The sequence below is a fragment of the Pantoea stewartii subsp. stewartii genome, assembly GCF_008801695.1.
GTDB lineage: Bacteria > Pseudomonadota > Gammaproteobacteria > Enterobacterales > Enterobacteriaceae > Pantoea > Pantoea stewartii.
Genome location: NZ_VZPF01000025.1, coordinates 1 through 57,671, shown reverse-complemented (window position 1 = coordinate 57,671; position 57,671 = coordinate 1). Strand labels below are relative to the sequence as shown.

General features: G+C 54.8%; 54 protein-coding genes (1 of these 54 running past the window's edge). 25 read left to right on the top strand and 29 right to left on the bottom strand.

Translation table 11 applies throughout. The annotated features are described in order from the left end of the window. The 4 genes in view from F7Q90_RS09330 to F7Q90_RS09315 are tightly spaced (at most 54 nt apart) and all read right to left on the bottom strand, a layout consistent with a single transcriptional unit that may run on beyond the window. On the bottom strand, positions 1-949 hold the 5' portion of the coding sequence (locus F7Q90_RS09330; protein ID WP_006118929.1) for a sugar ABC transporter ATP-binding protein. Its footprint begins 599 nt before the window's first position; the window shows 949 of its 1,548 coding nt (coding positions 1-949); its start codon is at positions 947-949; the stop codon falls past the left edge of the window. Positions 950-959: 10 nt separating this feature from the next. Continuing rightward, positions 960-1,571 carry a DUF2291 family protein gene (locus F7Q90_RS09325; protein WP_006118928.1) on the bottom strand — a complete coding sequence of 204 codons (612 nt, stop codon included), beginning with the start codon at positions 1,569-1,571 and terminating at the stop codon, positions 960-962. Positions 1,572-1,615: 44 nt separating this feature from the next. Continuing rightward, complete coding sequence (locus F7Q90_RS09320) at positions 1,616-2,551, bottom strand: D-ribose ABC transporter substrate-binding protein (protein WP_006118927.1); 936 nt, start codon at positions 2,549-2,551, stop codon at positions 1,616-1,618. A gap of 54 nt (positions 2,552-2,605) precedes the next feature. Next, positions 2,606-3,403 carry a GolD/DthD family dehydrogenase gene (locus F7Q90_RS09315; protein ID WP_006118926.1) on the bottom strand — a complete coding sequence of 266 codons (798 nt, stop codon included), beginning with the start codon at positions 3,401-3,403 and terminating at the stop codon, positions 2,606-2,608. Positions 3,404-3,746: 343 nt separating this feature from the next. On the opposite strand from F7Q90_RS09315, the gene F7Q90_RS09310 reads away from it, so the two are divergent. Then, complete coding sequence (locus F7Q90_RS09310; protein ID WP_006118925.1) at positions 3,747-4,559, top strand: DeoR/GlpR family DNA-binding transcription regulator; 813 nt, start codon at positions 3,747-3,749, stop codon at positions 4,557-4,559. Positions 4,560-4,593: 34 nt separating this feature from the next. Here the strand turns inward: F7Q90_RS09310 and cobA are convergent, their stop codons facing one another. The 8 genes from cobA to F7Q90_RS09270 form a co-directional block, all read right to left on the bottom strand. Further along, complete coding sequence (gene cobA, locus F7Q90_RS09305) at positions 4,594-5,424, bottom strand: uroporphyrinogen-III C-methyltransferase (RefSeq protein ID WP_006118924.1); 831 nt, start codon at positions 5,422-5,424, stop codon at positions 4,594-4,596. Then, on the bottom strand, positions 5,421-8,042 hold the full coding sequence (locus tag F7Q90_RS09300; RefSeq protein WP_006118923.1) for a nitrate reductase: 2,622 nt from the start codon (positions 8,040-8,042) through the stop codon (positions 5,421-5,423). The genes cobA and F7Q90_RS09300 overlap by 4 nt, the downstream gene beginning before the upstream one ends. Next, the gene (gene nirB, locus F7Q90_RS09295) at positions 8,039-12,112 is read right to left on the bottom strand and encodes a nitrite reductase large subunit NirB (protein ID WP_006118922.1); all 4,074 of its coding nucleotides are present in this window, start codon (positions 12,110-12,112) and stop codon (positions 8,039-8,041) included. The genes F7Q90_RS09300 and nirB overlap by 4 nt, the downstream gene beginning before the upstream one ends. Before the next feature lie 10 nt (positions 12,113-12,122). Beyond that, positions 12,123-12,911, bottom strand: a complete 789-nt coding sequence (locus F7Q90_RS09290) for an ABC transporter ATP-binding protein (RefSeq protein ID WP_006118921.1) — start codon at positions 12,909-12,911, stop codon at positions 12,123-12,125. A 10-nt stretch (positions 12,912-12,921) separates the two neighbouring features. Next, a complete protein-coding gene (gene ntrB, locus F7Q90_RS09285) occupies positions 12,922-13,794 on the bottom strand; it encodes a nitrate ABC transporter permease (protein WP_006118920.1) in 873 nt (290 codons plus the stop codon). Continuing rightward, positions 13,794-15,056: a CmpA/NrtA family ABC transporter substrate-binding protein gene (locus F7Q90_RS09280; RefSeq protein WP_006118919.1), complete on the bottom strand. Its 1,263-nt coding sequence runs from the start codon at positions 15,054-15,056 to the stop codon at positions 13,794-13,796. The genes ntrB and F7Q90_RS09280 overlap by 1 nt, the downstream gene beginning before the upstream one ends. Before the next feature lie 260 nt (positions 15,057-15,316). Beyond that, a complete protein-coding gene (locus F7Q90_RS09275; protein ID WP_006118918.1) occupies positions 15,317-16,540 on the bottom strand; it encodes a nitrate regulatory protein in 1,224 nt (407 codons plus the stop codon). Between the two features lie 633 nt (positions 16,541-17,173). Continuing rightward, positions 17,174-17,371 carry a hypothetical protein gene (locus F7Q90_RS09270; RefSeq protein WP_044241921.1) on the bottom strand — a complete coding sequence of 66 codons (198 nt, stop codon included), beginning with the start codon at positions 17,369-17,371 and terminating at the stop codon, positions 17,174-17,176. A 109-nt stretch (positions 17,372-17,480) separates the two neighbouring features. On the opposite strand from F7Q90_RS09270, the gene icmH reads away from it, so the two are divergent. The 7 genes from icmH to F7Q90_RS09235 are packed head-to-tail and all read left to right on the top strand — an operon-like array spanning position 17,481 to position 25,859. After that, positions 17,481-18,698, top strand: coding sequence for a type IVB secretion system protein IcmH/DotU (gene icmH, locus F7Q90_RS09265; RefSeq protein WP_006118917.1), 1,218 nt, complete (start codon positions 17,481-17,483; stop codon positions 18,696-18,698). Beyond that, positions 18,698-20,806, top strand: a complete 2,109-nt coding sequence (gene tssM / locus F7Q90_RS09260) for a type VI secretion system membrane subunit TssM (RefSeq protein ID WP_006118916.1) — start codon at positions 18,698-18,700, stop codon at positions 20,804-20,806. Before icmH ends, tssM begins: the two co-directional genes overlap by 1 nt. 13 nt (positions 20,807-20,819) lie before the next feature. Further along, positions 20,820-21,518, top strand: coding sequence for a type VI secretion system-associated protein TagF (gene tagF / locus F7Q90_RS09255; protein ID WP_006118915.1), 699 nt, complete (start codon positions 20,820-20,822; stop codon positions 21,516-21,518). A 34-nt stretch (positions 21,519-21,552) separates the two neighbouring features. Continuing rightward, positions 21,553-22,680, top strand: a complete 1,128-nt coding sequence (gene tagH, locus F7Q90_RS09250) for a type VI secretion system-associated FHA domain protein TagH (RefSeq protein WP_006118914.1) — start codon at positions 21,553-21,555, stop codon at positions 22,678-22,680. Further along, positions 22,677-23,456, top strand: coding sequence for a PP2C family protein-serine/threonine phosphatase (locus F7Q90_RS09245; protein ID WP_006118913.1), 780 nt, complete (start codon positions 22,677-22,679; stop codon positions 23,454-23,456). The genes tagH and F7Q90_RS09245 overlap by 4 nt, the downstream gene beginning before the upstream one ends. A gap of 10 nt (positions 23,457-23,466) precedes the next feature. Then, entirely contained in the window at positions 23,467-24,408 is a 942-nt protein-coding gene (locus tag F7Q90_RS09240; RefSeq protein ID WP_006118912.1) for a hypothetical protein, read from the top strand. Between the two features lie 44 nt (positions 24,409-24,452). Further along, positions 24,453-25,859 (top strand): serine/threonine protein kinase, encoded by a 1,407-nt coding sequence (locus F7Q90_RS09235; RefSeq protein ID WP_006118911.1) that lies wholly within the window; start codon positions 24,453-24,455, stop codon positions 25,857-25,859. Positions 25,860-25,888: 29 nt separating this feature from the next. Here F7Q90_RS09235 and F7Q90_RS09230 read toward each other — a convergent pair whose 3' ends face one another. Then, positions 25,889-26,563 carry a gamma-glutamylcyclotransferase gene (locus tag F7Q90_RS09230; protein ID WP_006118910.1) on the bottom strand — a complete coding sequence of 225 codons (675 nt, stop codon included), beginning with the start codon at positions 26,561-26,563 and terminating at the stop codon, positions 25,889-25,891. Between the two features lie 426 nt (positions 26,564-26,989). Beyond that, on the bottom strand, positions 26,990-27,220 hold the full coding sequence (chaB, locus tag F7Q90_RS09225; protein ID WP_006118909.1) for a putative cation transport regulator ChaB: 231 nt from the start codon (positions 27,218-27,220) through the stop codon (positions 26,990-26,992). Positions 27,221-27,585: 365 nt separating this feature from the next. On the opposite strand from chaB, the gene chaA reads away from it, so the two are divergent. Beyond that, on the top strand, positions 27,586-28,677 hold the full coding sequence (gene chaA / locus F7Q90_RS09220; RefSeq protein WP_006118908.1) for a sodium-potassium/proton antiporter ChaA: 1,092 nt from the start codon (positions 27,586-27,588) through the stop codon (positions 28,675-28,677). 63 nt (positions 28,678-28,740) lie between these two features. On the opposite strand, the gene kdsA is transcribed toward chaA, so the two are convergent. Genes kdsA through hemA form a run of 6 tightly spaced genes read right to left on the bottom strand, consistent with a single transcriptional unit; the run spans position 28,741 to position 34,079 of the window. Next, a complete protein-coding gene (gene kdsA / locus F7Q90_RS09215) occupies positions 28,741-29,595 on the bottom strand; it encodes a 3-deoxy-8-phosphooctulonate synthase (protein WP_006118907.1) in 855 nt (284 codons plus the stop codon). Positions 29,596-29,620: 25 nt separating this feature from the next. Next, entirely contained in the window at positions 29,621-30,430 is an 810-nt protein-coding gene (gene sirB1, locus F7Q90_RS09210; RefSeq protein WP_006118906.1) for an invasion regulator SirB1, read from the bottom strand. Continuing rightward, the gene (locus F7Q90_RS09205) at positions 30,427-30,825 is read right to left on the bottom strand and encodes a SirB2 family protein (RefSeq protein ID WP_006118905.1); all 399 of its coding nucleotides are present in this window, start codon (positions 30,823-30,825) and stop codon (positions 30,427-30,429) included. Before F7Q90_RS09205 ends, sirB1 begins: the two co-directional genes overlap by 4 nt. Before the next feature lie 30 nt (positions 30,826-30,855). Then, positions 30,856-31,698, bottom strand: a complete 843-nt coding sequence (gene prmC / locus F7Q90_RS09200; protein WP_006118904.1) for a peptide chain release factor N(5)-glutamine methyltransferase — start codon at positions 31,696-31,698, stop codon at positions 30,856-30,858. Beyond that, positions 31,698-32,780: a peptide chain release factor 1 gene (gene prfA / locus F7Q90_RS09195; RefSeq protein ID WP_006118903.1), complete on the bottom strand. Its 1,083-nt coding sequence runs from the start codon at positions 32,778-32,780 to the stop codon at positions 31,698-31,700. Before prfA ends, prmC begins: the two co-directional genes overlap by 1 nt. 42 nt (positions 32,781-32,822) lie before the next feature. Beyond that, on the bottom strand, positions 32,823-34,079 hold the full coding sequence (hemA, locus tag F7Q90_RS09190; RefSeq protein ID WP_006118902.1) for a glutamyl-tRNA reductase: 1,257 nt from the start codon (positions 34,077-34,079) through the stop codon (positions 32,823-32,825). A 216-nt stretch (positions 34,080-34,295) separates the two neighbouring features. Between hemA and lolB the strand changes: the two genes are divergently transcribed. From lolB to F7Q90_RS09170, 4 genes are all read left to right on the top strand, one after another. Then, positions 34,296-34,922 (top strand): lipoprotein insertase outer membrane protein LolB, encoded by a 627-nt coding sequence (lolB, locus tag F7Q90_RS09185; protein ID WP_006118901.1) that lies wholly within the window; start codon positions 34,296-34,298, stop codon positions 34,920-34,922. After that, positions 34,919-35,776: a 4-(cytidine 5'-diphospho)-2-C-methyl-D-erythritol kinase gene (gene ispE, locus F7Q90_RS09180; RefSeq protein WP_006118900.1), complete on the top strand. Its 858-nt coding sequence runs from the start codon at positions 34,919-34,921 to the stop codon at positions 35,774-35,776. The genes lolB and ispE overlap by 4 nt, the downstream gene beginning before the upstream one ends. 136 nt (positions 35,777-35,912) lie before the next feature. After that, a complete protein-coding gene (gene prs / locus F7Q90_RS09175; protein ID WP_006118899.1) occupies positions 35,913-36,860 on the top strand; it encodes a ribose-phosphate diphosphokinase in 948 nt (315 codons plus the stop codon). A gap of 220 nt (positions 36,861-37,080) precedes the next feature. Continuing rightward, positions 37,081-38,229 carry a GGDEF domain-containing protein gene (locus F7Q90_RS09170; RefSeq protein ID WP_006118898.1) on the top strand — a complete coding sequence of 383 codons (1,149 nt, stop codon included), beginning with the start codon at positions 37,081-37,083 and terminating at the stop codon, positions 38,227-38,229. Here the strand turns inward: F7Q90_RS09170 and ychH are convergent, their stop codons facing one another. Next, positions 38,230-38,505 (bottom strand): stress-induced protein YchH, encoded by a 276-nt coding sequence (ychH, locus tag F7Q90_RS09165; RefSeq protein ID WP_006118897.1) that lies wholly within the window; start codon positions 38,503-38,505, stop codon positions 38,230-38,232. Between the two features lie 258 nt (positions 38,506-38,763). Here ychH and pth point away from each other — a divergent pair, with 258 nt between their 5' ends. The 3 genes from pth (at position 38,764) to F7Q90_RS09150 (ending at position 41,940) form a co-directional block, all read left to right on the top strand. Beyond that, the gene (pth, locus tag F7Q90_RS09160; RefSeq protein WP_006118896.1) at positions 38,764-39,351 is read left to right on the top strand and encodes an aminoacyl-tRNA hydrolase; all 588 of its coding nucleotides are present in this window, start codon (positions 38,764-38,766) and stop codon (positions 39,349-39,351) included. 107 nt (positions 39,352-39,458) lie between these two features. Continuing rightward, positions 39,459-40,550 carry a redox-regulated ATPase YchF gene (ychF, locus tag F7Q90_RS09155; protein ID WP_006118895.1) on the top strand — a complete coding sequence of 364 codons (1,092 nt, stop codon included), beginning with the start codon at positions 39,459-39,461 and terminating at the stop codon, positions 40,548-40,550. Between the two features lie 214 nt (positions 40,551-40,764). Then, positions 40,765-41,940, top strand: a complete 1,176-nt coding sequence (locus F7Q90_RS09150) for a tyrosine-type recombinase/integrase (protein WP_006118894.1) — start codon at positions 40,765-40,767, stop codon at positions 41,938-41,940. A 446-nt stretch (positions 41,941-42,386) separates the two neighbouring features. Here F7Q90_RS09150 and F7Q90_RS09145 read toward each other — a convergent pair whose 3' ends face one another. From F7Q90_RS09145 to F7Q90_RS09110, 8 genes are all read right to left on the bottom strand, one after another. After that, entirely contained in the window at positions 42,387-43,469 is a 1,083-nt protein-coding gene (locus F7Q90_RS09145) for an acyltransferase family protein (RefSeq protein WP_006118893.1), read from the bottom strand. A 237-nt stretch (positions 43,470-43,706) separates the two neighbouring features. Next, entirely contained in the window at positions 43,707-44,459 is a 753-nt protein-coding gene (gene tcyN, locus F7Q90_RS09140) for an L-cystine ABC transporter ATP-binding protein TcyN (RefSeq protein WP_006118892.1), read from the bottom strand. Next, complete coding sequence (gene tcyL / locus F7Q90_RS09135) at positions 44,456-45,124, bottom strand: cystine ABC transporter permease (RefSeq protein ID WP_006118891.1); 669 nt, start codon at positions 45,122-45,124, stop codon at positions 44,456-44,458. Before tcyL ends, tcyN begins: the two co-directional genes overlap by 4 nt. Next, on the bottom strand, positions 45,124-45,924 hold the full coding sequence (gene tcyJ, locus F7Q90_RS09130; RefSeq protein ID WP_006118890.1) for a cystine ABC transporter substrate-binding protein: 801 nt from the start codon (positions 45,922-45,924) through the stop codon (positions 45,124-45,126). Before tcyJ ends, tcyL begins: the two co-directional genes overlap by 1 nt. A 132-nt stretch (positions 45,925-46,056) precedes the next feature. Further along, positions 46,057-47,043 carry a D-cysteine desulfhydrase gene (locus F7Q90_RS09125; protein ID WP_006118889.1) on the bottom strand — a complete coding sequence of 329 codons (987 nt, stop codon included), beginning with the start codon at positions 47,041-47,043 and terminating at the stop codon, positions 46,057-46,059. Between the two features lie 191 nt (positions 47,044-47,234). Next, on the bottom strand, positions 47,235-47,738 hold the full coding sequence (gene fliZ / locus F7Q90_RS09120) for a flagella biosynthesis regulatory protein FliZ (RefSeq protein ID WP_006118888.1): 504 nt from the start codon (positions 47,736-47,738) through the stop codon (positions 47,235-47,237). Between the two features lie 50 nt (positions 47,739-47,788). Continuing rightward, positions 47,789-48,511 (bottom strand): RNA polymerase sigma factor FliA, encoded by a 723-nt coding sequence (locus F7Q90_RS09115; protein ID WP_006118887.1) that lies wholly within the window; start codon positions 48,509-48,511, stop codon positions 47,789-47,791. 143 nt (positions 48,512-48,654) lie between these two features. After that, positions 48,655-49,623: an HNH endonuclease signature motif containing protein gene (locus F7Q90_RS09110; protein WP_006118886.1), complete on the bottom strand. Its 969-nt coding sequence runs from the start codon at positions 49,621-49,623 to the stop codon at positions 48,655-48,657. Between the two features lie 345 nt (positions 49,624-49,968). Between F7Q90_RS09110 and rfbA the strand changes: the two genes are divergently transcribed. From rfbA to F7Q90_RS09065, 9 genes are all read left to right on the top strand, one after another. After that, positions 49,969-50,835: a glucose-1-phosphate thymidylyltransferase RfbA gene (gene rfbA / locus F7Q90_RS09105; RefSeq protein WP_044241913.1), complete on the top strand. Its 867-nt coding sequence runs from the start codon at positions 49,969-49,971 to the stop codon at positions 50,833-50,835. Between the two features lies 1 nt (position 50,836). Beyond that, complete coding sequence (rfbC, locus tag F7Q90_RS09100) at positions 50,837-51,370, top strand: dTDP-4-dehydrorhamnose 3,5-epimerase (RefSeq protein WP_006118884.1); 534 nt, start codon at positions 50,837-50,839, stop codon at positions 51,368-51,370. Then, positions 51,370-52,236, top strand: coding sequence for a dTDP-4-dehydrorhamnose reductase (gene rfbD / locus F7Q90_RS09095; protein ID WP_006118883.1), 867 nt, complete (start codon positions 51,370-51,372; stop codon positions 52,234-52,236). Before rfbC ends, rfbD begins: the two co-directional genes overlap by 1 nt. 12 nt (positions 52,237-52,248) lie before the next feature. Then, positions 52,249-52,650 (top strand): hypothetical protein, encoded by a 402-nt coding sequence (locus F7Q90_RS27125; RefSeq protein ID WP_044241909.1) that lies wholly within the window; start codon positions 52,249-52,251, stop codon positions 52,648-52,650. Continuing rightward, a complete protein-coding gene (locus F7Q90_RS09085; RefSeq protein WP_237166058.1) occupies positions 52,647-53,261 on the top strand; it encodes a hypothetical protein in 615 nt (204 codons plus the stop codon). The genes F7Q90_RS27125 and F7Q90_RS09085 overlap by 4 nt, the downstream gene beginning before the upstream one ends. A 597-nt stretch (positions 53,262-53,858) precedes the next feature. After that, a complete protein-coding gene (locus tag F7Q90_RS09080; protein WP_006118882.1) occupies positions 53,859-55,025 on the top strand; it encodes an ATP-grasp domain-containing protein in 1,167 nt (388 codons plus the stop codon). A 9-nt stretch (positions 55,026-55,034) separates the two neighbouring features. Next, the gene (locus F7Q90_RS09075; RefSeq protein WP_006118881.1) at positions 55,035-56,144 is read left to right on the top strand and encodes a Gfo/Idh/MocA family protein; all 1,110 of its coding nucleotides are present in this window, start codon (positions 55,035-55,037) and stop codon (positions 56,142-56,144) included. A 215-nt stretch (positions 56,145-56,359) separates the two neighbouring features. Beyond that, positions 56,360-56,656, top strand: coding sequence for a hypothetical protein (locus F7Q90_RS09070; protein ID WP_052310123.1), 297 nt, complete (start codon positions 56,360-56,362; stop codon positions 56,654-56,656). Continuing rightward, positions 56,653-57,465: an FkbM family methyltransferase gene (locus F7Q90_RS09065; protein ID WP_052310122.1), complete on the top strand. Its 813-nt coding sequence runs from the start codon at positions 56,653-56,655 to the stop codon at positions 57,463-57,465. Before F7Q90_RS09070 ends, F7Q90_RS09065 begins: the two co-directional genes overlap by 4 nt. Positions 57,466-57,671 lie beyond the last annotated feature (206 nt).

Sequence of the window (57,671 nt, the reverse complement as noted above, 5' to 3'; positions counted from 1 at the left end):
CCTGACAGGGCTGTAGCCCGATCAGACCTTTAAACAGCTCCGTTCGCCCGGCACCCAGCAGACCATAAATCCCAATCACCTCGCCTTTGCGCAGGCTAAAACTGACTGCATTCAGGCGGTAACCGCCGTTCTGATGCAGCGCCGTCAGCCCGTCGACTTTCAGTACCGTTTCGCCCTGTACGGCAGGCTGATAGTCGAAATGTTTTGTCTTGTCGCCCACCATTTGCGCAATGATCCAGGGCACGCTGGCCTCGCGCACCTCCCGTTCCGCAATAAAGCGCCCGTCCCGGAAAATGGTGATGTGGTCGCCAATTTCCATCAGTTCTTCCAGCCGATGGGAGATATAAATGATGGTGACACCACGTCGCTTGAGTTGCTCAATCACGTTGAACAGCACTTTGACTTCCGACTGACTCAGGGCGCTGGTGGGTTCGTCCATGATCAGCACGCGCGTGTCCTTTGACAGCGCCCGGGCGATCTCTACCAGTTGTTGATGACCAATGCCCAACTCATCCAGCGGCGCACAGGGATCGACGTCCAGCTCCAGCCGCTCCAGCAGCGCCTGAGCCAGCTGATACTGGTACTTTTCATTGATGACGCCGCGCTGAAAGAATTCGTTGGCGATAAAGATGTTGTCCATCACGTTCATATTGGGGAACAGGTTCAGTTCCTGAAAAATAATGCTGATGCCCAACTTCTCAGCCTGATGAGTGGAACTGAGCGTAACCGGCTTGCCATCCAGCCAGATTTCACCTGATGAGGGCGTTTCAACCCCCGCCAGCATCTTCATCATGGTGGATTTGCCTGCGCCGTTCTCCCCGATCAGCACATTTACTTTGTTGCGATACACCCGATAATTGACCTGATCCAGCGCGGTCACACCGGGATACACGCGTGACAGGCCACGCGTTTCAATAATGACGTCGTCTTGCGGTTGCGCTTCAGGCATGATCACCTCCTCACTGACGCGTAATCTGGGCTGGCGTGATAGCAGGAAGGGCGCGCGGAATATCCCAACTACTGAACACCCCTACCACCTGGACGTGATCACCGGTTTTGATATGGCTGTCCTTCATCATGTTGACGGCCTGCTGATTAATGGCTTTGCCAAAATCACTGAACAGGTCCTGATTGTTGAAGTCCTGATAGCTGATGCCTTTATACGCATCCCGCAGCGCCGTACCACGAATAATCGGGCCCGCCTGAATAGTGACAGTGTCACCTGATGCATCTTTGACTTTCATTTTGCCGTTGCGCGAGGTGGTCTCCAGCGCCGTGACATCGCCGCTGACACTGACACTAAAGACACAGGGGTTTTCGCTTTGTGAGCGATAGCCGAGCGCCTTACAGGCGCTGTCCAGATCCTTCTCTGCCTGCAGCCGCTGCATCAACTCGCCCAGCGGTCTAGCCTGAGCGACGATCTGCGGAACCAGCTTCTGCTGCCAGAGGGCGTGGATGTTGGCCATGTGCGGATTGGGGGGATTCTTGAGATCGGCCAGTTCCTGCTGCGAGACAATACGGCAGCCGCTCAGCGCGGCGACCACCAGTATCAGACAGAGTCGGTTGTACATACATTCTCCCTGGCGCCCGTAAAGACGGGCGCAATACGCGTGAATTACGACTTGTAGTTAAAATCTTGTACGTTTTTGGCATTGTCTGGCGTGATCAGAATGCCGCGGAACATCACACGTTGTTTCTCCGGCTTGACGCCCTTCTGGATGTAGTTATCCAGGTCAGTCATGCCCTGCGCGGCAATCGCCTGGGCCTGCAGCATGACGGTGGCTTTTAAGGTCCCGGCTTTCACCGCATCACGCTCGTCATTGCTGCCGTCAATCCCGACCACGACCACATCGTTGCGGCCTGCCGCTTTTAGTGCGGCAATCGCGCCCAGCGCAACCGGACCATTACCGCAAATCACCCCTTTTACGTCCGGGTGGGCCTGTAAAATGCTGTCCATGATGCGTTTGCCGTCGATAAGCGTGCCTTTGGCATCCTGACGGGCGATGCTTTGCATATCGGGATACTGTTCCAGCACCTGGTGGAAGGATTTTGAACGGGTGACGCAGTTATTGTCTGCGAGGTTACAGGTCAGCTCGGCATACTTGCCTTTCTCACCCATTTTCTCGACAAACACGTTGGCCACATCCGAACCGGCCTGAAAATTGTTATGGGTGATTTGTTCCAGCGCCACATCGTCTACCGGGATTTCGCTATTGATTAACACCACCGGTATCCCGGCGTCTTTCGCTTTCTTAATGGCCGCGACGCTGGCTGTCGAGTCCGCGTTATCCAGAATGATGCCCTGCACTTTTTTGCCGATGGCCGCATCGATCAGCTCGTTTTGTTTTTTGACATCCTCACCATGAGACAGCACCGAGGTTTTGTAGCCCAGTTCCTGCGCTTTCAGATTGGCCCCCTTCGCTTCTGAGGCGTAATAGGGATTATCCAGGGAGTTAACCAAAATCATGATGGTGCCCTTTTCCACGGCAAGCGCCGCGTGGGAAAATAGGCAGGCGGCAATCGAAGTACAGAGCAACGTCGTTTTTTTCATGGTGATGTCTCGCTATTATCGTTGTGGCAGGGAAAAGATGACGGGCCGGTCGCCTTACCAGATGGTGAATCCACCGTCGATCATCAGGTCAGCACCGGTGATCATGTCGCTGCCATTGCTGGCAAAGAACAGGACGGCGGCGGCAATTTCGTCGGTATAGGCAAAGCGGCCTAAGGGGATGAGTTTTTTCATTTCTGTGCCCTTCTCACCGCGCCAGGCTTTTTCGCCCATGGGCGTCAGTACCACCGTCGGTGATAAGGTATTGACGTTAATGCGGTGCGGGGCGAACTCTTTCGCCATCACCTTTGTCATACCCAGCAGGCCAGCTTTCGCCGAGGTATAGGCCACATGGTTGTCGATAGCGATGGAGGCCGCCTGAGAGGCGATATTAATAATCTTGCCGCCGTTGCCAGCCCGGACCATGCGTTTCGCCACTGCCTGCGAGCACAGAAAAGGCCCGGTCAGATTGACGGCGATCTGCTTTTGCCATTCCGCAAATTCGGTGTCCAGCACCGGCTGGAGCATCACATAGCCCGCGCAGTTCACCAGAATGTCGATATGTCCGTAGTGGTTTTCCACCTCCCCGAACGCCCGTTCAACGTCGGCAGGTTCCGTCACATCACAGCACACCAGCTGCACCGGCTGACCGGCGAACGTCTCACGCAGGTGTTCCGCTTTTTCGGCTTCAAAAGGCGGATAAAGCAGCGCCAGGCGAGCCCCTTTCTTCAACAACATCTCGTTACTGGCCATGGCAATGCCGCCCAGACCGCCCGTCACCACGGCTACTTTGCCGCTGAGATCCATGTTGTTGTCTACGCCATAACGCAGGTTAACGTCATATTCACTGCTCATCCGACTGTCCTCTCAGGTTTTTAATTCCCCACAATCATTTTCGAAAAAAAATATATGCTATCGAATTGATGGTTAATGTGGCTAAGATCAAATTTCGCGAAAATGCCCTTCAGGCAGCGACAGCCCGTTAAAATCCCGTGATCCAGATTACAGATCCCGTGAAACAGGCGGTGCAAACGGTGACAGGGTGAGAGACAGGAGGCGACAATAAGTCATATTCATTTTCGTTCGAAAACACACAGAGAGTCGGGGCTCACTCGCCAACGCGAAACCGGCAAGGTAAACTCTTTCACAGCGCGTGAATGCACGAAGCCCGATGCAAGTAAAAGAGGGAGCATTTCGATTGAAAAGCAAAACTGAGCAGTTAGCTGAAATGCAGCAGCGGCGTGAAAAGATTTTAGAGATGATTCGGGAAGACGGCACGGTAACGGTTAAAGCGTTAACCCAAACCTTTGGGCTTACCGAGGCCACGCTGCGGACCGACCTGCGCATGCTGCAAAAACAGGGGTTTGTACAACGCTATCATGGTGGCGCAACGCTGGTGACCGGCAAGCAGAACACCGGCCTGTTGCAGCTTGAACGTCAGACGCATCTGGAAGAGAAAGACGCCATTGGTCGTCTGGCCGCGCAGCACATCGAAAATGGCGATACGGTGATTTTCGATTCCGGTACGACAACGACGGCGATTGCCGATGCCATCAGCCACATTCGCCGTCTGTCCGTGGTGACCACCGCCGTCAACATCGCCCTGAAACTGGGCGGTGAGCCCGGCATTAATGTGTTGCTGACAGGCGGCACCTTTAAGTTTCCGACGCTGTCAACGTCGGGCGAGAAAGCGGCCAGCTTTTTTGAAAATGTGCTGGCAGAAAAGCTGTTTCTCGCCACCGCCTGCATTTCGCCGCGGCTGGGCCTGAGCTTTCCCAGTGAAACCGATATTAAAGTGAAAATGGCGATGATTAACTCCGCCAGTACCGTTTATGTCGTGGCGGACTCCAGCAAGATCGACAAGGTCTCGATGTTTGCCCTGCCCTGCGACTGGAGCCACATCCACTATCTGATCACCGACAGTGGGATCAGCCCGTCGCATATTGCGGCCTTTGAAGCGCTGGGCGTCAGGGTGCTGGTTGCGCCCACTCCGACCCGCCGGTCAGGATAGTCTGTCCCTGATTTTTCCCCCGACGCCGTCATCGTCAGTGCGATGCCGTCACGCTCATCGCCGTCTCGCGCGGTTGGGCAGCCATTAGATCGGCACGGTAATAGCGCACCACGTCGCCCACAATCAGTAACGACGGCGACACCGGTTTTTGCTGTTCGACCGTATCAGGCAACCCGGCCAGCGTAGTGATCAGCACCCGCTGGTCCCGGCGCGTACCGTTTTCAATGATTGCCACAGGCGTCGCCTCACTGCGGCCATATTCCCGTAACCGGGCGCTAATCACGCTGCTCCAGCTTAACCCCATGTAAAACACCAGCGTCTGATTGGTGGCGGTCAGCGCCGCCGCATCCAGCTGCGGTTCGCCGCTGCGCCCGTGCCCAGTGATAAAGCGCAATGACTGGGCGCAGTCACGGTGCGTCAGCGGAATACCGCTGGCAGCCGCACAGCCCACGGCGGCGGTAATGCCGGGTACCACCTCGCAGACAATATTCGCCTGCTGCAGGCTGACCATCTCTTCGCCGCCACGGCCAAAGATAAAGGGATCGCCGCCTTTTAACCGCACGACATTGCGCCCGCTGGCGGCCAGATCCACCAGCAGTTGATTGATCTGTGCCTGCTTCAGGCCGTGATGACCCGGCTGTTTACCGACGTCGATACAGAGCGCGCTGCTGGCGACTTCCGCCATCACCGCTTCGCTGACCAGGCGATCATAGACCACGACGTCCGCGCATTGCAGCAGACGCAACGCCTTGACTGTCAGTAGCTCCACATCCCCCGGCCCGGCCCCGACCAGCCAGACCTTGCCCGGGCTGGACGCGTTTTCCGGCGCCAGCAGTTTATCTAAAGCGTTGATCGCGATCGTCATTCTTCCTCCGGTACAGCAACGGAAAGCAAAAGGTGTTTTAGCTCCGGCAGACAGGAGCCGCAGTTAGTACCACAGTTGAGTGCGTTACCCAGTGCCTGGGTGCTGTGACAGCCCTGTTTAATCGCCTGTAAGATCGTGTTTTCTCCGACGCCAAAGCAGCTACAGATCGTCCGGCCAGCCACGGCACGTTGTGCCGATTGTCCCGCCAGCAGAGCATGCCGTTCCGCCGCATTCGCCGGCGCCTGGCGAAAAGCCTGCGCAACCCAGTCATGATCGATCGCGGGTAACGACGCGCCGGCATAAAAGGCCAGCTGCAGCTCTCCGTTGCGCCAGGCCAGCAGGCGGTAATGCGGTTCCGCCGCATGGGCGGTTTGCCGTTGCAGCCCGTCCAGCGGGATCGTTGCCGTGAGCCACTGTTCTGGCGAACCGTCTCCGGCCAGGCTAAAACGTTGCGCGCCCTCATAGGGTGTACGCGCCCAGTAGCGCAGCCCGTCAGGCGGGCTTACGTCGCGCTGCCAGAGCCAGCCCTGCCAGCGGGTGTGGAGCGGCTGGATACGTACGGCGGTTTGTTTAAAGGCAGGCTGTGCCGAGACCGGACAGCGGGTTGAGGCCACCAGCACGCCGACCGTGCCCTGCAGGCTGAACTGTCGGTTCCAGTGCATAGGGACAAAGATCTCACCGCGTCGCAGACCGCTGTCCAGTGTCACGCGCACCGTCATCCAGCCCGCGTCGGACTGCACCCGTGCCAGTGCCCCTGCGCACAGGCCATAGCGTTGTGCGTCCTGCGGATGCAGTGCTGCAAACGGCTCATCACAATGCTGCATGAGCCGGGGAACCAGACCGGTGCGTGTCATGGTGTGCCACTGATCGCGGATCCGTCCGCTGTTCATCAATAACGGATACGCCGCCCTGCACGCGACGGGCTGCGGCGTGGCCGGTGGCAACAGGCGGGCTTTACCATCAGGATGGTAAAAGTGCCGGTCGCTAAACAGCCGCGCGCAACCCTGGGGATAGAGGGCGTTGACCGGCCACTGCACCGGCGTCAGCGCATCCCACTGTGCGTCGCTCATCCCGGCCAGACCGCTGATATCAAACGCGCGCTGGCCGTTGTTCTCAAACCCCGACAACGCCGCGTGTTCGCGGAAAATGGCTGCCGGATGCGTCCAGGCAAAACCTTCATGAAAGCCCAGACGCTGGGCGACCTGGGCGAATAACCACCAGTCCGGTTTCGCTTCTCCGGCCGGGGGCATAAACGCGCGCTGGCGGGAAATCCGGCGTTCAGAATTGGTCACGGTGCCGTTCTTTTCCCCCCAGCCCTGCGCGGGTAGCAAAATATGCGCAAAGGCGGTGGTATCCGTTTGCGCCAGTACGTCTGACACTATCACCAGCGGACAGGCAGCCAGCGCCCGGGCAATGCGATTGCCTTCTGGCATCGAAACCGCCGGATTGGTGCCCATAATCCATACGGCTTTGATCGCCCCGCGCTCAATGGCGTCGAACAGATCGACCGCCGTCAGGCCGGGCTGACGCGCCATACGCGGACTGCGCCAGAAACGCTGTAAACGGTCGCAGTCTTCCGCGGTGAAACTCATATGAGCCGCCAGTTGGTTGGCCAGTCCGCCAACCTCCCGGCCGCCCATCGCATTCGGCTGTCCGGTCAGCGAAAACGGGCCGCAGCCGGGTCGGCCTATCTTGCCGCTGAGCAGATGCGCATTGAGAATGGCATTGTTGTTATCACTGCCGCTTTGTGACTGGTTGATGCCCATACACCATAAGGTCAGTACGCGCTCATGCCGGGTAAACAACCGGTAGAACGCCGCGATCATGTCGTGGCTGATATCACAATGGGCTGCCACCGTCGCACAATCCCACTGCCGCGCGGCCTGTAAGGTTGTGTCTACACCGTCCAGATGCGGCAGCATCGTGGCGTCAATGCCGCCATGCTGTTCCAGCCAGTGCAACAGGCCCGAAAACAGGGCCGGATCGCTGCCCGGCCGGAGCGGTAAGTGCAGATCGGCGAATTCACAACTGGCCGTGCGGCGCGGATCGATCACCACAACCTGCATCTCAGGGCGCTGCGTTTTTGCCTGCTTCAGGCGCTGAAACAGCACCGGATGAGCCCAGGCGGCGTTCGAGCCGACCAGGATAACCACCTCGGCCTGATCCAGATCCTCGTAACAGCACGGCACGGCATCCGCGCCGAACGCCCGTTTATAGCCCGTCACCGCTGAGGCCATGCACAGGCGTGAATTGGTATCGATATTGGCGACGCCGAGAAAACCTTTCATCAGCTTGTTCGCCACATAGTAATCCTCGGTCAGCAACTGGCCGGAACCGTAAAAAGCCACCGCCTCCGGGCCGTACGTATCGATAATCCTGCGCAGTCCGTCAGCCGCGGCATCCAGCGCCGCCTCCATGCTGACGCGCTGGTGATGAAGCTGAGGATGCAGCAACCGTCCGGCCTGTGTCAGGGTTTCGCCCAGCGCCGCGCCCTTCACGCACAGCCGCCCGGCATTCGCCGGATGACTGGCATCGCCCCGGACCTGAGCCGACGCGCTCTGCGACTGCGTGACCTCGACGCCGCAGCCTACACCGCAATAAGCACAGGTGGTTTTCATGATGCCTGCGCCATCAGGTTAAGCGGACGGTTGGCGACCCACACCTGGCCGTCCTCCAGTTTGACCGGCCAGCAGCGCAGTTGATGCTGAGGGTTATCCAGGCTCTGTCCGTCCCGCAGGCGCACCCGCTGTTTGTAAAGCGGAGAGATCACCACCGGCTCCCCGGCAACATCGCCAAGGATGCCGCGTGACAGCACGCTGGCTTCGCTGCCTGGCTCACGATCCTCCAGCGCATAACAGTCATCACCCAGACGGAATAAAGCAATACGGACGCTGCCAAGACGGGCCCCGATGCCGGCCTCTGGCGGGATGGCCTCCAGTGGGCAGATTTCGCTCCAGGGTTCGGCGGGCAGATGCATCAGGGGAATACCGCTGGCCTTGTGGGGCTGGCGCTGTCCGCGCACGCGTGCATAGTGCAGCGTTTCATCCGGGTGATCGCTGTTCACTGTGGCGGTAAACAGCGCACGTCGCGAAGGATCGGCCAGCGTGGTCTGCCATTCGCACTGCCAGGTGTCCACCACCTGTTGCATGTCCTGTTCCAGCGTGGCGGCGATCCCCAGGCTGTCATGAATCACCACCTCACGCAGGTAGTCCAGCCCGCCCTCCATGTTATCCATCCAGACGCTGGTACGCTGCAGGCGATCCGCCGTGCGCACGTAGAACATCAGAATCCGGTCGACGTACCGGATCAACGTGTCATCGTCCAGATCGCTGGCAAACAGTTCCGCATGGCGTGGCTTCATGCCGCCATTACCGCAGACATACAGGTTCCAGCCGTTTTCCGTGGCAATGACCCCGATATCTTTACTTTGCGCTTCCGCACATTCGCGGGTACAGCCGGACACGGCCATCTTGATTTTATGTGGTGCGCGCAGGCCCTTATACCGGTTCTCCAGCTCGATGGCGAAGGCGGTAGAATCCTGCACGCCATAACGACACCAGGTCGAGCCAACGCAGGATTTCACTGTACGCAGGGATTTTCCGTAGGCATGACCGGTTTCAAAGCCGGCTTCCAGCAGGGTTTCCCAGATAGCAGGCAACTGGTCCAGTCGCGCACCAAACAGATCGATACGCTGGCCGCCGGTAATTTTGGTATAGAGATCGTAACGCGCGGCCACTTCGCCGATGGCGATCAGGCCCTGTGGCGTGATCTCGCCCCCTGGCACGCGCGGCACTACCGAATAGGTGCCATCTTTCTGGATATTGGCAAAGTAACGGTCGTTCGTGTCCTGTAAGGGTAAATGGGCCGGTTTCAGCAGGTAATCGTTCCAGCACGAGGCCAGCAGCGAACCCACCAGCGGTTTACATACCTCGCAACCACAGCCCCGTCCGTGGCTGGCCAGCAGCTCGTCAAAGGTTTTGATGCCATTGATACGGATCAGGTCATACAGCGCCTGACGGGAATAGGCGAAGTGCTCACAGATGTCTTTTTTAACGGCGACGCCCTGGTTTTCCAGCTGAAACTCCATCACCTGTTTTACCAGCGCAGCGCAGCCGCCACAGCCGGTTGCCGCTTTGGTGCAGCTTTTAATACTGGCCATCTCGCCACAGCCGCTCTGCACCGCCTGGCAGATATCGCCTTTACTGACGTTATGACAGGAGCACACCTGGGCGCTGTCCGGCAGCGCAGCGACGCCCAACCCTTTGGCCGGCGCGCCATTTAATACAGGCAAAATCAGCGCTTCCGGTGCTGCCGGCAGCGGCATGTCATTTAACATCGTTTGCAGGAGGGTGGCATAGTCGCTGCTGTCTCCCACCAGCACGCCGCCCAGCAGTCGTGTATTGTTGGCGCTCACGACGATCTTCTTGTAAATGCCTTTGGGTCCATTGGCCCAGTGGTAGCTCAGGCTGCCCGGTGTTTTGCCGTGCGCATCGCCAAAGGAGGCGACGTCTACGCCCAGCAGCTTCAGTTTGGTGCTCATGTCGGCACCGGTGAACTGCGCGGGTTCGGCCGCCAGATGCCCGGCCAGCACTCGCGCCATCTGGTAGCCCGGCGCTACCAGGCCAAAAATCTGCCCGTTCCACAGCGCGCATTCGCCGATGGCATAAATGTCGCTGTCACTGGTCTGGCAATGGTCATTGATGGTAATGCCGCCGCGCGGCCCCACGCTGATGTCGGCACTGCGGGCCAGCTCATTACGCGGACGGATACCGGCAGAGAACAGCACCAGGTCGGTGGCCAGCTCGCCGCCATCGGCAAAGTGCAGCACCAGACTGCCGTCAGGTTGGCTGGCAATTTGTTCGGTCTGCTTCGCGGTATGTACCGTCACGCCCAGCGCGTCGATCTTTTGCCGCAGCATCAGCGCCCCGCCTTCGTCCAGTTGCACAGCCATCAGGCGCGGCGCAAACTCAACCACGTGGGTCTCCAGCCCAAGCTGCTTCAGCGCGTTGGCGGCCTCCAGGCCCAGCAGCCCGCCGCCGATCACCACGCCGCGCTGACTCTGGCGGGCACAGGCTGCGATGGCATCCAGATCGTCCAGCGTGCGGTAGACAAAGCAGCGCTCGCCGTCATGGCCGGGTACCGGGGGGACAAAGGCGCGCGAGCCGGTGGCCAGCACCAGCTTATCCCAGGCCAGCTCACGGCCCGCGCTGTCGCGCAGGCTGCGCTGCTGGCGATCGATCGCCTCTACCCGGCAACCGCTACGCAGTTCAATCGCGTTTTGGGCAAAAAATTCTTCGCTTACCAGCGACAACTGCGTGGCCGTTTTACCGGTGAAATACTCGGAAAGGTGAACCCGGTCGTAAGCCTGATAGCGCTCTTCACCGTAAACCACCACGTGATAATGTTGATGCAGGTTACGATCGACCAGTTGCTCCAGAAAATGGTGGCTGACCATGCCGTGACCCACCACGGCTAATACAGGTTTCGTTTGGCTCATCACAGGGTTTCCTGCAGCCAGCGGCTGCGTTTCAGGTTCATCAAGGCCGAACAACGTATTCACAGAAACCGGTCCGGCATTATGGAGTTGGTTCAGCAGCGCACCACTTTGCTGGCAGTCGCCATACAGCAGCACGCCCTTCAGCCGGCCGTCTTTGAGGAACAGGCGGCGATAGTGCCCGGCGATCGGGTCAAAACTAATGACAGACGGGGCTTCGCGAACGTCACCGGCGCTAAACAGAGAAATGCCGCTGACTTTGAGACGGGTGCCCGTGGCCGCGCTGTAGAAATCCGCCTGAGGCCGATCGGCCAGTTGCGCCGCCAGAATCTTCGCCTGGGCCAGACAGGGCGCGACCAGACCGAAGGTCTCGCCGCTGATTTCACAACATTCGCCTACGGCATAAATTCCCGCGTGCGCACTGCGCAACTGGCGATCCACCAGAATGCCGCGCTGGCAGGGAATCCCGGCGGCCTGCGCCAGGGCGATTGCCGGCTGGACACCAATGGCCATCACCACCTGCCGCGCCGCCAGCACCCGGCCATCGTGGAGGATCACGCTATCCGTCCGGATCGCCGCAAGGCTGGCATTCAGTTCACAGCGAATGCCGCGCGCCCGGAGCTGAGCCAGCAGTAATTCCCCTGCCCTGGCGTCCAGCTGTCTGTCCAGCAAACACGACTGACGATGAATCAGCGTAACCTGACGCCCCTGCGCCTGAAGGCCGGCGGCCGCTTCAATACCCAGAAAGCCCCCGCCGACCACCACGACCGGACCCTGCCCCGCCAGCAAAGTGTCCACATCCTGCAGCGTGCGAAAGGTGCTGACATGCGGCAGGTCGCTGCCTGGGACAGACGGCCGGCAGGGCTGCGATCCGGTCGCCAGTACCAGGCGGTCCCAGTGCAGCAGGCGCTGGTCGGTGCGTAAGGTCCGCTCAGCGACATTCACCTGTTCCACCGTCTCTCCCGCCAGCAAGGTCATGCCGTGACGGTGATACCAGTCACGATCGTGGATCAGCGTTTGCGCAACGGTGGTTTCCCCGGCCAGCAGTGGCGACAACAGCACACGGTTATAGTTGCCGTGCGGCTCACGGCCAATCACGGTGATGTCGTAACGCGTTGGCACCAGCTGCAACAGGGTTTCCACCATGTGCATGCCCGCCATCCCGTTACCCACAACCAGCAACCGTTGTCTCATGGTGTCGTCCTTATGCCGCCGAGGTCTGTTTTTCGTAGAGAAAATGCAGCACTTTCTGACGCAGCTGGTGATAACGCACATCATCCGCCAGCGCCACGCGTGAACGCGGCCGGGCCAGGTCAATCGTCAGGATGTCGCCCACCTGCGCCGCCGGGCCATTGGTCATCATCAGCACCCGATCGGACAGCAACACGGCTTCATCCACATCATGGGTAATCAGGACGATGGTGGTGTTCAGCGCCTGCTGGATGCGCATGACGCTGTCCTGCAGATGCGCGCGCGTTAAGGCATCCAGCGCACCGAAGGGTTCGTCCAGCAGCAGCACGCGAGGTTTCATTGCCAGCGCGCGTGCGATGCCGACGCGCTGCTTCATGCCGCCGGAGATCTCGCCGGGGCGCTTATGCATGGCATGACTCATTTGCACCTGGTTGAGGTTGTGCTCGATCCAGTCACGCCTTTCGGCCTTGTTCATCTTGCCTTTGAACACCTGCTCGACCGCCAGCTCAACGTTTTGATAAGCCGTCAGCCAGGGCAACAGCGAGTGGTTTTGAAACACAACGGCGCGCTCAGGGCCGGGGCCGGTGACTTCGCGGTTATCGCATAACAGGACACCGCTGGTAGGCCGGGTTAAACCGGCGATCAGGTTGAGCAGCGTGGATTTACCACAGCCGGAGTGACCGATCAGGCTCAGCGTTTCCCCCTGATGAAGATCAAAGCTGACATTATCGAGCGCCAGAAAATCGCCGCCGGAGGTGGTAAAACGCTGGCTGACCTGCTGTACACGAATGATAGGTTGCATAGTGTTCCCCTTATTTATCCCAGCTAAAACGACGCGCCAGCAGCATCAGTCCCTGCTCCAGTAGCAGGCCAACGACGCCAATCAGCAAAATGGCAATCAGGATGTTTTCAACATTGAGGTTGTTCCACTCGTTCCAGATCCAGAAGCCGATCCCCAGGCCGCCCGTCAGCATTTCGGCGGCCACGATCACCAGCCAGGCGATGCCAATCGACAGGCGGACCCCGGTCAGCACCGCTGGCAGAACGGCGGGAAACAGGATGCGGCGCAGGATGGTCCATTCCGACAGTTGCAGCACGCGCGCCACGTTGAGGTAATCCTGGGGAATGCGCTGTACGCCTTCTGCGGTATTGATAATCATCGGCCAGATGGAACAGATAAAAATGGTCCAGCTGGAGGCCGGTTCGGCGCGCTGAAACAGCAGCAGGCCGATAGGCAGCCAGGCCAGCGGGCTTACCGGGCGCAGTAGCGCGATAACCGGATTGAACATGCGTGCCACAAAGGTAAAACGCCCCAGCAGAAAGCCTGCGGGAATCCCCACCAGCGCGGCCAGACCAAAGCCGACAGCCACGCGCTGCAGCGAGGCCAGCACATTCCAGCCGATGCCCTGATCGTTGGGACCGTTGTTATAGAACGGATCGGCGAACAGGACTTTCGCCGCCTCCCAGGTGGCGTACGGGCCGGGAAAGCCTTTGCTGGAAAGCGCCGCGATCTGCCAGATCAGGAGCAGAAGCAGCACACCGCACAGCGCGGGAATGGCACGCTGCAAAAACGGACGCAGGCGCGCAGGTGAACGCATCTTTTTTGGCGTCACCTGAAGGGGCACCACGGTGGCGTGGGTGGGCAGCGTCTCAGGCTGCGCCAGCGAGCGAGTCTGGGTTTTCATCACGACCTCTCTTTATGGTTAATGGCAAAGCTGGCAGCGTAAGCGGCAGGATTCAATCCATCCCATACTTTGCCGTCCATCAGGGTGCTGCTGCGCATCTCACTGCCGGGCAACGTGACGTTGCCGACAGCGCTGGCAGCCTGTTTGTAGATATCGATCTGGTTGATCTGCTTTGCGACAGCCAGGTAGTCCGGATCCTGGGTCAGCATTCCCCAGCGCTTAAGCTGGGTAAGGAACCACATACCATCGGACAGATACGGGAAACTGACGCTGCCGTCATGGAAGAAGCGCATCGCATGCGGATCCTGCCATTTCTGTCCCAGCCCGTTTTCGTACTGGCCGAGCATGCGGCCTTGCAGAATCTCAGGTTTGGTGTTGATCCAGGCGCGCCCGGCCAGCACCTGCGCCGTTTCGCGGCGGTTATCATCGGAGGCATCGATCCAGCGTGCCGTCTCAAGGACAGCCGCCGTCAGCGCGCGCGCCGTATTGGGGTTCTCTTTCACCCACGCGGCGCGGGTGCCGAGAATTTTTTCGGGATGATCGGGCCAAATCTGCTGACTGGTGGCGACGGTAAAACCAATATCGTCGCTGATGGAGCGCTGGTTCCACGGCTCGCCCACACAGAAGCCACTCATATTGCCAATCTTCATATTCATCACCATCTGCGGCGGCGGCACGACGACGGTGCGCACGTCATCAAACGGATTGATACCGGCATTCGCCAGCCAGTAGTACAGCCACATCGCGTGGGTGCTGGTCGGAAAGGTATGGGCAAAGGTGAGACTGCCTTTGGCCTGGCTGTCGATGCTCTTTTTCAGGCTGGCGGCATCGGTAACCTTCTGCGCTTTCAGCTGGTTCGACAAGGAGATCGCCTGGCCATTGTTATTGAGCGTCATCAGGTTCGCCATCGCATGCTGCGGGCCGGCAACGCCCAGTTGCAGGCCATAGATCAGGCTGTACAGGACGTGTGCCGCATCGAGCTCACCGGAGATCAGCTTGTCGCGGACGGCTGCCCAACTGGCTTCTTTACTGGGCTGTAGCGTCAGACCATATTTTTTGTCAAAGCCTTTCACCGAGGCCATGACGACCGGCGCACAGTCGGTCAGCGGAATAAATCCCACCCGCACGGTGGCTTTTTCTGGCGCATCGGAACCCGCCGCCCATACGGCGTTGCGCAATCCCGGCAACAGCCACAGCCCGCCAACGGCGGCGCTGGATAACAGCAGTTGACGACGAGACAGTGAAACTGGCGATTTGCTCATTTTTTGCCACCCTCAGGAAATAAAAAAAGGCGTCCTCTCCACTGCTTTCACAGGGAGATGGACGCCTTTATCCAAAGCACTCGCTTTACCGCCGTTGGCAAAGCAAATGCACACACTCAGTAAGGTAAAGCAAACCGCGTGCCAGCTTTGAAACGGTCCTGCGCGTGGCGCTTCAGGGTTTTCTCTGGTGAGTTTTTAACCGATTTTGCACATTGGTGACGCAGATCACGCACAAGCATTGTGCAGCTAACGCTTTCGAGTTACCTCTTCATCGTGGCGGCCACCGTGACGATCGCCTGAGCGATTTCCGGCAGCCGTTTGTTCTGATCCATCGCGCTTTTACGCAGCCGTTGCCAGGCGTGCTCTTCACTCAACCCATGCTGCTGCATCAGCCAGTTTTTAGCCTGGTCGAGCAGTTTGCGCTCTTCCAGCGTGGCGCGCAGAGTGGCCAGCTCATTGGCCTGATGCTGCAAACGCTGGGACTGCTCCGCGATCAACGACAGCAGCGAGCGACCGAGCTGGGGCGCCAGCCCGTCGCTGTTCAGCGCACCGGACTCGGCAGCCAGCCAGTCCGCCCCGGAGACATATAACGTAAAATTGCAGCCCGACTGTGCCACATGCAGGGGTTCAGCGGCCTGATGCTGTGCCAGTGCGATCGCCTCGCGGCAGCGCGACATCAGCGTGGCTGACAGCTGATCCTCCAGCAGTTTCATTTGATCGATACGCTGTGACAGCAGTGAAAACCAGTGCGGTGCGCCGCTGTCATCCCGCCGCCCGTCTGTACAGGCAATGCGCCGCAGTCGTTCAATCTCGCGACTGGCCTGCGCCAGCGGCTGCCAGTGGTGCAAAACCGCCTCATCGGCAAACTGCTGGAACGTCGAAAAACTTTGTTCCTGTGCTTCAATTAAGGCCACCATGGCGCTGCGTTGCTCGGCGCTGAACTGGCCGGCGGCAAAGCCAGCCGCTCCCAGAGCGCGCTCCTGTCCCGCCAGCTCTTTGCCCTGCATAAAGCTGAACAGCGCAATGAGCGCGCGGGTAATGTCAGGATGGCTGGCGGTGTCGGCGGCTTCAAAGACCAGGTTCAGTAAGCTACGGATAATTGTGTTAAATGCCGCAACGGCCTGCGCGTGCACAATCTGTTGTTGCGTAATCTGCTGGCGCAACGCCGGTAACCCGGCCAGGGCCTGCAGCGCGGCAGCGATCAGGTTACAGAACCGGCTGTATCCCGGCTGGGCTTCGGCTTTGGGTAAGGCCTGGCAAAAATCCCGTTGGCAGCGCGTCACATCCTGCTCACTGGCGAGCCGCTGCTCACCGTAAAGCCGGCCTTCAGAACAAATCCACAGAGTGCTCGCCCCCCGCTCACGCTGAAGCTGATGCACCAGTTCGCTGACGGTGGTAATGAGTTTACCGGTCTGGCGAAGGCGTTGCAGGCTGGCAATATCGCTTTGCCGTGAGGCCTGCACCCAGCTCAGTGCGTCATCCATTGCTCACCCCCTTTTCGTACAAAAAAGGAGTCAAGCAAAAGCCGTGCCGTCTTTTCTTAGCCTGACGGCTTGTGCCGCACGTTCCGCCCTTTCCGTTTCTCACTGCGGTGTAAAGTGGTTAACGCGGCTTATTCTTTTACCCAGGCCGCCGGGCCGTGGCAGGGATGGGATCACCCGCTTTTTTGAGGCGAAATGTCGCGAGTAATGCGCCCGATACTGCCCCGGAGGCGCCATCCCTGAAGCCCCTGCACAAGGAACGGGCTAAACAGCCATTACCATGCTATATCATTGGGTGCAATGGTTTGAATTCTCAAAAGTCTTAGGTAGACTGAGCGCTGTAAAGAGTGACCATGAGCGGCCTTGTCTCTGAACAGATCACCTGCCCGGCTGTGCGCCTCCCGATGAGGAGGCGCGATACGTGTGATAAACATGGTGCAGGCAGAGACACTGACGTGAGGAAAAGGGTGAAAAATCATTTAGCGTTTTGCCCGTTAGCTGCACATTTTTTGTCCGGCAGCAAAACGCCCCCTCCTCGGTCAATGCCGATTCGCCGGTGACGTGCAGTGGAACGTGCGCGCCCTGTTCGGGACATGCCCACCGCCCTTGCCTGAGTCAGGCCGCGCGGGCAAAGGCTCAACACAGCCCCGGTCTACCCCGACGTTGCCGATACGGATATGCCATTGCGGTGATATCCGCGGGCAGGCTCCCGGCGAGGTTGAGCTGACCACCGGTGTGAACCATCGTCCTGACGGTGACACGCGAGGCAGCACGCATTTGCATGGCCAGATAACTTAACCCCTGTGCGTTGACGTGGGTGGCGACAGCAGACACTGCGGTCCTGTCACGACGGCAACCTGGATCATGAACTGATGAAATTTAACCCCTGCCGTCCTGCGCATACTGCCGGACGCGCAACGCAACGCGGGAAGTACACACAGCCATGAGCGTGGAATCTTCACCGCGTGAGGTGACGACCTCTGGTCGCGAAAATTTGTTACTTAAAGCGGCCGCGCCTCTGCTGAATGCGGTGGTGCAAATTCGTCAGGCTGCTACCCACGATGACCCGGCAGGTTTACGTCAGTCTCTGACTGATGAAATCCGCCTGTTTGAACAACGCTGCAAGCAGGCAGGCCTGCCGTTTGAGATGATCATCGGTGCACGGTACTGTGTGTGCAGTGCCCTGGATGAAGCCGCCGCGCAAACGCCATGGGGCACGCGCGGCGTCTGGTCCGGCAACGGCATGCTGGTGACCTTCCATAATGAAAGCTGGGGCGGCGAAAAGTTCTTCCAGCTGCTTTCACGCATTTCACAAAGCCCTCAGCAGCACCTTTGGCTGCTGGAAATTATTAATTACTGCCTGCTGCTGGGTTATGAAGGGCGTTACCGGGGCAGTGAAAAAGGCCGGGCGCAGTGCGACAGCCTGCGGGCAAGGTTAAAAGCGCTGATCGACGAAACCCGTGCGCAGCAAACCACGGAGTCCACGCCGCTGGTGCAGGTACATCCGCTGGTTAATACGCTGGCCCGTCCGATGGTGCCACTCTGGGCCTGTGCCATGCTGGTCGCCCTGATCGGCTGCCTGATTTACAGCGGACTCAACTGGCGGCTCGGCAATGCGGCTGAGCCTCTGCTGCGCAGTCTGTATAATATGCCGTTGCCACAAATCATGATGAATCGTCGCCCTTCTTCGCCACAGGCGCTGCTCGACTTACGTCAGCGGTTAAATGACGTGATCGCCGCCGGCCAGCTCGAAGTCAGCGACGGTGCGTTTGGCAGCAAAGTGATTATCCCGGCAGACAAGCTGTTTGCCGAACAGGGCACGGTGATTAATCCGGTGGGCCGGGCGCTTCTGGCGCGGGTCTCCGCAGCGATGAAAGACGTCAAAGGCACCATTCTGGTGTCGGTGTTTACCGACGATCAGCCTGTTGACGGCAGTCGGTTTGCCTCAAACTATGAATTCTCTTTCGCCCGTGCCCGGGCGATTAGCCAGTTACTGCAGGTGCAACTGGCCGATTCACACGTGCTCCGGTCAGAAGGCCGCGGCGACAGCGATCCGCTGCTGCCCAACGACAGCAGCGAGAACCGTACCCGTAATCGCCGTGTTGAAATTACGCTGTTTGCCGCACCTGAAACACTGAGTACTCACCAAGGAACACCCTGATGCGCGCTTCTTTCCGCTTATTCTTAACGCATCGGCTGCTGTGGAGCTTTATTGGCGTCACGGCACTGAGTTGCCTGCTGTGGATGCTGGGACCGCTTATCGCGTGGAATGAAACCCGCCCGCTTGAACCCGCGCTACACCGCAAGATTGTGGTCAGTCTGCTTTATCTTCTCTGGATTGGTTTTCAGTTGATTCCTGCGCTGTACCGTGCCTGGTTCAACAGTCGCCTGCTTGACCGGTTGCAGGTAGCAGAGAGCGACGATCCGGCGGAACGGCAGGCCACTGAGGCGCTGCTCAGCCAGCGCTTTAGTGAGGCGGCCATGCGCCTCAAGCGCACCCATTTTGGCCGACGCCAGGGCAGCCTGTGGGCACGGATTAACGCCAATTACCTCTATCAGCTTCCCTGGTATCTGATGATTGGTGCGCCGGGTGCCGGTAAAACCACCGCTCTGCTCAATGCCGGCCTGAAATTTCCCCTGACCGATACGTTCGGCAACGAGGCCGTTCGCGGCGTCGGCGGTACCCGACACTGCGACTGGTGGTTCACCGACAGCGCCGTGCTGATCGATACCGCCGGGCGCTATGCGTTACAGGAAAGCCAGCGGGCACGCGATGCCAGCGAGTGGCAGAGTTTTATCAATCTGCTGAAGCGCTATCGGGCGCGGCAGCCGATCAACGGCGTCATCCTGACCATCAGCGTCGCGGATTTACTCAGCGATTCGGCTGAGGCGCGTTACGAACAGGCGAACGCCCTGCGCGAACGGCTGAACGAACTGCATCAGCACACCGGTATTCATTTTCCCGTCTATGTCATGGTGACCAAAACCGACCTGCTGAAAGGCTTTATGAGTTATTTTGGCAGCATGGAGAAGGCCCGCCGCGATGCTATCTGGGGCTTCACGTTTCCCTGGGAAGCCGGTAAGCCACACAAGCAGGACTGGCATCTTCACTTCGAGGGGCAGTTTACCCAGTTAAAACAGCAACTGCAGCAGCAACTGGCCGGGCAAATGACCCATGAGCGCGACCTCAATGAGCGGGCAGAATGTTTTCTGTTTCCGCAGGAGTTTGCTTCGCTGCGTCCCCTGCTCAGCGAATACCTGGACAGCATTTTTTCCCCGCGTTCTGAGACCGTGGCCTGGAATCCTCGTGGACTGTTCTTTACCAGCGGTACACAGGAAGGTTTGCCTTTTGACCGCGTGATGGGCGAGCTGAGCCGCAAACTGCAACTGCGTCAGGCGGGGGCTCACTCGATTGCCGCCTGGGATCGGGTCAACCGCAACAGCCCTATTCCCGGCAATAAAGGCCAGAGCTTTTTTATTCGTGATTTGCTGAGCAATCTGGTGTTTAAAGAAAGTGGTCTGGCGGGCAGCAATCGCCGCTGGGAATACCGTAATCAGCTCCTGCACTGGATTGGCTATGGCATGCTGGCCGGGGCGCTGGTGATCATGAGCGGACTGTGGTTGATCAGCTACTATCAGAACCAGCATTATCTGCAGCAGGTTACCGCGCGCGTACCGGCAATTTCTGCACAAAGTCAGCAAGTGATACATCAGCCCGCTGATAATATTTTTGATCTGCTACCCTTTCTGAATAACCTGGTGAAGTTACCGGTGTCCGACCAGTTTTCTCTCGATAATCCGCCGCTTACTATGCGGGCAGGCTTATATCGTGGCAATCAGGTCAGCGATGCCGCCTGGGCGCTTTATCAAAATGCGCTTAAGTCTTTACTGCTGCCCCGGGTCGCTCAGCAGATCACCAACCTGCTGCGTAACGATCCCGGTGATGACAATGAATACAGTCGTAATGCGCTCCGCGCTTATCAGATGCTGTATCAGCCCAGAAACTACGATGGGGAATTTCTACGGGCCTGGCTCCTGCAAAATCTGCAGCGTTCGTTACCTGAAAAGGTCAGCGCGCGGGATTTGCAGCAGCTTGACTGGCACTTAAGCCAGCTACTCGATCAGCAAATTCAGTCTTCACCTTATGCGCGTGACAATGCGCTGATGATGCGCAAGCTGGCTGATAATTTGAACAATGCGGGGCGCGGCGGCGCGGTACTGGCGATTGCCCCCGCGAAGGCACAGCGCCCGACGACGCATAATCCATAATGGCGAGGTGAACATGTCTGTATCTCTGGCCCCTGGCTGGTTTGGCAAACTGCCCTCAACAGGGGACTTTATACATCATCGGCTCACTGAACAGGTCATCACGCCGTGGAATCACTGGTTTCAGCAGGGCCTCATTCACTGGCATCAGCAGGACGCGGCCGTGAGCGCCGATTTTCTGCGCGCGCCGGTGTGGAATTTTGTGTTACCGATCACGCCAACGCGTCAGCAGGTACAGATGGGCTGCCTGTTACCGTCATGCGATCGTGTGGGGCGCGCCTGGCCGCTGCTGGCCTTGCTGAGCTTTCCGCTCAGTCAGTGGCATCCGGCACAGTTAACGATCTCGGGAGACTGGTATCAGGATTTGGGGGCCACGCTGCTGAATGCCGTGACTCACGGCCTGAGCCCGGACCAGCTCGATCAGCACATCCAGGCCCTGGCTCCGCTGATGGTCCCGGTCCAGCAGCCGTCAGATATTATGGATGTAATCGGTTTCGCGGATTTGCCCTGCACACTGAGCTGGCAGGACGTCGCCGAACATTTCGACCCGCAGCAACACATAAGTTACTGGTGGAGCAACCGCAGTGACGGTTTCGTACATGCGACACACAAGCATAGCGGTACCCTCACGGCAGAACTGTTCTCATTACTGTTTAATCCGGCAGCAGGTGCACAGCCGGGACGCAACGGCCTCTATCCACCGATGTTCGAGTGAGACGTTGCCTTTGTCCTTCATAACGGGATAGCTCATGCAATTTACCATCGTTCAATGCACGTCTGATGTGCCGGTGAAAACCGTCACGTTTCATCCGCCGGGCGGCACGATCGGCCGCAGTCAGGATAACGATTTGGTGTTACCGGATGAAGCCCGTTCTATTTCTCGTCTGCAGGCGCTGGTGCACCTGTCCTGTAACGGAGAGTGCCGCCTGACTAATCAGGGCAGCGTGACACCGGTCGAACACAACGGTGTGCCGCTCAGCCGGGGAATGCAGGTGAGCCTGAAACACGGGGATGCTCTGCGCATCGGCGACTATGCCATCGACGTACGTGACCCTGCGGTACAGGGCATCAACAGCGATCCGTTGGCGTTTTTTAGCCATGCGGGCCCGCAGACGAATCCGCTGGATATCCCCGAATTTACTGAAGTCGAAGAGGTCGCTCAGGAACCTGTCGCCAGACGCCACGACCACCGGGGCGATGCCAGACTGGCCATCGATCCCCAGGCCGGTGAGTCCCGATATGCACCCTCGTCCGCCGCACACGATCACGACAACCTGGTCGCGGCGCTGCTTGACGGTATGGGACTAAGCAACGGCCACAATACGGTGATTAACGAAGAACAGATGCGGACCACTGGCCGCATGTTAAGTCTGTTTTCGCAGGGCACGGTGGCATTGCTGTCGTCGCGCTCTATCCTTAAACGGGGCGTCAAAGCGGAAATGACAATGATCCTGAACGAAGCGAATAACCCGTTCAAGATTCTGCCCTCGGGCAAAACCGTATTGATGCAGATGTACCAGAGCCAGATGCCGGGCTTTATGCAGCCTGAACAGGCGGTACGGGATGCGCTGGTGGATCTGCAGGCACATCAGTTGGGCATGATCGCCGGGATCCGCGCCATCATCGCCGCCATGTTGCAGTCGTTTAATCCGCAGGGGCTGGAGGAGCAGGCGAAGTCAGACGGTGCCGTGTCAAAAGTCCCGTTTACGCCTTATCAAAAAGCCGCACTGTGGGACTATTTCACTCGCCGCTATCAGCGCACTGCGGGTGAAATCGAAGACGATTTCCATACGCTGTTTGGTGAAGCTTTCCTTCATGCTTACGACATGGAGGTGAATCAGTACAAAGATTCCCAGGCGCGTACGGATGATGCATGAATATCGCGTTTGCCCAGCGAAGTCAGCAAGGTCAGCGTGATGAACATGCGGATCGCACCGGTGTGGTACTGGATGCCCATCAGGCCAGCTTCGTGGTATGCGACGGCGTAGCGGGACTGCCCGGTGGGGAACAGGCGGCACAACTGGTATGCGACAGCCTGCTGACTCAGTTGCACACCTGTCCGCACCTTACTCTCGCCTTCACACAGCAGGCGATAGAAACGTGCCGCTCTGTGCTTGAAATCGCACAGGGTAATAATCCGAATTTTGCCACGATGTGCACCACGCTGGCGGGCCTGTTTATCGACCGCACCCGACAGCGCGCATGGTGGGCGCACGCGGGCGACAGCCGGGTTTACCACTTTCGGCATGGCGTGCTCAATGCGGTCACCCGCGACCACAGCCTTGTGCAAAAACTGAGCGAGGCAGGCTATGAAAATACCGGAATTAACAGTAATTTACTTTATAATGCGCTCGGCACAGAACCTGCCCATCCTGTGAGCTTTTCTGACGAAATACTGCTGGAAGACGGCGATGCGTTTTTAGTCTGTAGCGACGGGTTTTGGCTCAATCTGACCACCCGGGAAATGGAGCAGACCTTGCGCATGGTGAATGCCTGTGAAGAGTGGCTGACGTTGATGGAACATGCCGTGAGCCGTGAAGTAAAGAAAGATAATCTGAGTGCGCTGGCCGTGTGGATCGGCGAACCGCAGGAGGCCACGCTGCTTTATTCGCTGGCTGACTCAACCCGTTTTCTGCCTTCTCGTGATGGATGAAAGAAACGCTATGAAAGTGTGGTTGCCCGCTCTGGCTACCTTGTTGATGGCCTTTACTGCGCAGGCGGAAAATTATCGCGTGGTGTACTCACCCAGCCTCGAACTGGAAGTGTATATCGACAACGTTGAAGGCAAAACGCCCGACGACTGGTGCCAGGAGACACTGCCACTGCGTATTGTCTCGGGTAAGAGCCAGAATGCAGAGATCCTTAAATCGTTCCTGCCGCGCGTCGGGACACTTTTAGCGAATCAGTGTAATGAACTGGACGTTCTGCCCTGGCAAATGACCAACAGCCAGGGCTGCGTGCTGGCTTCCGGCAGCGCCAGTAAATTGCAGAACTGGCGTCTGATTGTGAACGCCGATGCTGCCACAAGCAGTAACGTTCCGGTTGTCGCGTCGCGGCCAGCAGACAGCACCCCGTTACAGCATTTTGCGTTACCTGATGGCTGCCGCTTTCGCACCGCATGGGACGAAAACGGATTGTCGATCTTTGTCCCGCAAGGCGGTCGGTTGCGCTGCTCGTCGGAAGGCTGGCTCGAAGGCAACAGTGATATTACCGTCAGTGGACACGGCCAACCGCAGACGCTTGCTGTCACGTTTTACCAGGGTTACCCGATCGCCAGTCTGACCATTGCCGGTAACGCCCTGCAAATCGTTAGCGTCAATAAACAGCGCATGATTGTGACCCGTGCCGATGCGCCTGACAGCTGGCTGGTGCTGCCTTTCGACGATACGCAACATCTGTGGCGGTTTGAGGGCACCCTTCTGGTCAGAGCGGATAAAGCCACTGCGCAGCAGAATGCCAGCGCCCTGTCTGCACGGCTCGACACGCTGCGTAGCCGGTGGTCAGGCAGTTTACCGTCACAACAGAAAGTGAATGTGTTACTTGTGGACACCTTGCGCGCGGATCAGGTTGATCCCGGCGCAGGTGTCTGGCGTAACATCCATTAATTATCGCGTTGCCTGGCAAGCAGGCCCAGTTCAGAGAGTCCACTATGTCGGCTAATGACAATCAGAAAGCAGTACCGAATGCCTTGCCTGACGGATATCGCTTTAACGAGTTCGAAATCAAAGAGGTGATTGGCGGCGGCGGTTTCGGCATTGTCTATCGCGCATGGGACCATCAACTTGAACGCACCATTGCCATTAAAGAATACATGCCTGTTTCGCTGGCGGTCAGGACGGCGGATATGTCGCTGGAGTTGCGCGGTGAACGTTTTCAGAAGCTGTTTAATGCCGGTCTGAACAGCTTTATTCAGGAAGCCCGACTGCTGGCACGCTTCAATCATCCGGGCCTGTTGCATGTCCTGCGCTTCTGGGAACAAAACGGCACCGCCTATATGGGCACACTTTACTACAACGGCATGACGTTGAAAGAGTGGCAGTTAACCAGCCATGAGTCTATCACCGAAGACTGGATTCGCCGCTTACTGCCGCCCTTGCTGGGGGCTATCAATACCATTCATCAGGCTGGCTATCTGCACCGTGATATTTCGCTGGATAATATCCAGATTCAGGAAAATCAACTGCCGGTGCTGCTCGACTTTGGCTCCGCCCGCAAAGAGATAGGCAATCTCTCTGATGAAACCGAAATCATGCTGAAGCCGGGGTTTGCCCCCATTGAGCAGTACAGCGAAGAAGGCGAAGGTGAACAAGGCCCGTGGACAGACATCTATGCGCTGGGCGCGGTACTGCACACGCTGATTACCGGCTCCCCGCCGCCGGTCAGCGTGGTGCGCTGCATTGAAGACAACTATCAACCGCTGGTAGTGCGTAAGCCTTCAGGCTATTCGCTGCCGCTGCTGCATGCCATTGACTGTGCGCTATTGATGAAACCGCACGATCGTCCGCAGAGCATCGACGTGTTTGCTGCCCTCATTGCCTTACCGGTCAGCGATGTGGAGGCGGTCGTTAACAGTCTGCAACAGCGCAATGACGCGCAAAACCAACTGGACGCAGCCGCGGCCGACACGGTCCCACCGGTGGTCCTGGCGATGAATCACGGGGCGACGATGGCGGAACCGCTGACCGGACGCACAGTGCGTCGTCTGTCACCGGGGCTTCTGGCGCTGGCCGCCGTTGCCGTTATTGCCGTCGGCGCGGTGGTGTGGGTTGAAAACTCGCAAACCGCTTCGGTGCCGCAGGTGGCGAAACGCAGTGCTGCACCAGCGACCGGCACGGTGCCCGCGGGCCTGGCGATGGTTTACCTGAAACTGGCCGGTGATGAACAGGTGGTACTGAACGGTCAGCCCGTGGCCTTGCACGCCAGCAGCAACGGTTTTGCCGTGCTGAACCTGGCGGCAGGCCAGTACCGCATTGATGTGCATGCCGGGAATACGACGCGCAGTCAGTCCGTGGTAATTGACAGACCGGGCACCTGGCTGATTAACCCAACCCAGTGACCGGATGCTGCTGGCCTGGCGGGCGCGGATTACGCCTGTCTTGGCCAGTGCTGCTGCAGTTCACGCACCTGGTGCGCCAGGCGGATCAAATCGTCCTCCTGCATCCCGCGCTTAGTCAGTTCTTCTTCCAGCGAAAACAGGTACTGGGCGTTCGAGCCTAACGGTCCACTGGCCGCTGCGATCAGGGGCGCAACCGCCTGAGGACAGGTATCCGGTTCATAAAGCGGATGACGCGGATCCATAATAAAAACCAGCGCCGTCACGCGGCGTTGATCGTCCAGCACCAGCTCACACCAGGTCGGCAAATAGCAGCCGGTGATCATTTCACGCTTCCACAGTAATGCCAGTTCGTCGTGCAGCTGTGATTCCGGCAGGCGAAATGCCAGTCCCTGCGTAATGCCACCCTCTTTCAGCGCCAGCATGCGCCCCGGATGGGAAGCCGTGCCGCGCCCGGCTGTGAGGCGCAAGCAAAAGGCACGGTGCCAGCCGTGCAGCGAGGCCGATGCCACTTCATCGGCTTCAAATACCGGGTTCCACATCAGAGAACCGTAGCCGAAGATCCATACCGGGCTGTGATCGGGCCGACATGCCAGGGTTGCCGCCAGCGACGCCGCGCGCTGTTCACAACTCCACAGTAATGTCTCCTCAATATCACCAAATGATGTTTTACAATCCGCTTTTAATAAAAATTCCCGGGTAAGCAATGCGACCTCCTCGACTTTCACCACGTCCTGTGTAAGACACTCCTCGGTTCTGTTGCGTGAACATTCACAAATTTACGCTGTATTCATTAAACTGACATTAATTATTAACAAAATCAGTTTCAAGTAAGAGTGGGAATATCCGCTAAAAAATAGCCTTTATTTAACTATTAAAAGCGGCAGCTATAACACCCAAAAAAGTGTTTTACAGCGCGTAAAACGGTAAGGGCTGATGAGTTTCTTCACGGCATCCTGGCGTTCAGGATAACCCCTGCTCGCGCAACGTGAAGTAAACATGCGTAACGTGGGCGCGACAAGAAGCCTGAAACGTGGGCGATCAGAGGGAAGAAATGCGCGTGAGAACGGACATGATGCTGGCGGGACGGGACATATAAACGGGCCTGCTGTTCAGGCCCACAACGCAACACACTATTTTTTGGGATGCCATTTATCGTCATCCCCTTTTTCATAGTCATGTTTCACCGCTGACCAGGCCACTTTATGGGCCACTTCCTCGCGTGATTCATTGCCTCGTCGGTCATCGGGATCCTTATATTGTGACCAGGCATTGTTAAAGGCCTGCTGATAGATATCTTGGGCATGCGCTGGCAGGACGTGCTTAACGCTTTCTGGCAGGTCGCTTCGCTTAGCATAAGGCATCGTTTATCCTCCTCTAACATGATGGTTTATAAGTCTGGCGCAGATAAGCCAAAATGCAAACTGTGGTTTCTGCGCCTCTCCGCTTGTTATTTCTCTGTTCCGGCATTAACGATCACCTTATTGGGATGTATTTTGCAATAATGCGGAAGATTATCGCGAAAGAGGATTTACTTGATGACTGATTTATCTGTCAAAAGCGGGAATAAATTTTTATAAACCCCTTTTCAGGCTGAATGTGTGTTAAAGTAAAAAGCGGTAAATTTTCACCTGCTGTTCGATTGAAAAGTTACACTGCCTGACTTATATATTTCCCTGTCAGGGTGGGTAAATGAATTGCCCCTTTTATTCAGCAGCGAGGAGAGTGAATGCCTTTACATGAAAAAACACGTCACAAAGAGTTTTCACTGATACTTCCCCTTATTGCCCTGGGTGTACTCTATTTTTTTGGTGCACAAACCTCACTCCCGCTCGTCGTCGGCATTAATTTACTGGCGCTGGTTGCTATTCTCAGCAGCGCGTTCAGCGTGGTGCGTCATGCGGATGTGCTGGCTCACCGCCTGGGCGAACCCTATGGTTCCCTGATCCTCAGCCTGTCTGTCGTGATTCTGGAAGTCAGCCTGATTTCGGCACTGATGGCCACCGGCGATGCGGCACCTGCGCTGATGCGCGATACGCTCTACTCGATCATTATGATCGTGACCGGCGGGCTGGTGGGCTTTGCCTTACTGCTGGGCGGCAGAAAGTTTGCGACGCAATACGTGAATCTGGCCGGAGTAAAGCAATACCTGATCGCTATTTTTCCGTTAGCCATCCTGGTGCTGGTGTTTCCGAATGCCTTGCCGGGCGGAAATTTCACCGCTGCGCAAAGTTTACTGATTGCCGCTATTTCTGCCGCGATGTATGGCGTTTTCCTGTTGATTCAGACCAAAACGCACCAGAGCCTGTTTGTCTATGAGCACGAAGATGACAGTGATGATGGCGATCCTCACCACGGTAAACCTTCTGCGCACAGTAGCCTCTGGCACGCCATCTGGCTGATCGTGCATCTGATTGCGGTGATTGCCGTCACCAAGATGAATGCTAACCCGCTGGAGCATCTGCTGACCGACCTCAACGCACCGAAGCAGTTCACCGGCTTCCTGGTGGCGTTACTGATCCTCTCACCGGAAGGTCTGGGTGCCATCCGGGCCGTCCTGATGAACCAGGTACAGCGCGCGATGAACCTGTTCTTTGGCTCAGTGCTGGCCACGATTTCGCTGACCGTACCGGCGGTATCTATTATTGCGACGCTGACAGGCCAGGAATTGATATTCGGCCTGGAACCGCCGCAGATGGTCATTATGATTGCCTCTCTGATCCTGTGTCAGATTAGCTTCTCAACCGGCAGAACGAATGTGCTGAATGGTGCCGCGCACCTGGCCTTATTTGTCGGCTATCTGATGACCATCATGCTGTAATCTCACAAACCTGAGACGAAAAAAAAGAGCGAGAATTCGCTCTTTTTTCGTCTGCACTGCGGCTTATTTGCTGGTGTCCAGTGCCGGGAAGCTTTTCACCAGATCGTCAATCGCCTTCATCTGCACCAGGAACGGTTCCAGTTTATCCAGCGGTAACGCCGACGGACCGTCGCATTTGGCGTTGTCCGGCTCCGGATGGGCTTCAATAAACAGGCCCGCAATGCCCACCGCCATACCGGCACGCGCCAGTTCGGCCACCTGAGCACGGCGTCCGCCTGAGGCTGCACCGAAAGGATCGCGGGTTTGCAACGCGTGCGTCACGTCGAAAATCACCGGCGAGTTATTCGTCACCTTTTTCATGACGTTGAAACCCAGCATATCCACTACTAGGTTATCGTAGCCAAAGTTACTGCCGCGGTCGCAAAGAATAACCTTGTCGTTTCCGCCTTCGGCAAACTTGTCCACGATGTTGCCCATCTGACCGGGGCTGACAAACTGGGGCTTCTTGACGTTAATCACCGCGCCCGTTTTCGCCATCGCCTCAACCAGATCGGTCTGACGCGCCAGGAAGGCCGGCAGCTGAATCACGTCAACAACATCCGCCACAGGCTGAGCCTGCGCCGCTTCGTGCACATCGGTGATGATTTTCACGCCAAAGGCCTGCTTCAGCGCCTGGAAAATCTTCATGCCCTCTTCCAGGCCGGGGCCACGGTAAGAGTGGATGGAGGAGCGGTTGGCTTTGTCAAAAGACGCTTTGAAAACGTAAGGAATGCCGAGTTTGTCGGTCACGTTTACATAGTGCTCGCAGATGCGCATCGCTAGGTCGTAGGATTCCAGCACGTTCATGCCGCCGAAGAGAACAAATGGCAGATCGTTTGCGACCCTGATATCACCAATACTGACAACTTTCTGTGTCATGCCCTTTCCTTATCTGGGGTGACGCTTAATGCAGCGTCACGCGTTTTTGTTCGATTGCGTGAATCTGGACTTTAATCATTTCGCTGACCGGATCCTCAGGACACTGTTCAACGAAGTAGGTTAAGTCCGTTAACGCGATATGATCGCACTCAAGCTGTGCATAGATTAATCCCCGATCGCGAATTTCATAGGGATCGTCCGGGTCAATGCGCAACAACACCTGGCTGACGTTCAGGGCCAGCTCCATCTGCTTCTCTTCCATCAGCGCCGCTTTCAGCGTATCCAGCATTTTGCGCATTACGCTGACGGTTTTGGCTTCATCGAGATCGTCATCATACAGACGCGCCAGCGGGCTGATATTGCCTTTCAGCCATACTTCGAGCGTATGCGTATCCAGGGTTTCCCCGTTGAAGGGATTAATCAGCCACTTGTCGCCATCCAGCCAGTCGGCGCGCAGAATCAACTGCGTCGGGAAAATCACCGGCATCAGGGGCAGTTCCAGTTCCGCCGCAATATGCAGCAGAATCACGCCCAGTGACACGGCGGATCCCTGACGGGTTTTCAGCACTTTATCCAGCCAGAGTGCATCAGACAGATTATACACGCCGCTGGCACCGCCAAATTTCCACTGCTTGTAAAACAGCTCCAGCAGCTTTTCGAGCTTTAAATCCGCATCCTGTTGGTCGCTGACGTAATCCCGGGCTTCAGCCACTAACGCCGCTAACTGTTGTTCGACCGACAGGGTCGGAAAATCGGTGCGAATGGCTTTGGTTGCACCCATCACCGCCTCACAGAGCGGTGTTTCACTGTAATCGAGTTGTTCGGTGGAGCTCATACTATCCCCAATAACGGCATTTTACTCAGTGCCAGCTTAATGATCGTCACCAGCGCGATTAAGGCGACCACAAAGGCTATCCAGCGGGTGCGATCAGAACGAGGGCGGCGGCTCAGCGCCACGGACCCAAGGGCAATATAGATAATAACGCCTAACAGCTTCTCCGTCAGCCAGCTTCCCTGAGGTGAAAACGGATAGAAGTGGGTCAGCATTACCAGCGCTGTGCCGCTCAGCAGCAGCAACGTGTCGTTGACATGTGGAAGAATACGGACCCAGCGGCGTTGCAGTATGGCTGCGCCAACGCGCTGCCAGTAGAAGCGCAGCAGAAACAGCGAAACCGTGATCGCCACGGTCAGCAGATGCAGGTTTTTTAGCAGTGGGTAATAAGTAAACATCATTCATCCCTGTGATTTTACGTTGCGGCACTATACCGGTATCGGCGCGGTCTGCCCAAATGTGACCCGGGGATTGCCACCGTAATCCTTCACCGTGTCCACCGCCTGATAGTGGTGCTGGCACATCAGTTGACGCACCGCCTCATCCTGCTGCCAGCCATGTTCCAGTAGCAGCCAGCCACCCGGCTGTAACCAGGCGGGTGACTGTGCGATCAGCCACCGGAGATCGGCCATGCCCGCCTCATCTGCCACCAGTGCGCTGCGCGGTTCAAAACGCACATCGCCCTCCTCCAGATGGTGATCGCTGGCATCAATGTAAGGCGGATTACTCACGATAAGATCAAATCGGGTCGGGGTGAGCTGTGCAAACCAGTGGCTGTGCACAAACGTCGCGTTAGCTATCGCCAGATGCGCAGCGTTATCCTGCGCCAGCGCAACGGCAGCAGGGACACGATCAACGCCGATCACGGTGCAATCGGGCCGTTCGCTGGCAATCGCCAGGGCAATGGCACCGGTGCCCGTGCCGAGATCCAGCACGCGCGCAGGTGCGGCAGGCAATCGGGCCAGCGCCTGTTCAACCAGGATCTCGGTATCCGGCCGCGGGATAAGTGTGGCGTCGCTAACCCTCAGCGGGAGCGACCAGAATTCGCGCTCGCCAACTAAATGGGCGATCGGTTCTCCCCGGGCGCGCCGTGCCAGCAACGCCGTCAACTGTTGTAACTGCGCGTCACTGAGCAGGGTTTCATCAAAAGCCACCAGCCAGCTGCGGGGTTTGCCTGTGACATAACCCAGCAGGATTTCCGCATCACGCTTCGGGCTGTCGCCCCCACACAGCGTGGCAACCGCCTGTTTGAGCCAGTGGCGAATATCCATTAATCCTGACCGGCCAGCGCCGCCAGTTGGTCAGCCTGGTATTCCTGAACGATGGGTTCGATCAGGCTGTCCAGTTTACCTTCCATGGTTTCATCCAGACGATAAAGCGTCAGGTTGATGCGGTGGTCGGTCACACGGCCCTGCGGGAAGTTATAGGTGCGGATACGATCGGAACGGTCACCGCTGCCCAGCAGGTTACGGCGGGTGCTGGCTTCAGCTTCGTGACGTTTTGCCATTTCGGCCGCATGAATACGTGCGCCCAACACCGATAAGGCTTTTGCCTTGTTCTTGTGCTGAGAGCGTTCATCCTGACATTCCACCACAATACCGGTCGGCAAGTGGGTAATACGGATCGCGGAGTCGGTGGTGTTAACGTGCTGCCCACCGGCACCGGAGGAGCGGAAAGTATCGATTTTTAAATCTGACGGGTTGATCTCGGGCAGCTCCGCTTCCGGCAGTTCAGGCATCACCGCCACCGTACAGGCAGAGGTATGAATACGGCCCTGGGATTCCGTCTCGGGTACGCGTTGTACGCGATGGCCGCCGGATTCAAATTTCAGTCGACCATAGGCACCGTCACCCATAATACGGGCAATCACCTCTTTATAGCCACCGTGCTCACCATCGTTAGCGCTGACGATTTCCACCCGCCAGCGACGTGACTCGGCGTAACGGCTATACATACGGAACAGGTCACCCGCAAAAATGGCCGCTTCGTCGCCGCCGGTACCGGCACGGACTTCGACAAAACAGTCGCGCTCATCGTCCGGATCTTTCGGCAGCAGTAACAACTGCAACTGTTGCTCCAGCGCGTCGGTTTTCTCACGCGCCGCCTGCAGCTCTTCCTGCGCCATATCGCGCATTTCAGGATCGTCGAGTAACATTTTAGCCGTCTCGATATCATCCTGGTTCTGCTGCCAGTCGCGGAAGCAGCGCGTGACATCGGTCAACTGAGCATATTCACGCGACAAAGCACGAAAGCGTTCCTGATCGGCAATGACGCCTGCATCGCCCAGCATTGCTTCCACTTCTTCGTGGCGCTCCTGCAGCGCTTCCAGTTTCGCAACAATAGAGGTTTTCATTTAACTGTGGGATTCCCGTAACAGAAGACGACAGCAGTGTGCCTAATCGAGACCCAGGCTGTCGCGTAAAATCTGCAGGCGTTCGCTGTCGCCGTCGCGCGCGGCCTGCTGAAGAGATTTGGTCGGTGCATGAATCAAACGGTTGGTCAGCTTGTGGGCCAGTTCCTGCATCACTTTTTGCGGATCGGCACCCTGCTGCAGCGCCTGCAGCGCACGGCCTTCCAGTTCAGCGCGGATATCATCCGCCTGAGCACGGTATTCACGAATAGAGTTGACCGCGCCCTGGGAACGCAGCCAGGTCATGAAATCGCTGCATTCCTGCACCACGATACTTTCGGCCTGCACCGCAGCGGCTTTGCGCTGGGCAAGGTTCTGCTCAATGATGGCCTGCAGATCGTCAACGCTGTAGAGATAGGCATTCGCTAACTTGCCCACTTCCGGCTCTACGTCGCGCGGCACCGCAATATCCACCAGCAGCATTGGCTGGTTACGGCGCGCTTTGAGCGCCCGTTCCATCATGCCTTTACCAATGATGGGCAAGGGACTGGAGGTGGAAGTAATGACGATGTCGGCATCGGCCAGGCGCGCGTCGATGTCCGCAAGGCCAATCACTTCCGCGCCCACTTCTTTCGCCAGCGCGTCCGCGCGTTCGCGGGTACGGTTGGCAATAATCAGTTTTTTGACCTGATGTTCGCTCAGATGACGCGCCACCAGCTCGATGGTTTCCCCCGCGCCAACCAGTAACACGTTGACGGTGGAGAGGGACTCAAAGATCTGCCGCGCCAGCGTACAGGCGGCAAAGGCAACGGAAACGGCGTTCGCGCCAATCTCCGTTTCCGTACGCACGCGCTTGGCAACCGAGAAGGTTTTCTGGAACATACGTTCCAGTTCACTGCTCAGTGCATGACCGCGCTGCGAATCGGCAAAGGCTTTTTTCACCTGACCTAAAATCTGCGGCTCGCCCAGCACCAGCGAATCCAGCCCGCTGGCGACGCGCATAAGATGACTGACGGCCTCATTGTCCTGATGCCAGTAGAGGCTGTTACGTACATCCTCTTCATCAAGCTGGTGATAGTCACACAGCCAGCGCACCAGACGTTCCTGCAGATCGACCTGTTGCTCTACACTCAGGTAGAGTTCGGTTCGGTTACAGGTGGAGAGCACGACGCCACTCTGCACCATGGGCTGGGATAACAGGCTGTCTAAGGCCTGTTCCAGCGACTCCGGCCCGAACGCAACGCGTTCGCGCAGAGCAATGGGTGCAGTTTTGTGATTGATTCCGAGAGCGAGCAGCGTCATGGCGATTTAGGTTGGGTTGTCCCAATAATCTCAGGGTTTTGTGAAGCGCATTCTACAAGATGCAGCAGATCAAGAAAAGCCATACAAAGGCTATGACTGTAATAAGATTAAGCCGATCATAGCGATTTTGCCGTATAACAGCATTGACGGTTAAAATGCGGATGGTTAGCGTTACCTGTTACCAATGAAAAATGAGTCCGAGGAGATGACCACTTGATGCTTACTTCCCCACGCAATCTGTTGCGCCTTTTACCCCTGGCCGGTGCTGTTCTGCTGGCTGCCTGTAGCATCAATAAACCACAAGGTCCCGGCCCGAGCGCCACTGCACCCCAATGGCAACATCATCAGCAAGCGGTCAGTAAAGTGACGCAGTACCAGACGCGCGGCGCGTTCGCCTATCTGTCGGACAAACAAAAAGTCTATGCCCGCTTCAACTGGCAGCAGACCGCACCTGACCGTTATCGTCTGCTGTTAACCAACCCGTTAGGCAGCACAGAACTGCAGCTGGATGCGCAGGGTTCTGTGGTGCAGATCGTGGATAGCCAGGGCAAACGCTATGTCAGCAACGATGCGCAGAAGATGATCTCGCAGCTGACCGGCATGGATATTCCGCTGACCAACCTGCGTCAGTGGATGATGGGCCTGCCGGGCGATGCGACCGACTACCAGCTTAACGATCAGTATCAGTTGCGCAGCCTGAACTATCAGCATGATGGCCAGACCTGGCAGGTGACCATCGCCGGCTACGACAGCAACGTCACCCCTGCGCTGCCGGCCAGCCTGGAGCTGAAAGAAGGCGATCAGCGCATCAAGTTACGTATGGATAGCTGGACGCTGAAATGATCACCACCTGGCCTGCTCCGGCAAAACTGAACCTTTTTTTGTACATCACCGGGCGCCGGGCGGACGGTTACCATAACCTGCAAACTCTGTTTCAGTTTCTGGATTATGGCGACAGTCTGGAGATTGTTCCCAATCAGAGCGATGCCATTACCCTTCTCACACCCGTGTCCGGCGTGCCGGATGCTGAAAACCTGATCGTGCGTGCCGCCGACATGCTTAAGGCGGCTGCCCGGGAGAAGGGAACGCTACCGGCACAGGCGGGTGCGCGGATCGCTATTGAAAAGCGTTTGCCAATGGGCGGTGGACTGGGTGGCGGTTCTTCTGACGCCGCTACGGTTCTGGTGGCGCTTAATCATCTCTGGCAAACCGGTTTTTCGCCGACGGAACTGGCACAGATGGGCGTGAAACTGGGTGCGGATGTCCCGGTGTTCGTTAAAGGGCACGCCGCCTTCGCCGAAGGGGTCGGCGAGGTGCTTTCTCCCGCATCGCCTGCCGAAAAATGGTATCTTGTTGCCCATCCCGGCGTCAGCGTGGCCACGCCAGTGGTCTTTAACGATCCGGCACTTCCCCGTGACACGCCCGTGCGCACTTTATCAGCACTTTTACAGGCCCCCTTTCTTAACGATTGCGAATCAGTAGTAAGAAAACGTTTTCGTGAGGTTGATGAGCTTGTTTCATGGCTGCTAGAATACGCGCCGTCGCGCCTGACAGGGACAGGTGCTTGTGTGTTTGCTGAATTTGACACCGAGTACGCTGCTCGCCAGGTGCTGGAACTTGCCCCGTCATGGGTGCGCGGTTTTGTAGCCCGAGGCGTTAACGTCTCGCCGTTACAGCGCACTCTGCAAGGCGATTAGCGATAGCGTGACTGTGTCACCCTGTTCCAGATACAGCACGTTTCGCACTCACATACCCGTGTGAACGATCACGACAGTATTCGCCGGTTACTGTCATGACGTTCATTCTCTGGACGCAAAGCCTGAGGTTCTTCTCGTGCCTGATATGAAGCTTTTTGCTGGTAACGCCACCCCGGAACTAGCACAACGTATTGCCAACCGCCTTTACACCAGCCTGGGCGACGCCGCTGTCGGTCGTTTCAGTGATGGCGAAGTAAGCGTACAAATTAATGAAAATGTACGCGGTGGTGATATTTTCATCATCCAGTCCACCTGTGCTCCCACCAATGATAATTTGATGGAACTGGTCGTGATGGTCGACGCGCTGCGTCGTGCTTCAGCTGGTCGTATTACCGCTGTTATCCCCTACTTTGGTTATGCCCGTCAGGACCGCCGCGTGCGTTCTGCGCGTGTGCCTATTACCGCCAAAGTCGTGGCTGACTTTCTTTCCAGCGTCGGCGTTGACCGTGTTTTAACGGTTGACCTGCACGCTGAGCAGATCCAGGGCTTCTTCGACGTCCCGGTTGATAACGTCTTCGGCAGTCCCATTTTGCTGGAGGATATGTTACAGATTGGCCTGGAAAACCCGATTGTTGTTTCGCCTGACATTGGCGGCGTGGTTCGTGCCCGTGCTATTGCGAAACTGCTGAACGACACCGATATGGCCATCATCGACAAACGTCGCCCGCGTGCGAACGTTTCTCAGGTCATGCATATCATTGGTGACGTTGCGGGCCGTGACTGTGTGCTGGTCGATGACATGATCGACACCGGCGGCACACTGTGCAAAGCCGCGGAAGCGCTGAAAGAGCGCGGTGCCAAGCGCGTGTTCGCGTACGCGACGCACCCTATCTTCTCCGGTAACGCGGTGGAAAACTTACGTAAATCTGTCATCGATCAGGTTATCGTGTGTGACACCATTCCGTTATCCGAAGAGATGAAGTCGCTGCCAAACGTCCGTACCCTGACGCTGTCAGGCATGCTGGCAGAAGCCATTCGCCGCATCAGTAACGAAGAGTCCATTTCGGCAATGTTCGAACACTAATCTTCGCAGGTCGGACACGCTGTCCGGCCTTTTCTTTTGTCTGTACCTCTCCCCTTCCGACAAAGCTGCTTGATTCACAGAAATTTTCGTTATGAGTCACCGCCGTTATTGTCACGCTTACTACGAAAAACTCTTTCGCTGAAATTATCTTATCTGCTCTTTTGCCATTCTGCGTTGAGTGGTACTTTGCCCGCACTTTTTATTGCGATCGTTTTCCACTATGAACCTCGACGTCTATACGTTATTTATTTGCGAACTCTACGTACTGGGGTTTATGAGTCTGATCCTGGCATTTGCCTGGGTCGGTTCGCATTACGATCGCACGCTGGGCTATGTTTGCGTGGCCATTTTACTGACGCTGGTCGCCTTTATTCTCAGTAGCCTGCGCAGCCAGGGCTATCAGTTTTTACCGGTGGCCATGAGCAACGTGTTGCTTATGCTGGCTTACGGGGGATTGTTCAGCGCGTTTCGCACCTTTTGCGGTAAGCAGCCGGGGATGAGTGGTCTGGTCGGGGCGCTGATCTGGTCACTGCTCTGCCTGATTCCGGGATTTTATTACAGCTTATCGCTGCGCGTACTGGTGCTCTGCCTGCTCTGCATCGGGTATACCGGAGCGCTTATCTATTTTCTCTGGCTGGCGCGGCGCCATATGGATGCAACGTTCTGGCCTGCCCAGCTCCTGCTCTGGATTCACCTGATATTCCATGTGGCTCGCATATTTCTGGATAATTCCCGCCCGGTTGGCGTTCAGGGCGCGATAAGCGGCTCGAATTTCTCCGTCTATGTGATTATGGAATCCATGCTGTTTGTCATTGGGTTTACCGTGACGATTCTGGCGATGGTCAATAAGCGGACGCGCAATGCGCTGAAAGCGGCTTCACTGCACGATCCTCTGACCAATATCTGGAACCGTCGTGCGCTGTTTACCAGCGCCGAGGTGATGATTAAAGCCTGTCAGAAGCAGAATAAAGCGCTGACGGTGGTGTTATTCGATCTGGACCATTTTAAAGGTATTAATGACCGCTACGGGCATCATCAGGGCGACCAGGTTCTTATTGATTTCAGTCACCGTGTGTCCGGCATGCTGCCTGAAGGGGCGCGCTTTGCGCGACTGGGCGGCGAAGAATTTGCCGCCCTTCTGCCGATGAAGTCAGCGCAGGCTAACGTCTGGTGCGAGCAGGTGCGCCAGGCGATCCACCTTTCCCGACCGGGGCAGATTCCCTATTCCGTCAGCATTGGCTTCTCTACCGCCGACAATCGCCACATTGATTTTGGCGAACTGATGGCGCTGGCTGACAAAGCGCTCTATCAGGCAAAAGCCAAAGGCAGAAACCGAACCCAACCCTGCCTGACGTTGCCGGGAACGTGATTATGACGAGTGGTGGCTGCGGCGGCAGCGTTTATCGCCATAATGCCGCTCCCAGTAATAGCGATCTTCGACTTTCTCACGACCGCTAATACAGGCACCAGCCAGCCATAACAGTGCGCCAAAGAAAATCCCAAACATCGCCCCCTGCGCCAGTATCTGCGGCAGATTTAAAGAGGGAAGTTGGTTAATAATCGAAAAACCAACGCCGAATACCATGGTCACTAAGCCCAGTGCCATTAAGGCATTTCCTGCCATACGTGAGTGATGACGTTTCATCTTTCACCTCCTGACGGTGCGGTCCGATGAGCGCACACAATGTTAACCTGTCAGTAGTTTAGGCAATGACAGCAGGCTAATTTGTGCACTTCGTCACACTCAGAGCAGGATAAGTGTGACCAAAGCATAATTACAGCTTATTGATTTAGATGAAAAACAATTAATCACCGACACTAATAATTCGTGGCTCACACTTTGTGATCCGCAGCCTGGCACAGTAAACTACTGCCCTTTAGTGATAACAGCAGGATATTCCTTGTGAGCAGCATTAAACTGATTGTCGGCCTGGCGAATCCCGGTGCGGAATATGCCGCCACGCGCCATAACGCGGGTGCGTGGTATCTGGATTTGCTGGCTGAGCGGCACAATCAGTCGTTAAAAGAAGAAGCCAAATTTTTCGGTTATACGGCGCGACTGGCGCTGGCGGGCGAAGATGTCCGACTGCTGGTGCCCACCACCTTTATGAACCTCAGCGGCAAAGCGGTCGCGGCGATGGCGACCTTCTACCGTATTGCGCCCGAAGAAATTTTAGTGGCGCACGATGAACTCGATCTGCCGCCGGGCATTGCGAAATTCAAACAAGGCGGCGGTCACGGCGGTCATAACGGCCTGAAAGACATCATCAGCAAGCTGGGCAATAATAATAACTTTCATCGTCTGCGCATCGGCATCGGCCATCCCGGTGACCGCAACAAAGTGACCGGATTTGTGTTAGGCAAACCGCCCGCCAGCGAGCAAAAGCTGTGCGATGACGCCATTGATGAAGCAGCGCGCTGCACCGAACTGTGGCTGAAGGAAGATCGCATTAAGGCAATGAACCGCCTGCATGCCTTTAAGCCTGTCTAATCGCCCCGATTGTCGCGAATCTGTGTATAATGCGCCAAAATTATCTTACGTTTCCGGCGGCGCCTGCGTTCAGGCGTTGCCCATCCAGCTATAAAGGGTATTAAACCATGGGATTCAAATGCGGTATCGTGGGCCTGCCAAATGTCGGTAAATCCACTCTGTTTAACGCGCTGACAAAAGCGGGTATTGAAGCGGCGAACTTCCCCTTCTGCACCATTGAACCCAACACGGGCGTTGTACCTATGCCAGACCTGCGTCTGGATCAGCTGTCCGAGATCGTCAAGCCACAGCGCGTGGTTCCGACTACCATGGAATTCGTCGATATCGCCGGTCTGGTAAAAGGTGCATCAAAAGGTGAAGGCCTGGGCAACCAGTTCCTGACCAATATCCGTGAAACCGAAGCGATCGGCCACGTGGTTCGCTGCTTTGAAAACGACAATATTATCCACGTGAATAATAAAGTCGATCCGGCTGATGATATCGAAACCATCAACACCGAGCTGGCGCTGGCGGATCTGGACACCTGTGAACGTGCACTGCAGCGCGTGCAGAAAAAAGCCAAAGGTGGCGATAAAGACGCGAAAGCGGAACAGGCGGCGCTGGAGAAATGTCTGCCTCATCTGGAAAACGCGGGCATGCTGCGCGCGCTGGATCTGACCGATGAAGACAAAGCCGCCCTGCGTTATCTGAGCTTCCTGACGCTCAAGCCCACGATGTACATCGCCAATGTCAACGAAGATGGCTTTGAAAACAACCCGTACCTGGATAAAGTGCGCGAAATCGCCGCCAAAGAAGGTTCTGTCGTTGTGCCAGTCTGCGCCTCTGTCGAATCTGATATCGCCGAACTGGAAGACGAAGATCGTGACGAGTTTATGACCGAGCTGGGTATCGAAGAGCCAGGCCTGAACCGCGTGATTCGTGCCGGTTACGCACTGCTGAATCTGCAGACCTATTTCACCGCCGGCGTCAAAGAAGTACGCGCATGGACTATCCCTGTTGGCGCCACCGCCCCACAGGCCGCCGGTAAAATCCACACCGACTTCGAGAAAGGCTTTATTCGCGCACAAACGATCGCGTTTGAAGACTTTATTACCTATAAGGGTGAGCAAGGCGCGAAAGAAGCGGGCAAGATGCGTTCAGAAGGCAAAGAGTACATCGTTAAAGATGGCGATGTGATGAATTTCTTGTTTAACGTCTAAATAAGTTTTGTTGTCTCATGAGGTGTCATAACACCCCATGAAAACCACCTAAACCCTTAAAATCCACGCCATTGCGTGGATTTTTCATTCCAAATTGTCCCATGTTATTCCATGAAAGCGCATTCTAAAATGAGTACATAGATGAGTACAAATCGTTTCCATTATCATTTTAGGTGAGTACAATGATAATCTAGTAAATAGACATGGATCCGCTATGCTCACTGATACGCAATGCCGCACTGCTAGGTCGAAAGAAAAACTCTATCGACTCAACGACTTCAACGGTCTCTACCTGGAAGTGAAACCTAGCGGCAAAAAAGCATGGCGTTATCGATTTAAACTCAACGGTAAATCAAGCATGTTTGCGTTGGGTGAGTATCCAGCAGTAAAGCTCGCCGAAGCACGAGTAAAATGCGAGCAAGCGAGAAAGCAAGTTGCAGATGGAATCAACCCGGCACTGGCTCGTCAGTTAGATAAGATCCGCAAGGTCAATGATGCATTAAACACATTTGAGCTAATCGCCAAAGAATGGTTACAGATGAAAGACTGGGCAGAAATAACTAAAACTCGCCGACTGGATATGCTTGAACGTGTGGTATTTCCCTCAATCGGTAAGCTTCCTGTCAGAGAAATCAACTCACACCACATTCTTAAAATTCTTCAGGAAACTGCTAAACGCGGCGCACCAACTGTTGCCGCAGAAGCCCGACGTACCATATCATCGGTTTTCGAGTTAGCAGTGGCAACGCTTAGAGCTGATAGTGATCCTGTCTGGTCTGTGCGCAAGGCGCTTCCCGCGAATAAGACACAGCACAAACAAGCATTGAATACGAAGCAAATCAGTAAGCTATTAAGCTGTTTTGATAACAGTCGCGGCTCATATCAGGTTAACTATTGCATGTGGCTAATGTGGTGGACATTGGCGCGACCAACCGAAGTCACCGAGGCAGAATGGGAAGAATTCGATCTTGACAACGCACTATGGATCATTCCGGCAACGCGCATGAAAGCTCGCAGGGAACATGTTATTCCCCTTCCCTCCCAAGCCGTCAACATGCTCAGAACACTACAAGGATTAACCGGGCACCGACAGCATATTTTTCCGGGCAGGGATAACCCGCTAGGCCCAATGACATCGCACTCTCTGCGTCAGCTACTCAAAAGCCTCAGTTGGAGTGGAACTTACAGCCCTCATGCCACCAGAACTACGGGCAGTACACGTTTAAACGAGATGGGCTATCGACCTGATGCTATCGAAGCTCAGTTAGCGCACGCTGATACAAACAATGTTCGCCGCACGTACAATCATGCAACTTACATCGATGAACGAAAAGCGATGATGCAGGAATGGGCAGATAAGCTGGACGAGTGGGTAGCAGAATACGATTAGTACTTATTTAATCCAGGCAATTTCTTCTTTTTCTTTGCTCATCATCGGCACATTTCCGCTGCGGTGAAACGGCAATTCACATCGCCTTCTCTTGTGCGAAAAGTATTCCGTATGTTCTTTCTGCTGAATGTAGCGAAAGTCTTAAATACCCGCGTTGCGGTGCGTTTCGAACCGTACTTTACACTTAAAAGGATTTATTGACACTGCGCCCGGCAAGCGCGTTTTCCTTTCCTGTCTGATTATCTTTATGACATAAACCGAGGCTCTGCCCTGCTTTCAACAGGCGTACCTCTGGGACTGACGTAGGCGCTTTTATTCCGTTTTCCCGATAAAAAATGGATTCACAGTCAGGCGTGCGCTGACCTGGCTCCCGGCCCGCGAGGATGTCGGGCGACTAAGAGGTAATCTGGCAGATGAAAAAGGGGCCAGCGCGCTGGCCCGGATCTTCAGGATAAGGTTTGCGTTTCAGGCTGACGCTGACTGACCAGGCGTGGATGGAGAAACAACATACGTCCTGGCCCGCGATTAAGTAACGACCAGACCAGCAGCGACAGCAGTGTGCATACCGCCACACCGGTCACCGGCATCAGCAGCGCCCAGGCCCAGCTAAAGCCGGCATTGCCGAACCAGCCGAAATGCAGCGCCAGTGTGATAGCGCTCAGTCCGAGCAGTTCGATAAAAATGCGGTGTAACACATAGATTTGTAATGTATTTCGACCGATAGCGTTCAGCCAGGTCATTCTGAAATGCGCATTGAGAAAACGACACAGCACGATGCCAAACACGATCGTCAGCAGGCTGTAAAACGGGTTTTTATAGATGCCACCTGCATGATGGGCGATGCCGACAAGTGCAATCGCGCCAAGCCACAGCCAGTGACGTCCCTTGAGGGCGCTCAGTTCAATTAGCCTCGCGCTGAAAAATACGCCCAGCAGGAAATACAGAGAGTTCTGCGCCACGCTGGCCAGGCCCCATCCGGGGATCAGGTTAAACTGCGCAGCGTAGTTCGCCGCTATCGCCGCCGCCAGCAGAACCCTTTTCTGTTGATGGAAAAGCTTAGTCACCAGGAAAAACCCTGCCAGCGCGTACAGGTACCACAGGCTGGTCATCGACAGCATCAGCAGCTTAATAAACTCAAGAGGCGAATCCGCATAGGCGGCATTTTTGCTACTGGACAGCCGTTCGCCTAAATGGGTGGAAATGTAGTGGATACTCAGCCACTGAATCACGCCCCACAGCAGGTAGAGGTAAACAATATTGCTGAATTTTTTCGTAAACACTTCCTGCCAGCTTTTCTTCACGACCGCGTTAGCGGCCAGCAACCCAGACACAAAGAAGAAAGCGGGCATACGCAACGGCGAGAGCCAGGTATTAAACGCCACCCATCCTTGTGCCGGTAGCAGACCCGCGGTCAGATGATGAAGCGAGGGTGCGAACGTGGTGATGATGGCGTGATGCAGTACGACAAGTAAAATGCACCCTCCTTTGAGGGTATTGATCCAGAGGATTTCCTTCCTGGAGTGAGTCATTATAACGTCCCGACAGCGCGATGAATTTGTGAAGAATTATTAATATTTTCACTGTCACCTCAATCGGGGAGGTCTTAAAATTTACACTCTGTTACGTCATTGAAATATCATTTAGTATAACCGAAGCGATAACAACAGGTTAAGGAAAGACCAGCCGTAAATTTTCAGAAGAAACTGAGCGCGCAGGCAGGAAAAAAATAAATAAAACGCCGCCCGTGTCGGGCGGCATTTTGGGGATTATTGATTAAGAAATTTATCCAGAAACTGTCGGGTACGTGCCTGCTGAGGAGCGCTGAACAACGCTTTGGCCGGGCCCTGTTCTACCACGCGGCCCTGATCCATGAAAATCGCCCGGTCAGCGACATCACGGGCAAAGCTCATCTCATGGGTCACAATCACCATCGTGCGCTTTTCCTGCGCCAGCGCCCGGATCGTATTCAGCACTTCGCCCACCAGCTCGGGATCCAGCGCCGAGGTCGGTTCATCAAACAAAATGACTTCAGGCCGCATGGCAAGCGCGCGGGCAATGGCAACACGTTGTTGCTGTCCGCCGGAAAGACGACGTGGATAGCTGTCTTCTTTACCCTGCAATCCCACTTTTTCAAGCAGGCCACGCGCCCGTGCAACCGCGTCCGCTTTGGTTTCGCCTTTGACGATGACCGGCCCCTCAATAATGTTTTCCAGCACCGAGCGATGCGGAAACAAATTGAAGTTCTGAAACACAAACCCCACCTGCTGACGGAGTTGGCGCACCTGTTCTTTCTGCTTATTGATCCCCAGACTGGCGTCAATCGTAATATCACCGACTTTGATGCGCCCGGCCTCAGGCACTTCAAGCAGGTTGATGCTGCGCAACAGCGTCGTTTTACCGGATCCGCTCGGGCCGATAATCGCCACAATTTCACCCGGCGCAACATCCAGATCGATGCCGTGCAGTACCGTTTGGCCGTTAAACTGTTTCACCAGTTGGCGTACTTCAATGGCACTCATTTCGCCTCCTGATCCTGACGGTTAACGTGTGCTTCGAGCCGGTTCTGTAAGGCAGACAGCACGGTAGCCATGATCCAGTAGATAACCGAGGCCGCCAGATACATCGTAAATACCTCCAGCGTACGTGAGGTAATCAACTGGGCCTGACGAAATAACTCCGGTACCTGAATGGTCGCCGCCAGTGAGGTATCTTTGACCAGGCTGATGAAGCTGTTACCCAATGGCGGTAAAGCGGTACGGGCAGCCTGAGGCAAAATAACCCTGCGCAGCGTTTGCCACGGCGTCATGCCAATGCTGGCCGCCGCTTCCCACTGGCCGCGCTCAATCGCCGCAATGGCACCACGAAGCGATTCCGATGCATAGGCTGCTGTATTCAGCGACAAGCCAATCATCGCGGAAGGAATTGGATCCAGCTCAATGCCAAACTGGGGCAGACCGTAGTAGATCATAAACAACTGAGCGATAAGCGGCGTGCCACGAAAAATCGACACGTAGATACGTGCCAGCCAGCTGATGGGCCAAAAGCGCGACAAGCGCATCAGCGCCAGCACAAAGCCCAGTATCAGCCCAAAAAACATCCCGCCAATACTGAGCTGAAGCGTAAACAGCGCGCCTTTAAGAAGGAATGGTGCTGACTCCAGCACCAGTTGTAAACTTTCCTGCATTATTGCGTAACGTCCGCGCCAAACCATTTCTCAGACAGCTTTTTGAGCGTGCCGTCTTTCTGCATCTCTGCAATCGCCTGGTTAATGGCTTTCAGTAAATCTTCGTTACCTTTACGCAGTGCAACGCCCGCTTCAAGACGCGAGAACGCAGGGCCAGCAACGGCCATCGTGTCACTGGTTTTCTTCACCAGATCCAGTGCCGCCAGACGGTCCACCAGAATCGCATCAACGCGACCTGAACGCAGATCCTGGTATTTGGTAGGATCGTCATCATAGGTACGAACATCGACACCTTTCACGTTTGCACGTAACCACTGCTCGTAGTTGGTGCCCAGACCGACACCCACTTTTTTACCTGCCAGATCTTCGGGGCGGGTGATGCTGCCGGCATTTTTCTTCAGCGTCAGCGCCTGCACGCCCGAAATGGTGTACGGCGTGGAGAAGTCATATTTCTTTTTACGCTCATCGGAAATGGTGACCTGATTAATCACCACATCGATACGTTTGGAATCCAGCGCGGCCAGCATGCCATCCCATTTTGTCGGTTTCAGCACGGCTTTCACACCCATGTGTTTCGCCAGGTCCTGGGCGAACTCCACCTCAAATCCGGTCAGCTTGCCTTTTTCATCCTGGAAACTGAAAGGCGGATAGGTGCCTTCCAGGCCCACACGCAGTTCGCCTTTACTTTTCACTTGCTGCAGCAAATCTTCTGCGGCAAAGGTTTTAACACTAACGCCAGCAACCAGCGCAACCGCCATCATTCCCGTCACCAGCTGGCGACGAATCTGTGAGAAAGCCATGTGTACCCCATTTATTATTCGTGAGTGTGCTGTTGAGCGGCTAAACCCCGTTTGCCGCTCTGTCATTATGGGCGTTATTTACCTGAGACAGCAAAATAACGGCCGGATTATAAACCTTTTTTTCGCGACGTCTCAGACCGAAGGGTGATAAGCAAATAACGCGGGCGCACCGCCGGTATGCACAAACAGGAGCGGTCCTTCGCGGCGGAAACGATTCTGACTGATCCCGTCAATTAACCCCGCCATCGCTTTGCCAGTATAAACCGGGTCGAGCAGCAGGCCTTCCAGCCGGGCCAGCAGCTTGATCGCCTCTGTGCCCTCTTCATTTGGCTCGCCATAGCGTGGCCCAAAGTAGTCATCCCACAGCGTCACCGGCGCCTTTGCCTCTACCGACAACTGCGATGCCAGCGCCTGACGAATAGCATCCACTTTCGGCAGCTGTTCATCACGCTGACGGGATACGGTCACGCCCACCAGCTCGGTTTGCGGCATGAGGTGTTCCAGCCCAATGGCCAGCCCCGCATGCGTTCCGGCACTGCCAGACGCGACGACTACCGCAGCAAAGTCCACCACGCCTTCACTTTGATGCACGATCTCCTGGGCGCACTCTACGTAACCCAGCGCGCCTAGCGCGTTTGATCCACCAACAGGCAGGGTATAGGGTCGAAAACCCTGCGCCTCAAGGCGTTCCGCCTGTTCCGCCAGTTGTGCGGCAGGATCGGTCAGTGCCTCAACCATCACCACGTCAACGTCCATCAGTTCCAGCAGCAGCCGGTTACCGTTAGTGAGGTAATTCTCGCTCTGGGTCGCGATGGGGTTTTCGAGTAATGCCACGCATTTCAGCCCAAGTTTGGCCGCGACCGCAGCGGTCTGACGCACGTGGTTGGACTGGATCGCACCGGCGGTGAGCAGCACATCGGCCCCCTCACGCAGCGCATCGGCCGCCAGGAACTCCAGCTTGCGCAGTTTGTTGCCGCCCAGCGCCAGCGGCGTTACATCGTCGCGTTTGATAAAAATGTCACGACCTAAGAAGTCCGACAGACGGGGCAAAAATTCCAGAGGCGTGGGCGCACCCAGAAGTTCAATACGGGGAAACTGATGAATAAGATGTAAAGACAATGCGGCCTCCAGTCAGGCACAGAGCAGTTATCATTACAGTGTTACAGAAGATGAAGAAAGGATCATCCTGAATTGAGGTCAGGAACGTGGAAGACGGGAATGCACAACATCCCCACGTTTCTTCCGATGGTGAGAAGAAACGTGGGGCGGGAAATCGACTGACCGTGCATCCTGTGCCCGGCATTTTTCCCTTAACGTTGCTGCCAGCCTAAGAACTGGTCGTATTTGCGCAGCGCAATTCGATAATTATTGTTGCCTGCATCGGGTAAATCTTCTTCCAGGCATTGATGCCAGCTATTGCCTTTCAGTTTTTCTGCCGGAAAATTTCGCGCCTTCAGCGTATCGTCAAGCCGACGTAACCGAACCACATACTCACGAATCGTGCTTGGGCTCATTTCCGTCTGCTCGAACAGATATTGTTTAAACGCCATAATGTCAAAATAGTTAGGATGTGTATTACAAAAAATATCGCTGCAAAAACGACAAAGTGCCGTTAATTCTGGCTGCAGTTTTAGCCAGAGTGGCTCATCAATCATTTGGTCCATCCGTGCGATGGCCTCTTTATTGATGATCTGGCCACGAAAAACCAGCGCCATTCGGTCTAGTACTTTGCCACAGTGTGAACAATTGGTTTGGCTGTGTTTATAGTCTTTAAGATAGCGACTTAAAGGTCTGGCTTTGGTTTTGGCTCCCACTGTTGAGTCCCCGATTTCTTATATTTATAGATCTCCAGGAACTGAGCCTTCTAGCGCGCTCCCGTAAGTCGGGCACGCAAGCGTTTAATCGCCTGACTGTGCAGTTGGCTGACCCGGGATTCCCCGACATCAAGTACCGCGCCAATCTCTTTAAGATTCAGTTCTTCCTGGTAGTACAGTGTCAGCACCATTTTCTCGCGCTCAGGCAACGCCTCGATCGCTTCTATGACGCGTTCACGCAGACTCCCTTCCATTAACTGATGAAGTGGATTGGCCTCTTCGTGCCCTTCCGTCACCAGCTCCGCACTGTCACCGTGTTCTTCCCGATACTCGTCGTATGAAAAGAGCTGACTGTTGTTGGTATCCAACAGAATCTGCCGGTACTCTTCTATCGAAACATTCAACTGTTGCGCGACTTCCTGCTCGGAAGCGGCCCGACCCAGCATCTGCTCAACCTGATGCATGGCTCCGGCTACCTCACGTGCATTACGTCTGACGCTGCGTGGCGCCCAGTCCCGGCTGCGAAGCTCATCAAGCATTGCGCCACGAATGCGCTGGACTGCATACGTGGTAAAGGCGGTACCCTGAAGCGCGTCGTAGCGCTCCACCGCATTCAACAGACCAATGCCCCCGGCTTGCAGCAGATCGTCAAGTTCCACACTGGCAGGCAGGCGAACCTGCAAGCGCAGTGCTTCATGACGCACCAGTGGGACGTAGCGCTGCCAGAGCGAATGTTTGTCCATCACGCCTTCGGCGGTATAGAGATCGTTCACGTTGACTACCCTGCGTTAATGAAGTTATCGGCATGATTATGCAATTCTGTAGGACTTTCGATTGGCAGAATAGGCGGGATAAACCGAGGTTATTTCAAATTTGTGATGTTTCAGAGCGGAAGATTCCGCTCTGTCTCAACAGGCTAACCTAATGACAGTAAACGTTGACGAGTGGCGGAGGGCACGCTGTCCCATAAAGCACAAACCTGCCCTTCCATTTCCTGATAAAAAGGGCTAATGCTTTCGCGGGTTTTTTCATCCCCATTAAAACGGACCTTGCCGGAATCACCATCAATACTAATCATTCGGTTAACAAAAAGTCGCTGTAAATCGCTGCGCAGGAATAATCCGTTATCCACACTGTTATCCGCCAGAAAACCTTCATCATTCTCTCGCGTATCAATATGGCAGGCTTCCACCCATGGCCACGGATGCTGATCGATCAGGCTGGTGCCGGTAATGACACAGGCACCATAACGGGCTTTCACGGCGGCCATAAATTCGGCCTGGCTGGCTCGCTGCAGCACTTTAGCCTTTACCCGCCGCCCGACTTCAGTACCAGGCATCACTGCGGCGGGTGTTTTATGTCCGGGTGTACTCAGTACCACAATAAACTGGATACGCTGTGATTGCGGAAAGCACGGATTGGAGTGCATGTTAAACAACTGCCACCAGGCATCGTCGCCGTCTTCTCGCATCAGCACCAGTTTGTATCCCCGGCTGTTAATCAGGTTCTGCGCCTGTGCTGAATGGGGATCGATCATGGCATATACGTAGCTTTGGCCGATCACTTTCCACAAATTCTCCGCTTTGTCCTGCTCTCCCCGGCGGAAATAGTGAAAAGGAGCCTGCTGCTTCAGGTAATACTCAAAACGGCGCAGGTAATTTTTACGTTCATTGTCGTTCGCAATAAATAACAGGTCTTCCAGCGGACTGTTGCTCTCTTCCTGTGCGAAGACAGCACGAATCTTTAGCGTCCGAAAGCTGGTCGAAGGACTCAGCAGCGCTCGCGCTGTTAATTCTTTCTCATCAGGGTATTGCTGTGCATAGCGCCGGGCGATCTCCTCGAAGGAAAGCCGTTCACCCGGTAGCAGGTCATAGTTGAAGCGCATAACCACCCCAGAACACGCGAAGTTGTAGCCAAATTAAACTTATCCTGAAGAGTGTTATCGGCACCATCTGTATGAACTGTAACGTTTATCCAACTTTTATCGCGCCGAAAACTCTAATCCACAATCACTTCCGTCTGGCTGACGCGATTTGCATTACTGCGCGATAAAATGTGCCCGCTTCGCTTATGCTGATTTATTTCATTAGCCGCTATGGATACGGGGACGGACTTATCCTTGACTTTACCCGCTTTTTTGTCGGTTATTCGTGCCATTACTTTCACTCGAACACTCGTATTCTTTCACTATCACGCTGCACGCGCAGACGAGTTATGAAGGAAGCGAATGATGAAAGGCATAGTACTGGCAGGCGGAACCGGTTCCCGACTGCATCCGGTGACCTGTGGCGTCTCTAAGCAACTGCTGCCGGTCTATGACAAGCCCATGATCTATTATCCCCTTTCCGTCTTAATGCTCGCGGGGATCCAGGACATTCTGGTCATCACCACACCGGAAGATCCGGCTGGGTTTCAGCGCCTGCTTGGTGATGGTTCGCATTTTGGTGTTAATTTGCAGTATGCGGTTCAGCCGTCGCCTGATGGTCTGGCTCAGGCGTTTATTATTGGTGAGTCATTTGTTGCCGGTGAACGCTGCGCGCTGGTACTCGGCGATAATATTTTCTTTGGTCAAAGCTTCGGTAAGAAGCTGGAAGATGTCGTTGCACGCGATCAGGGCGCAACCGTATTTGGTTATCAGGTGATGGATCCGGAGCGCTTTGGCGTAGTGCAATTTGACAAGCAGTTCCGCGCCCTTTCCATCGAAGAAAAACCCGCCGTACCGAAATCCAACTATGCCGTGACGGGGTTGTATTTTTATGACAACAACGTCTGCGCCATGGCGCGTGAAGTGCGACCGTCTGAACGGGGCGAGCTGGAAATTACCACGCTCAATCAGATGTACCTTAATGATGGCTTACTTAACGTTGTAATCCTGGGCCGCGGTTTTGCCTGGTTGGATACAGGCACACATGAAAGCCTGCTTGAGGCCTCTCATTTCATTCACACCATTGAAAAACGTCAGGGATTTAAAATCGCCTGTCTGGAAGAAATCGCCTGGCGTAAAGGCTGGACAGACAACAACGCGCTGTTAAAGCGTGCGCATTATCTTGGCAAAACACAGTACGGCCAATATTTAAAAATGCTGGTGGAGGAATAACGTGGAAGTTAAAGCAACCCACATTGCTGACGTTAAAATTATTCAGCCGGCCGTATATGGCGACGCGCGCGGTTTCTTTTTGGAAACCTTTGAAAAACGCCGTTATCAGGATCTCCTGCAAACCGACCTTGAATTTGTTCAGGATAATTATTCCCGCTCTGCACGGCACGTCTTACGCGGCTTACATTTCCAGAAAACAGAGCCTCAAGGCAAACTGGTACGCGTGGTGCGCGGAGAAGTCTTTGATGTCGCCGTCGATATCCGCCCAAATTCGCCCACCTATGGTCAGTGGGTCAGTATTTTGCTTTCAGAAGAGAATAAAACTCAGCTATGGGTCCCACCAGGGCTCGCGCACGGTTTCGTCGTGCTCTCGGACATGGCTGACTTTGAATATAAATGTACTCAATATTACAACCCTAAGGATGAAGCCTGTCTGATGTGGAATGACCCCGATGTTGCGATTCAATGGCCTGTCGAACAGCCGATTCTGTCGGTAAAAGATCAACAAGGACTCTCGTTGCAGGAGTTGATGTAATGCGCGTTTTACTCACGGGTGCTTATGGCCAGTTAGAGCGTTGTTTACTGGATCGTTTTCCCGCCGACTGGATCACGCTGGCGTGTGGTTCGGCGGAACTGGATATTACCGATCGCGTTGCCGTTGTGCGCGTGGTTAAAAAATTTAAGCCCGATGTCATTATGAATGCAGCGGCTTATACCGCCGTTGACAAGGCAGAAACCGACCGGACACGAGCCTTAAAGATCAATGCGATTGGCCCTGAAAATCTGGCTCAGGCCGCCAAAATGATCGGGGCGCGTTTCATTCATATTTCCACAGATTATGTTTTCGACGGGGTGAAAAAAACGCCCTATACCGAACAGGATCCGCCCTGCCCGATTAATTTTTACGGCCTGAGTAAGTGGGAAGGTGAAAAGCGCGTCTTTGAGGTCCTGCCCGAGGCGATTGTGATTCGTACCTCATGGATGTTCAGCGAATACGGTAATAACTTCGTCAGTACCATGCTTCGTCTGGCGCAGACGCGTTCCGAGTTACATGTGGTGAACGATCAGTATGGCTGTCCGACCTACGCGGGTGATTTAGCCCAGGCCATGATCACGCTCGCCGACATGCCCGAAAAGCGCGGCCTTTACCATTACTGTGGCGACGTTGCCGTCAGCTGGTGCGAATTCGCTCAGACAATATTTGTCGCGGCGCAACAGGACGTGGTCGTGCATGGCATTATCAGCTCGCACTATCCGTCTGCGGCGATTCGGCCGGCGCGCAGTGTGATGAACAGTGACGCTCTCAGCACCATCGGCATCCCCCCCTCAGACTGGCAGGATAAACTTCGCCTCTGTCTGAATCACCTGGCAACACCCTTTCCCTACGCGAATACTTTATAAGGAGATAATTGAATGAAAGTAGCAACGATTGGTAACTGTCAGCTCGAAGTCGTTGGTCAGTTATTAAGTAATTATTCTGAGCTTCATCGTGGCGCAATAACACACGTTGTTAATACACCTCTGTATAAACTTGATGCTCAGCGAGACATTATCAATCTGATGCACGAACTTGAAAGCTGCGATCATATTTATATGCAGTATCATTCTGAACGCTGGGGTTTGCTGTCAACCGCGAAGCTGACCGAGTATTTCGATATCCGCATGGCTTTGTTGAATAAATGGATTTTATGCTGTGGTACTATGAAAACGGTTGTTTCAGATAACATAAAATCAATGCGTTACATGCTTGCGTATGACGGTGTTCTGTCTGGCATCAGCGTTTTCTACCAAAACAGTGCAGACAAAACAGAATGATTACCTATTATTCAACAAAGCCTATCCGCATATTACCCACAATGGAATCAAGCGTATCAGCACCGCAGTTAGGGTATTATTCTGCTGCCGTGCCCGATTTGATGGTGTATGTCGATTACCGTTTTTTGCATCTTTATCTGACCGCACATGCCTGTGCGGATGCCGTTACTGCGTACCACAATGTCAGTTACGACGCGGCCAGGCCGCATAACATGATCATGGACGACGCTAATCGCTACCAGCGGTTGTTCAAAGAAGGTAAGGTGGCGTTTGATTATTCAGACTTTTATCGGGACGCCCTGTTAAAAGATAAACATTGCTACAGCACGGTAAGCCACCCCAATAACAAACATTTAAGCATTTTCTTTAGTGCAATCTTTTTTGATTTATTTAAAGAGAATAAGAACTTCGATCTTGGCGGCAACGATTTGCTCAAAAACTATATTGCTCCAGAGGTAGGCAGTGGCGAACAGCATTATTTCATGATGCGCGAAACAGGGCTTTCTCTGGCCTGTAAAATTAACTATCACTTCTTTTCTTCACAACCGCGTGAACAACTCTCAGAAGCCTTACTGCGTTCCACTTATTATCGTAGCGGCTTTGTTGAATAATAGGTAATCATTCTGTTTTGTCTGCACTGTTTTGGTAGAAAACGCTGATGCCAGACAGAACACCGTCATACGCAAGCATGTAACGCATTGATTTTATGTTATCTGAAACAACCGTTTTCATAGTACCACAGCATAAAATCCATTTATTCAACAAAGCCTATCGTAGCCTGAAATCCGGCTATCAAAACCTCTGAGCCTTTGCTGTAAGCCTGAAGATGCATCTTATCGATCAGGCTTGTCAGCACACAAAACAGTACCATTCAGTCACGGCGGCAATGCAATCAATACTGCGATGTTGCTTTACTGTATTAATACAGCGTTATATCGCTTTGTGGCGTCTGCCTGTCTCTGCCATTCCGGTCATTATGACTCTGCATAAAACATTCACGTTGCCGCCAGAAAGAAGCGCGGTTCCTGACGGGCCTGCCTGTCCCCGTTTGCGTTAAATACACACTAAAAAGGGCTTTATTTACGGCATCAGTTCGGCCTGCCGGGATTACAATCTGCTATAAAAGCGCGCCTGGCACCCCATCCATACCAGGAAAAAACTTTGCCAGCTAAACAATGTGTTAGCTGCACCACCTCAGGCAAATCATAATGAGCAGTAATAAAAAAGCACTTATGCTGGATGCCGGTTTTGCTGCCATGCCTCTTTTGATGGCACTTAAGCATTCCGGTTATGAAACAGCCGTATGCAGCGGCAAACCGCAGGATCCGGGTCATCAACTCGCGGCCCACTCTTTTTGCCTGAATTATGCCAACGTACAGGACGTACTGACCCTGGCGAAATCACTCAATATTACATCACTTCTGCCTGGTGTTACCGATGTGTCTTACCTTACGGGTGCCAGTGTCGCTGAGGCAATGGGCTTACGCGGTTTTGATCGCCCTGATGTAGCAGAAATTATTTTTAAAAAAGACGTCTTCCGCCAGTGGGCACAGAAGAAGGGTTATCCAGTCCCTGTGGCCGTGAGCTGTCCTGAAGAGGCGGCGCAACTTCCGTTACCGTTGATGATAAAACCTGTCGATTCCTACAGCGGATTAGGGATTTCACTGGTGACTGAGCGCGAACACATCTCCGCCGCCTGGCGAGACGCCTGTGCGGCATCATCCTGTGGCCAGGCACTTATAGAGCGCTGGATAGCCGGTGATTTACACAGCCACTCCGCTTTTATCGTGAATGGAAAAGTGGCGGTCGAATATTTTGTTGATGAATTTTGTACCGTTTATCCCTGGCAGGTAAACAGTAGTAGCCTCAGCCTCAATCTTCCTGCGTCGATAAAAGACCAGGTCAGCGACTGTATACAGGCACTCGTTGATGAGCTCGGGCTTTGTGATGGTTTACTGCACACTCAGTTTATCTCGGATGGTAAAAGCTTTTCTCTGATAGAAATGACACGCCGATGCCCGGGTGACCTGTATAATCAACTCATTGAATACTCTACAGACACGCCTTATTCACTCTGGTTCACCCATGCCTTTACCGGCACGCCTTTTACGCCAGCCAGTCGGCGTCCCGAACATGTCAGATTAATCGCTCGCCATACTGTGTCCGTTGATCAGGAACAAACCTTTACCTCCGTCAGCTTCGCAGCATTACCGGCCAATATCCTTTCCTTTCTGCCACTTAAGAAAACAGGCGAGAGAATCCAGCGCGCGCCTCACGATCGCGCCGCGCTTATTTTTGCTGAATTCCACCAACGTGATGAACTGGCCCGCTTCACACCACAATTAAAAGATTTTTTTACGCTTGGTAAGTACTAGGAAACCGATATGAAAAAACGACTACAACTTGGTTTTATTGGCGGTGGCGCGAATTCGGCTATTGGTCTTACCCATAAAATTGCCTCTCAGCTCGACGGGGATTTTACGCTTGTGGCGGGCTGTTTTAGCCGCAATCCTGAGCAGAATCGTCACACGGGTGAGAGCTGGAATATTCATCCTGAACGTATTTACGACAGTATTCAGGCGTTTATTTTGCAGGAGCGCCATCATCTTGATGCAGTTGCGGTGTTAACACCCACCCCTGACCATCATGAAATTATCACCGCCTGTTTCGAAAACGGTCTGGCTGTAATTTGCGAAAAGGCGATGGTTGAAAGTCATCAAAGCGCTTTGCACATCATGAACAGCGAGCACCAACATCAGGCAAAATTGTTTGTCACTTACAATTACAGTGGCTATCCCATGGTGCGCGAACTGCAAAAGCGCGTACAGCGCGGCGATTTCGGGGCCATTCAGCAGGTCATGGTTGAAATGCCTCAGGAAGGTTTTGCACGCCATAATCAGCATGGCGATGTGCCAAAACCGCAGAGATGGCGGCAGCAGGATGCCGTCATTCCAACCGTTTCGCTCGATCTTGGCGTTCATGTTCACCAGCTTATTGAATTTATCACCGGGGATCACGCCGTAGATATTTATGCGATCAATGATACGTACGCCAAAATTCCCGGCGTTATCGACACCGTACATATCTTATCGCGTTATCAAAGCGGTATGACGTGTAATTACTGGTATGGCAAAGCCGCTCTGGGATACCGAAATGGCCTGCGGATTCGCGTCATGGGAAGTCAGGGCAGCGCAGAATGGCTCCAGATGGATCCTGAATTCCTGTATGTCAGCGGTTTGCAAGGCAGTCGTTCTGTTATCGATCGCACAGCCAATGACAACATTGTTGCTGCTGATGCACGTTACTGCCGTTTTAAAGCGGGTCACCCTGCTGGCTTTATTGAAGCATTTGCCAATTATTATGCTGACATTGCCTCTGCATTGAGAGGGGAACCTAACGATTACGTGATGGGTTCAGACGTTGCGGCTCGCGGGCTTCACTTTCTTGAAAGTGCCGCGAAAAGTGCAACAAGTCAGCAAAAATGTACCCTTTAAACGGCTTTGTTGAATAAATGGATTTTATGCTGTGGTACTATGAAAACGGTTGTTTCAGATAACATAAAATCAATGCGTTACATGCTTGCGTATGACGGTGTTCTGTCTGGCATCAGCGTTTTCTACCAAAACAGTGCAGACAAAACAGAATGATTACCTATTATTCAACAAAGCCCCTTTAAACAATAAAAAGATAAAATATAACGGAGTTCCTCATGAGTTTTCTTAGTGAAATAGTCGAGAAAAATAACCATTTTCTCGTTACGCTGGAGAAAATGTACCAAAACGGTAATCCGGTAGTCCTCATTGGCGCAGGCTGTCTGGCTACCAAGACCAGTGAATATATGGCTCGTAATCACTTGCATATCAATTATGTAGCGGTCAATGAAATGTATTTTTCTCCTGGTCAAACGTTAAACGAACTGACTGTTGTGCCTCTGGAAAGTTTGCTCAACACCAAAAAAAATATAATTTTATTATTGCACTACAGTATGTGGATCCGGCGTTTTTGAATTCATTATCAGACGTTCAATCTGAAGTGCTGGTCTATGCCCCCTCTTTTACGGGCGTAAACACCGAAGATATTATTTCCTATGATTTTTGTCAGACCCATGCTGACGCCCTGCATTCCTTATATGAAAGTCTTGGTGATGATAAATCTCGCGAGACGTTTATCGCATTCATGAATCAGCGTATTAGCGCACGCCCTGACTATATTAAAACAGTGTATGATGAGAACCATTACTTCCCAACCGACATTGTCGCGTTGAGTAAGTCCGAGGTTTTTGTTGACTGTGGCGCTTATAATGGTGACAGCGTGAATGCTTTCGAAGCCGCACTGGCCACCCGCGGACTCCCTTCGCCGAAAAAAATCTTTGCCTTCGAACCTGACGACGTCAATTATCCGTTGCTGTGTGCCGCTACAGCGGATAAAGCGTATTGTGAATGCCACCAGGCAGGCGTATGGAGTGAAGAGACAACGCTGTATTTCGACTCAGGAAAAGCGTTGGATTCAAAAATTACTGAAAAGGTCACGACTAACAGTATCGCATTAACCACACTCGATAGCGTTATTGCGGACAGTAAGGTGACATTTATCAAAATGGATATTGAAGGCGCTGAGCTTTCTGCGCTGGAGGGGGCGAAAAACAGTATTCAACGCTGTTACCCACTGTTGGCAATCAGCGCTTATCATAAACCGGATGATCTTATAAAGATTCCTGCTTATATCAAAAGCATTATGCCCGGGTATCGATTTTATCTCCGCGCCCATCATCCTGTTCATGCTTTTGAACTGGTGTTGTACGCGATTCCTGCCTGATTTTTTTTTGCATCAGCCCGGCTCTCGCGTATCAGCCGGGCAGAATTGTTCTCATTACCTGTATCCGTCGTCTGTGCCTTGGCTTTGTTGAATAAATCGAACTTTTGCTGAGTTGCAGGATCAGATCACGCATAATCCTGATAATGCAGGCAGTTCCGTGGCTAAGCAGAAATTCAAAATCACCAACTGGTGCAACTACAACAAGG

Bases quoted from the DNA above. Each gene is read 5' to 3' on its own strand.
- hemA (WP_006118902.1), bottom strand. From the start codon at position 34,079: ATGACGCTGCTCGCTCTCGGAATCAATCACAAAACTGCACCCATTGCT.
- F7Q90_RS09315 (WP_006118926.1), bottom strand. From the start codon at position 3,403: ATGAGCAGTGAATATGACGTTAACCTGCGTTATGGCGTAGACAACAAC.
- F7Q90_RS09280 (WP_006118919.1), bottom strand. From the start codon at position 15,056: ATGAGCAAATCGCCAGTTTCACTGTCTCGTCGTCAACTGCTGTTATCC.
- F7Q90_RS09245 (WP_006118913.1), top strand. From the start codon at position 22,677: ATGAATATCGCGTTTGCCCAGCGAAGTCAGCAAGGTCAGCGTGATGAA.
- F7Q90_RS09145 (WP_006118893.1), bottom strand. From the start codon at position 43,469: ATGACTCACTCCAGGAAGGAAATCCTCTGGATCAATACCCTCAAAGGA.
- F7Q90_RS09235 (WP_006118911.1), top strand. From the start codon at position 24,453: ATGTCGGCTAATGACAATCAGAAAGCAGTACCGAATGCCTTGCCTGAC.
- nirB (WP_006118922.1), bottom strand. From the start codon at position 12,112: ATGAGACAACGGTTGCTGGTTGTGGGTAACGGGATGGCGGGCATGCAC.
- prmC (WP_006118904.1), bottom strand. From the start codon at position 31,698: ATGGATATTCGCCACTGGCTCAAACAGGCGGTTGCCACGCTGTGTGGG.
- tagF (WP_006118915.1), top strand. From the start codon at position 20,820: ATGTCTGTATCTCTGGCCCCTGGCTGGTTTGGCAAACTGCCCTCAACA.
- rfbA (WP_044241913.1), top strand. From the start codon at position 49,969: ATGAAAGGCATAGTACTGGCAGGCGGAACCGGTTCCCGACTGCATCCG.
- F7Q90_RS09085 (WP_237166058.1), top strand. From the start codon at position 52,647: ATGATTACCTATTATTCAACAAAGCCTATCCGCATATTACCCACAATG.
- F7Q90_RS09240 (WP_006118912.1), top strand. From the start codon at position 23,467: ATGAAAGTGTGGTTGCCCGCTCTGGCTACCTTGTTGATGGCCTTTACT.
- F7Q90_RS09290 (WP_006118921.1), bottom strand. From the start codon at position 12,911: ATGCAACCTATCATTCGTGTACAGCAGGTCAGCCAGCGTTTTACCACC.
- sirB1 (WP_006118906.1), bottom strand. From the start codon at position 30,430: ATGAGCTCCACCGAACAACTCGATTACAGTGAAACACCGCTCTGTGAG.
- chaB (WP_006118909.1), bottom strand. From the start codon at position 27,220: ATGCCTTATGCTAAGCGAAGCGACCTGCCAGAAAGCGTTAAGCACGTC.
- F7Q90_RS09070 (WP_052310123.1), top strand. From the start codon at position 56,360: ATGAGTTTTCTTAGTGAAATAGTCGAGAAAAATAACCATTTTCTCGTT.
- F7Q90_RS09080 (WP_006118882.1), top strand. From the start codon at position 53,859: ATGAGCAGTAATAAAAAAGCACTTATGCTGGATGCCGGTTTTGCTGCC.
- ychF (WP_006118895.1), top strand. From the start codon at position 39,459: ATGGGATTCAAATGCGGTATCGTGGGCCTGCCAAATGTCGGTAAATCC.
- rfbD (WP_006118883.1), top strand. From the start codon at position 51,370: ATGCGCGTTTTACTCACGGGTGCTTATGGCCAGTTAGAGCGTTGTTTA.
- prfA (WP_006118903.1), bottom strand. From the start codon at position 32,780: ATGAAAACCTCTATTGTTGCGAAACTGGAAGCGCTGCAGGAGCGCCAC.
- ntrB (WP_006118920.1), bottom strand. From the start codon at position 13,794: ATGAAAACCCAGACTCGCTCGCTGGCGCAGCCTGAGACGCTGCCCACC.
- icmH (WP_006118917.1), top strand. From the start codon at position 17,481: ATGAGCGTGGAATCTTCACCGCGTGAGGTGACGACCTCTGGTCGCGAA.
- chaA (WP_006118908.1), top strand. From the start codon at position 27,586: ATGCCTTTACATGAAAAAACACGTCACAAAGAGTTTTCACTGATACTT.
- tcyL (WP_006118891.1), bottom strand. From the start codon at position 45,124: ATGCAGGAAAGTTTACAACTGGTGCTGGAGTCAGCACCATTCCTTCTT.
- F7Q90_RS09205 (WP_006118905.1), bottom strand. From the start codon at position 30,825: ATGTTTACTTATTACCCACTGCTAAAAAACCTGCATCTGCTGACCGTG.
- F7Q90_RS09275 (WP_006118918.1), bottom strand. From the start codon at position 16,540: ATGGATGACGCACTGAGCTGGGTGCAGGCCTCACGGCAAAGCGATATT.
- F7Q90_RS09110 (WP_006118886.1), bottom strand. From the start codon at position 49,623: ATGCGCTTCAACTATGACCTGCTACCGGGTGAACGGCTTTCCTTCGAG.
- F7Q90_RS09075 (WP_006118881.1), top strand. From the start codon at position 55,035: ATGAAAAAACGACTACAACTTGGTTTTATTGGCGGTGGCGCGAATTCG.
- F7Q90_RS27125 (WP_044241909.1), top strand. From the start codon at position 52,249: ATGAAAGTAGCAACGATTGGTAACTGTCAGCTCGAAGTCGTTGGTCAG.
- ispE (WP_006118900.1), top strand. From the start codon at position 34,919: ATGATCACCACCTGGCCTGCTCCGGCAAAACTGAACCTTTTTTTGTAC.
- tagH (WP_006118914.1), top strand. From the start codon at position 21,553: ATGCAATTTACCATCGTTCAATGCACGTCTGATGTGCCGGTGAAAACC.
- F7Q90_RS09170 (WP_006118898.1), top strand. From the start codon at position 37,081: ATGAACCTCGACGTCTATACGTTATTTATTTGCGAACTCTACGTACTG.
- F7Q90_RS09320 (WP_006118927.1), bottom strand. From the start codon at position 2,551: ATGAAAAAAACGACGTTGCTCTGTACTTCGATTGCCGCCTGCCTATTT.
- F7Q90_RS09300 (WP_006118923.1), bottom strand. From the start codon at position 8,042: ATGAAAACCACCTGTGCTTATTGCGGTGTAGGCTGCGGCGTCGAGGTC.
- cobA (WP_006118924.1), bottom strand. From the start codon at position 5,424: ATGACGATCGCGATCAACGCTTTAGATAAACTGCTGGCGCCGGAAAAC.
- F7Q90_RS09150 (WP_006118894.1), top strand. From the start codon at position 40,765: ATGCTCACTGATACGCAATGCCGCACTGCTAGGTCGAAAGAAAAACTC.
- kdsA (WP_006118907.1), bottom strand. From the start codon at position 29,595: ATGACACAGAAAGTTGTCAGTATTGGTGATATCAGGGTCGCAAACGAT.
- tssM (WP_006118916.1), top strand. From the start codon at position 18,698: ATGCGCGCTTCTTTCCGCTTATTCTTAACGCATCGGCTGCTGTGGAGC.
- ychH (WP_006118897.1), bottom strand. From the start codon at position 38,505: ATGAAACGTCATCACTCACGTATGGCAGGAAATGCCTTAATGGCACTG.
- tcyJ (WP_006118890.1), bottom strand. From the start codon at position 45,924: ATGGCTTTCTCACAGATTCGTCGCCAGCTGGTGACGGGAATGATGGCG.
- F7Q90_RS09325 (WP_006118928.1), bottom strand. From the start codon at position 1,571: ATGTACAACCGACTCTGTCTGATACTGGTGGTCGCCGCGCTGAGCGGC.
- lolB (WP_006118901.1), top strand. From the start codon at position 34,296: ATGCTTACTTCCCCACGCAATCTGTTGCGCCTTTTACCCCTGGCCGGT.
- tcyN (WP_006118892.1), bottom strand. From the start codon at position 44,459: ATGAGTGCCATTGAAGTACGCCAACTGGTGAAACAGTTTAACGGCCAA.